This window comes from Humibacter ginsengisoli (assembly GCF_054780095.1).
In genome coordinates, this window is sequence record NZ_BAAGWZ010000002.1 from 226,516 (window position 1) to 284,186 (window position 57,671).

Annotated in this window: 48 protein-coding genes (1 of these 48 running past the window's edge); 25 read left to right on the forward strand and 23 right to left on the reverse strand. The window is 67.6% G+C overall.

From position 1 onward, the window contains the following. The first annotated feature begins 142 nt into the window (after positions 1-142). The 5 genes from ACYVI5_RS03450 to ACYVI5_RS03470 all read left to right on the forward strand — a co-directional run bounded on the left by ACYVI5_RS03450 (position 143) and on the right by ACYVI5_RS03470 (position 6,029). Positions 143-1,471, forward strand: coding sequence for an O-acetylhomoserine aminocarboxypropyltransferase/cysteine synthase family protein (locus ACYVI5_RS03450; RefSeq protein WP_460531229.1), 1,329 nt, complete (start codon positions 143-145; stop codon positions 1,469-1,471). A gap of 195 nt (positions 1,472-1,666) precedes the next feature. Further along, positions 1,667-2,872 carry a homoserine O-acetyltransferase family protein gene (metX, locus tag ACYVI5_RS03455; protein ID WP_460578999.1) on the forward strand — a complete coding sequence of 402 codons (1,206 nt, stop codon included), beginning with the start codon at positions 1,667-1,669 and terminating at the stop codon, positions 2,870-2,872. 141 nt (positions 2,873-3,013) lie between these two features. Continuing rightward, a complete protein-coding gene (locus tag ACYVI5_RS03460) occupies positions 3,014-4,180 on the forward strand; it encodes a sensor histidine kinase (RefSeq protein ID WP_460579000.1) in 1,167 nt (388 codons plus the stop codon). Beyond that, a complete protein-coding gene (locus tag ACYVI5_RS03465) occupies positions 4,177-5,322 on the forward strand; it encodes a hypothetical protein (protein ID WP_460579001.1) in 1,146 nt (381 codons plus the stop codon). The genes ACYVI5_RS03460 and ACYVI5_RS03465 overlap by 4 nt, the downstream gene beginning before the upstream one ends. 50 nt (positions 5,323-5,372) lie before the next feature. Further along, positions 5,373-6,029 carry a response regulator gene (locus ACYVI5_RS03470; protein WP_460531218.1) on the forward strand — a complete coding sequence of 219 codons (657 nt, stop codon included), beginning with the start codon at positions 5,373-5,375 and terminating at the stop codon, positions 6,027-6,029. A 3-nt stretch (positions 6,030-6,032) separates the two neighbouring features. Here ACYVI5_RS03470 and ACYVI5_RS03475 read toward each other — a convergent pair whose 3' ends face one another. Genes ACYVI5_RS03475 through ACYVI5_RS03485 form a run of 3 tightly spaced genes read right to left on the reverse strand, consistent with a single transcriptional unit; the run spans position 6,033 to position 8,727 of the window. Further along, entirely contained in the window at positions 6,033-6,344 is a 312-nt protein-coding gene (locus tag ACYVI5_RS03475; RefSeq protein ID WP_460531215.1) for a thiamine-binding protein, read from the reverse strand. Between the two features lie 11 nt (positions 6,345-6,355). After that, positions 6,356-7,810, reverse strand: a complete 1,455-nt coding sequence (locus tag ACYVI5_RS03480) for a hypothetical protein (RefSeq protein WP_460579002.1) — start codon at positions 7,808-7,810, stop codon at positions 6,356-6,358. A gap of 11 nt (positions 7,811-7,821) precedes the next feature. Then, positions 7,822-8,727 carry an ADP-dependent NAD(P)H-hydrate dehydratase gene (locus ACYVI5_RS03485; RefSeq protein ID WP_460579003.1) on the reverse strand — a complete coding sequence of 302 codons (906 nt, stop codon included), beginning with the start codon at positions 8,725-8,727 and terminating at the stop codon, positions 7,822-7,824. A 133-nt stretch (positions 8,728-8,860) separates the two neighbouring features. On the opposite strand from ACYVI5_RS03485, the gene ACYVI5_RS03490 reads away from it, so the two are divergent. After that, positions 8,861-9,475 (forward strand): HAD family hydrolase, encoded by a 615-nt coding sequence (locus ACYVI5_RS03490; RefSeq protein ID WP_460579004.1) that lies wholly within the window; start codon positions 8,861-8,863, stop codon positions 9,473-9,475. A gap of 11 nt (positions 9,476-9,486) precedes the next feature. After that, positions 9,487-10,563 (forward strand): NADH:flavin oxidoreductase/NADH oxidase, encoded by a 1,077-nt coding sequence (locus tag ACYVI5_RS03495; protein ID WP_460579005.1) that lies wholly within the window; start codon positions 9,487-9,489, stop codon positions 10,561-10,563. A gap of 23 nt (positions 10,564-10,586) precedes the next feature. Here ACYVI5_RS03495 and ACYVI5_RS03500 read toward each other — a convergent pair whose 3' ends face one another. Further along, positions 10,587-11,642 carry a hemolysin family protein gene (locus ACYVI5_RS03500; protein ID WP_460579006.1) on the reverse strand — a complete coding sequence of 352 codons (1,056 nt, stop codon included), beginning with the start codon at positions 11,640-11,642 and terminating at the stop codon, positions 10,587-10,589. Then, positions 11,617-12,984 carry a hemolysin family protein gene (locus ACYVI5_RS03505; protein ID WP_460579216.1) on the reverse strand — a complete coding sequence of 456 codons (1,368 nt, stop codon included), beginning with the start codon at positions 12,982-12,984 and terminating at the stop codon, positions 11,617-11,619. Before ACYVI5_RS03505 ends, ACYVI5_RS03500 begins: the two co-directional genes overlap by 26 nt. A gap of 398 nt (positions 12,985-13,382) precedes the next feature. Between ACYVI5_RS03505 and ACYVI5_RS03510 the strand changes: the two genes are divergently transcribed. Then, positions 13,383-14,339: a hypothetical protein gene (locus tag ACYVI5_RS03510; protein WP_460579007.1), complete on the forward strand. Its 957-nt coding sequence runs from the start codon at positions 13,383-13,385 to the stop codon at positions 14,337-14,339. A 117-nt stretch (positions 14,340-14,456) separates the two neighbouring features. Here ACYVI5_RS03510 and guaB1 read toward each other — a convergent pair whose 3' ends face one another. Beyond that, a complete protein-coding gene (guaB1, locus tag ACYVI5_RS03515) occupies positions 14,457-15,896 on the reverse strand; it encodes a GuaB1 family IMP dehydrogenase-related protein (RefSeq protein ID WP_460579008.1) in 1,440 nt (479 codons plus the stop codon). A gap of 230 nt (positions 15,897-16,126) precedes the next feature. Between guaB1 and ACYVI5_RS03520 the strand changes: the two genes are divergently transcribed. Further along, positions 16,127-19,978 carry a multifunctional oxoglutarate decarboxylase/oxoglutarate dehydrogenase thiamine pyrophosphate-binding subunit/dihydrolipoyllysine-residue succinyltransferase subunit gene (locus tag ACYVI5_RS03520; RefSeq protein ID WP_460579217.1) on the forward strand — a complete coding sequence of 1,284 codons (3,852 nt, stop codon included), beginning with the start codon at positions 16,127-16,129 and terminating at the stop codon, positions 19,976-19,978. A gap of 323 nt (positions 19,979-20,301) precedes the next feature. On the opposite strand, the gene rsrA is transcribed toward ACYVI5_RS03520, so the two are convergent. Next, positions 20,302-20,547 (reverse strand): mycothiol system anti-sigma-R factor, encoded by a 246-nt coding sequence (gene rsrA / locus ACYVI5_RS03525; RefSeq protein WP_460531191.1) that lies wholly within the window; start codon positions 20,545-20,547, stop codon positions 20,302-20,304. After that, positions 20,544-21,206 carry a sigma-70 family RNA polymerase sigma factor gene (locus tag ACYVI5_RS03530; protein ID WP_460579218.1) on the reverse strand — a complete coding sequence of 221 codons (663 nt, stop codon included), beginning with the start codon at positions 21,204-21,206 and terminating at the stop codon, positions 20,544-20,546. Before ACYVI5_RS03530 ends, rsrA begins: the two co-directional genes overlap by 4 nt. Positions 21,207-21,361: 155 nt before the next feature. Here ACYVI5_RS03530 and aroA point away from each other — a divergent pair, with 155 nt between their 5' ends. Both aroA and rsgA read left to right on the forward strand, forming a co-directional pair. Next, entirely contained in the window at positions 21,362-22,741 is a 1,380-nt protein-coding gene (gene aroA, locus ACYVI5_RS03535) for a 3-phosphoshikimate 1-carboxyvinyltransferase (RefSeq protein WP_460579009.1), read from the forward strand. A gap of 16 nt (positions 22,742-22,757) precedes the next feature. Then, a complete protein-coding gene (gene rsgA, locus ACYVI5_RS03540) occupies positions 22,758-23,864 on the forward strand; it encodes a ribosome small subunit-dependent GTPase A (protein ID WP_460579010.1) in 1,107 nt (368 codons plus the stop codon). Positions 23,865-23,886: 22 nt separating this feature from the next. Here rsgA and ACYVI5_RS03545 read toward each other — a convergent pair whose 3' ends face one another. The 4 genes from ACYVI5_RS03545 to ACYVI5_RS03560 form a co-directional block, all read right to left on the reverse strand. Continuing rightward, the gene (locus ACYVI5_RS03545) at positions 23,887-24,957 is read right to left on the reverse strand and encodes a glycoside hydrolase family protein (RefSeq protein WP_460579011.1); all 1,071 of its coding nucleotides are present in this window, start codon (positions 24,955-24,957) and stop codon (positions 23,887-23,889) included. Further along, the gene (locus tag ACYVI5_RS03550) at positions 24,954-25,745 is read right to left on the reverse strand and encodes a carbohydrate ABC transporter permease (RefSeq protein WP_460579012.1); all 792 of its coding nucleotides are present in this window, start codon (positions 25,743-25,745) and stop codon (positions 24,954-24,956) included. Before ACYVI5_RS03550 ends, ACYVI5_RS03545 begins: the two co-directional genes overlap by 4 nt. A 104-nt stretch (positions 25,746-25,849) precedes the next feature. Then, positions 25,850-26,794, reverse strand: coding sequence for a carbohydrate ABC transporter permease (locus ACYVI5_RS03555; protein WP_460531173.1), 945 nt, complete (start codon positions 26,792-26,794; stop codon positions 25,850-25,852). 23 nt (positions 26,795-26,817) lie between these two features. Beyond that, positions 26,818-28,125 carry an ABC transporter substrate-binding protein gene (locus ACYVI5_RS03560; RefSeq protein WP_460579013.1) on the reverse strand — a complete coding sequence of 436 codons (1,308 nt, stop codon included), beginning with the start codon at positions 28,123-28,125 and terminating at the stop codon, positions 26,818-26,820. Between the two features lie 120 nt (positions 28,126-28,245). Here ACYVI5_RS03560 and ACYVI5_RS03565 point away from each other — a divergent pair, with 120 nt between their 5' ends. The 5 genes from ACYVI5_RS03565 to bcp all read left to right on the forward strand — a co-directional run bounded on the left by ACYVI5_RS03565 (position 28,246) and on the right by bcp (position 35,612). After that, a complete protein-coding gene (locus ACYVI5_RS03565; protein ID WP_460579014.1) occupies positions 28,246-29,265 on the forward strand; it encodes a LacI family DNA-binding transcriptional regulator in 1,020 nt (339 codons plus the stop codon). A gap of 39 nt (positions 29,266-29,304) precedes the next feature. Further along, on the forward strand, positions 29,305-30,324 hold the full coding sequence (locus ACYVI5_RS03570; RefSeq protein ID WP_460579015.1) for a LacI family DNA-binding transcriptional regulator: 1,020 nt from the start codon (positions 29,305-29,307) through the stop codon (positions 30,322-30,324). 190 nt (positions 30,325-30,514) lie between these two features. Beyond that, positions 30,515-33,604, forward strand: coding sequence for a discoidin domain-containing protein (locus ACYVI5_RS03575; RefSeq protein WP_460579016.1), 3,090 nt, complete (start codon positions 30,515-30,517; stop codon positions 33,602-33,604). Positions 33,605-33,797: 193 nt separating this feature from the next. Beyond that, positions 33,798-35,105 carry an alpha-L-fucosidase gene (locus ACYVI5_RS03580; protein WP_460579017.1) on the forward strand — a complete coding sequence of 436 codons (1,308 nt, stop codon included), beginning with the start codon at positions 33,798-33,800 and terminating at the stop codon, positions 35,103-35,105. A gap of 12 nt (positions 35,106-35,117) precedes the next feature. Continuing rightward, the gene (gene bcp, locus ACYVI5_RS03585; protein ID WP_460579018.1) at positions 35,118-35,612 is read left to right on the forward strand and encodes a peroxiredoxin; all 495 of its coding nucleotides are present in this window, start codon (positions 35,118-35,120) and stop codon (positions 35,610-35,612) included. 13 nt (positions 35,613-35,625) lie between these two features. On the opposite strand, the gene ACYVI5_RS03590 is transcribed toward bcp, so the two are convergent. Beyond that, complete coding sequence (locus ACYVI5_RS03590; RefSeq protein ID WP_460579019.1) at positions 35,626-36,051, reverse strand: hypothetical protein; 426 nt, start codon at positions 36,049-36,051, stop codon at positions 35,626-35,628. Positions 36,052-36,393: 342 nt separating this feature from the next. On the opposite strand from ACYVI5_RS03590, the gene ACYVI5_RS03595 reads away from it, so the two are divergent. Then, on the forward strand, positions 36,394-36,642 hold the full coding sequence (locus ACYVI5_RS03595; protein WP_146322482.1) for a WhiB family transcriptional regulator: 249 nt from the start codon (positions 36,394-36,396) through the stop codon (positions 36,640-36,642). Between the two features lie 60 nt (positions 36,643-36,702). Here the strand turns inward: ACYVI5_RS03595 and ACYVI5_RS03600 are convergent, their stop codons facing one another. The 3 genes from ACYVI5_RS03600 to ACYVI5_RS03610 form a co-directional block, all read right to left on the reverse strand. After that, positions 36,703-38,193, reverse strand: coding sequence for a sensor histidine kinase (locus ACYVI5_RS03600; protein WP_460531150.1), 1,491 nt, complete (start codon positions 38,191-38,193; stop codon positions 36,703-36,705). 113 nt (positions 38,194-38,306) lie between these two features. Continuing rightward, positions 38,307-39,551 (reverse strand): AAA family ATPase, encoded by a 1,245-nt coding sequence (locus tag ACYVI5_RS03605; RefSeq protein WP_460579020.1) that lies wholly within the window; start codon positions 39,549-39,551, stop codon positions 38,307-38,309. Continuing rightward, positions 39,548-40,258 (reverse strand): hypothetical protein, encoded by a 711-nt coding sequence (locus ACYVI5_RS03610; protein ID WP_460579021.1) that lies wholly within the window; start codon positions 40,256-40,258, stop codon positions 39,548-39,550. Before ACYVI5_RS03610 ends, ACYVI5_RS03605 begins: the two co-directional genes overlap by 4 nt. A gap of 219 nt (positions 40,259-40,477) precedes the next feature. On the opposite strand from ACYVI5_RS03610, the gene ACYVI5_RS03615 reads away from it, so the two are divergent. After that, positions 40,478-40,765: a helix-turn-helix domain-containing protein gene (locus ACYVI5_RS03615; RefSeq protein ID WP_460531142.1), complete on the forward strand. Its 288-nt coding sequence runs from the start codon at positions 40,478-40,480 to the stop codon at positions 40,763-40,765. Between the two features lie 21 nt (positions 40,766-40,786). Here ACYVI5_RS03615 and ACYVI5_RS03620 read toward each other — a convergent pair whose 3' ends face one another. Beyond that, positions 40,787-41,425, reverse strand: a complete 639-nt coding sequence (locus ACYVI5_RS03620; RefSeq protein WP_460579022.1) for a hypothetical protein — start codon at positions 41,423-41,425, stop codon at positions 40,787-40,789. Positions 41,426-41,619: 194 nt separating this feature from the next. Between ACYVI5_RS03620 and ACYVI5_RS03625 the strand changes: the two genes are divergently transcribed. Further along, entirely contained in the window at positions 41,620-42,108 is a 489-nt protein-coding gene (locus ACYVI5_RS03625; RefSeq protein WP_460531077.1) for an Rv3235 family protein, read from the forward strand. Positions 42,109-42,121: 13 nt separating this feature from the next. Here ACYVI5_RS03625 and secA read toward each other — a convergent pair whose 3' ends face one another. From secA to mtrA, 6 genes are all read right to left on the reverse strand, one after another. Next, on the reverse strand, positions 42,122-44,935 hold the full coding sequence (gene secA, locus ACYVI5_RS03630; protein WP_460579023.1) for a preprotein translocase subunit SecA: 2,814 nt from the start codon (positions 44,933-44,935) through the stop codon (positions 42,122-42,124). Between the two features lie 223 nt (positions 44,936-45,158). Further along, on the reverse strand, positions 45,159-45,860 hold the full coding sequence (gene hpf, locus ACYVI5_RS03635) for a ribosome hibernation-promoting factor, HPF/YfiA family (RefSeq protein WP_440293991.1): 702 nt from the start codon (positions 45,858-45,860) through the stop codon (positions 45,159-45,161). 145 nt (positions 45,861-46,005) lie between these two features. Continuing rightward, the gene (locus tag ACYVI5_RS03640) at positions 46,006-46,686 is read right to left on the reverse strand and encodes a ComF family protein (protein WP_460579024.1); all 681 of its coding nucleotides are present in this window, start codon (positions 46,684-46,686) and stop codon (positions 46,006-46,008) included. Positions 46,687-46,822: 136 nt separating this feature from the next. Continuing rightward, entirely contained in the window at positions 46,823-48,568 is a 1,746-nt protein-coding gene (locus tag ACYVI5_RS03645) for a GerMN domain-containing protein (RefSeq protein ID WP_460531066.1), read from the reverse strand. Then, a complete protein-coding gene (gene mtrB / locus ACYVI5_RS03650; protein ID WP_460531063.1) occupies positions 48,565-50,361 on the reverse strand; it encodes an MtrAB system histidine kinase MtrB in 1,797 nt (598 codons plus the stop codon). Before mtrB ends, ACYVI5_RS03645 begins: the two co-directional genes overlap by 4 nt. A 10-nt stretch (positions 50,362-50,371) precedes the next feature. Next, positions 50,372-51,055 carry an MtrAB system response regulator MtrA gene (mtrA, locus tag ACYVI5_RS03655; RefSeq protein WP_460531060.1) on the reverse strand — a complete coding sequence of 228 codons (684 nt, stop codon included), beginning with the start codon at positions 51,053-51,055 and terminating at the stop codon, positions 50,372-50,374. 189 nt (positions 51,056-51,244) lie between these two features. Here mtrA and ACYVI5_RS03660 point away from each other — a divergent pair, with 189 nt between their 5' ends. The 6 genes from ACYVI5_RS03660 to ACYVI5_RS03685 form a co-directional block, all read left to right on the forward strand. After that, a complete protein-coding gene (locus ACYVI5_RS03660; RefSeq protein ID WP_460579025.1) occupies positions 51,245-52,570 on the forward strand; it encodes a hypothetical protein in 1,326 nt (441 codons plus the stop codon). Then, a complete protein-coding gene (locus ACYVI5_RS03665) occupies positions 52,567-53,283 on the forward strand; it encodes a DUF4129 domain-containing protein (RefSeq protein WP_460579026.1) in 717 nt (238 codons plus the stop codon). Before ACYVI5_RS03660 ends, ACYVI5_RS03665 begins: the two co-directional genes overlap by 4 nt. Continuing rightward, entirely contained in the window at positions 53,280-54,449 is a 1,170-nt protein-coding gene (locus tag ACYVI5_RS03670) for a DUF4350 domain-containing protein (RefSeq protein ID WP_460579027.1), read from the forward strand. The genes ACYVI5_RS03665 and ACYVI5_RS03670 overlap by 4 nt, the downstream gene beginning before the upstream one ends. A 94-nt stretch (positions 54,450-54,543) precedes the next feature. Next, on the forward strand, positions 54,544-55,533 hold the full coding sequence (locus tag ACYVI5_RS03675) for an AAA family ATPase (protein ID WP_460579028.1): 990 nt from the start codon (positions 54,544-54,546) through the stop codon (positions 55,531-55,533). 10 nt (positions 55,534-55,543) lie between these two features. Next, positions 55,544-56,872 (forward strand): DUF58 domain-containing protein, encoded by a 1,329-nt coding sequence (locus tag ACYVI5_RS03680; protein WP_460579029.1) that lies wholly within the window; start codon positions 55,544-55,546, stop codon positions 56,870-56,872. Positions 56,873-57,014: 142 nt separating this feature from the next. Next, a protein-coding gene (locus ACYVI5_RS03685) for an MIP/aquaporin family protein (protein ID WP_460579030.1) crosses the window boundary here: on the forward strand, positions 57,015-57,671 show its 5' portion. Its footprint extends 123 nt past the window's final position; 657 of the gene's 780 nt are visible here — the first part of the coding sequence; its start codon is at positions 57,015-57,017; its stop codon lies beyond the right edge, outside the window.

Genomic DNA, 57,671 nt, shown 5'->3' on the forward strand with positions numbered 1-57,671 from the left:
TTACGTCGTGTTGCACTTGCCTTGGGCCGCGGATGCCTGGCGCCTAGCCTGTACAGATCAACGGCGCGTCAGGCGTGCCGAACCAACACAAACCCTCACGTCGTGCCGATGGCACACCCGAGTACCGATCGGAATGAGAAACATGACCGACTCCGCGCAGTGGCAGTTCGAGACCAAGCAGATCCATGCCGGTGCCGCGCCCGACCCGGTGACCAACGCCAGGGCGACGCCGATCTACCAGACCACGTCGTACGTGTTCAACAACTCCGACCACGCGAAGAACCTGTTCGCGCTGGCCGAGTTCGGCAACATCTACACGCGCATCCAGAACCCGACCCAGGCCGTCGTGGAAGAGCGCGTCGCCGCACTCGAAGGCGGAACCGGAGCGCTGCTGCTCTCATCCGGCCAGTCGGCCTCCACCTTCGCCGTGCTGAACATCGCCCAGGCCGGTGACCACATCGTCTCGTCCAGCTCGATCTACGGCGGCACGTACAACCTCTTCAAGTACACGCTCGGCAAGCTCGGCATCGAGACGACGTTCGTGGAGAACCAGGACGACCCCGAGGAGTGGCGGCGCGCCGTCCGGCCGAACACGAAGCTGTTCTTCGCCGAGACGGTCGGCAACCCGAAGGTGAACATCCTCGACATCGAGACTGTGGCCGGCATCGCGCACGAGAACGATGTGCCGCTCATCGTCGACAACACCATCGCGACGCCGTACCTGCTTCGCCCGTTCGAACACGGTGCCGACATCGTCATCCACTCGGCGACGAAGTTCCTCGGCGGCCACGGCACGACGATCGGCGGCGTGCTCGTCGACGGCGGGCACTTCGAGTGGTCGAAGCACGTCGACAAGTTCCCTGGCCTCACCGAGCCGGACGAGTCGTACCACGGCGTCAGCTACACGCAGGCGGTCGGCGACGGTCTCGCCTACATCATCAAGGCCCGTGTGCAGCTGCTGCGCGACCTCGGTGCAGCGATCGCGCCGAACAGTGCCTGGCTGCTCATCCAGGGCATCGAGACGCTGTCGCTGCGCGTCGAGCGCCACGTGCAGAACACGCAGGAGATCGCGGAGTTCCTGGAGAGCCACCCCGACGTGGCGTCGGTGAACTACGCCGGCCTGCCCACCAGCCCCTGGTATGCGGCGGCGAACAAGTACGCGCCGAAGGGCGTCGGAGCCGTGCTGTCGTTCGAGCTGAAGGGCGGAGTGGATGCCGGCCGCGCGCTGGTCGACAACCTCAGCCTCTTCAGCCACCTGGCCAACATCGGCGACGTGCGCTCGCTCGTCATCCACCCGGCCTCGACCACGCACTCGCAGCTGTCTCCGGAGGAGCAGCTCAGTGCGGGCGTCACGCCGGGCCTGGTTCGCCTCTCCGTCGGCCTGGAGAACATCGACGACCTCAAGGCCGACCTCGAGGCCGGTCTCGCCGCGGCCCGCGCCGTCACACAGGCGGACACCGTCACGGCCTGATCGCGCCATCGACTCGAAGGGACCCGGCGACCGTCGGGTCCCTTCGCTCGTTACGGCGCCACTCCCCTTCCGTTCAAGTCGCTCAGATGGCCCTTAAGAAGCGCCGATAAGGGCCATCTGAGCGACCTGAACGGCGGAGACCGTGTCGTAACACGGTGCGGCCGAGGCCTCGGCACAGGCGAGAATTGACCCACCATGGACTGGCAGACCTCCGAAGACACCGTGCCGTCGAGCTTCATCACCGACGCGCAGGCGCGATCGCTGCTCGGCAAGCCCCGCGCGACCGGTGCCTGGCGTGAGGGCGACCCCGTCGGCGAACGCCGCTTCGCCCGTATCGGAACGGTGTCGTTCGAAAGCGGACGCAGCATCTCGGGCGGTGTCGTGGCATACGAGACGTGGGGCACGCTCAACGCGGACCGTAGCAACGCCGTGCTCGTGCTGCACGCGCTCACCGGAGACAGCCACGTGCTGGGTGAGGCAGGGCCGGGGCATCCGACCTCCGGCTGGTGGAACGGCATCGTCGGGCCGGGGCTCGCGGTCGACACCGATGAGTGGTTCGTCGTGGCGCCGAACATGATCGGTGGATGCCAGGGCTCGACGGGGCCGGCATCCCTCGCCCCCGACGGACTCGAGTGGGGTCCCCGTTTTCCGTTCACGACCATCCGGGACCAGGTGAACGCGCAGGCGGCGCTCGCCGACGAGCTCGGCATCGACCGGTGGGCAGCCGTGATCGGCGGCTCGATGGGCGGCATGCAGTCCCTGGAATGGGCCGTGGCGTTTCCCGAGCGCATGGAACGGGTTGCGGTGATCGCCGCTCCCCCGTTCTCCACCGCGGATCAGATCGCGCTCAACTCGGTGCAGATCGAGGCGATCCGGACCGATCCGCTGTTCCGTGCCGGAAGGTACTACGACGCCGACGACGGGGACGGCCCGCATGCGGGCTTGGCGCTGGCACGGCGCATGGCGCTGCTGAACTACCGCAGCGCGAACGAGCTCAACGAACGGTTTCAGCGCAGCTGGCAGAGCGGCATCAGCCCGCTCGGCGCGGGAGGACGCTTCGCCGTCGAGTCGTACCTCGACTTCCACGGCAACAAGTTCACCCGCCGCTTCGACGCGAACAGCTATATCACGGTGGTAAACGCGATGACCTCGCACGACATCGGGCGGGGCAGGGGCGGGGTCGATGCCGCGCTCGCCCGGGTCACGGCCCGCTCGCTGGTGCTCGGCATCGACAGCGACCGTCTGTACACCGTCGACGGTCAGCGCATCATCGCTGCCGGCCTGCGGAACAGCATCCACGGCGCGCACCCCATCGTGATCCATTCACCGTTCGGGCATGACGCGTTCCTCATCGAAGACGATCTCATCGGGCCGCCCTTGCGACGCCTGCTCGAGTCCTGAACGCTCCCACGCTCGCGCCTGCACGGCCAGTGCGCGGCTCGACGAGTCTTGCGTTGTCCTAATCTGTCTGTAGCAGGCCCGGTCGCGTAACGGGCGCTGCCGGGTGTGGCGCATCTCGGGCACGCCCCGACCGGAGGATCGATGACGCGTACCGTCGAAGAACGCGACCGGATGCTCGGGGTCGCGTCGAGCACGGCGAGTGCCCTCACCGCATCCGTCGCGCTTATTTGCGCTCTCGTGCCGGGCGCATTGGGCGGCTTCGAAGACGAGATCTGCGTCGTCGTTCTCTGCCTGCTCATCCTCGCGGCTGCGTTCGCGATGCAACGGCGCACATCGCCCATACCGGTCGTGGTCACGCTCGCCGCATCGACGATCGGTATCGGCGTCGTCGGCCTCAACTCCCAGGCGGACGCCCTTGCCGCGACGGCCGTCGTCTCGATGCTCGCCGCCGCGTCGGGGAGCACCGCGTTCCTCCTCGGCGCAGAACCGCACCGCCGCGTCATCCTCGGCATCGGATTCGTGATCGTCATAGCGGTCACCGTGCCGACCCTGTTGTCTGTGCATGGGCAGCTCGTCGCAGCCCTGCTGATCACCATAGGCAGCTGGGCGTTCTGCACGGGCATCTCGGTGTGGGTCACCCGCTTGGTGCCGCAGACCGTGGAGCGGATCGAGGGCATGAGCGACGCGTACCGCGTGGAACGCCAGGCGACGGAACTGGAAGCCAGGCGGCGGCAGAGCGCCCGCTTGCTGCACGACACGGTTCTGGCCACGCTGACTCTGCTCGCACACTCGGGACGCGGTGTGGGCGAGCAGGCGCTGCGCGCACAGGCCGCGGAGGATGCCGCACTGCTGCGTCAACTGCGCCTCGGTTACACGCCCGACCCCGCCGCATCCGGCGACTACCGATTGCAGCAGGTTCAGGAGTCCACGCTCGGAAACACGCTGGAAACCGTCAAACAGCGCTTCGAGCGCATGGGGCTCGACGTCGCCTGGCACGGCACAGGCCACGTGCTGCTGCCTGCTGAGACCCTGGATGCTTTCCTGCTCGCGCTCTCCGAATGCCTCGAGAACGTGCGAAGGCACTCCGGCGAGACGCAGGCGCACGTGACGATCACCGACGACGACATCACCGTGCGTGCCATGGTCACAGACTCGGGGGTGGGCTTCGACATGGGCACGGTCTCACCCGCACGACTCGGATTCACCGAGTCGATCGTCGCTCGCGTGCGCGACGTCGGGGGCAACGCGCGCCTGTTCAGCGCCCCCGGTTCCGGCACCACCGTGGTGCTGGAGGTGCCCAAGGCATGAGCAGCAGACTCGATGCCCGTGCAACCCACGTCTATACCGGGGTGAGTCGCCTTCGGGCGGGAACGCTGGTCGTCGCCGACGTGCTGGTGAGCGCGTCGGTTCTTCGGTTCCTGAGCTGGGGATCTCTCTACCCGGTGATGGGACTCGGTATCGCGGCCGTCGCGCTGCTGGTACTGGTCGCCGTGCTGATGTGGGTCATGCCCGCGGCAAGCGAGGCGCAGGTCGAACAGAGCCGGTTCGCCGCGCTGATGATCGCCTGCGCCATCATCGTGGGTCTCGACCTTGCCGGCTCGTTCGATCCCGGCACCACGAGCGTGCTCCCGGTGACCGGCATCGGAGTGGGCGGACTGCTCGCCGCCGCCGTCACCACACGGCCCCCGCGCGACATCCTGCTCGCCACAGGCGTCTTCGCGCTCACGCTGCTCGTCGTTCTCGCACTCCAGGTGCGCGACCCGCTCGACATCGCACCTCGCCTGGCGTTCGTAACGATCGCCTGCGCGCCGCCGCTCATCGGCGTGGCCCTTGTGCGCTCCTTCCGGTCGATCGTCCAGTTCCACTCCGAGATCGCCCAGACCCAGAGCACCACGAGCAGCGACTACGCGGTCGGGATGCTCGCGTCCGAAGAACTCGAGCGGCTCGACTTCGCGGCCGAACGCCTGCTCGACGACGTAGCTGCCGGGCGTGAGGCACTCCCGCTCGATGAGGCGACAGCAGCACGGGCATCCTCTCTGGCGACCCAGCTGCGGCTGCACCTCGTCGAGGATCGCAGGCAGACGTGGCTGCACCATGCCGTGACCGAGTCGGCCGTGCTCGACCCCGTGACCCGGATCGACGACCCGGACGGCCTTGCGGCATCGCTCTCCTCGCGGCAGCGGGACGGGCTGTTCTCAGCCATCTGGCTTCTCGTCGGAAGTACGACGAAGGCGAAGTCGCTGCTCATACACATCACCAGAGGATCGGATGCCGGCCCGCACGTGCACGGCCTTCAGATCCGGATCGAGGCCACGGGCATCCCGCGACGCCTGATCGACCCCGCGGCGTGGCAAGCTATTCGGAGAGTGGGGCGATACACCGAGACCGGGCAATCGGCTATGGTGCGCATTGAGATGGACTGCCTTGTCGACGCTTCGGCCGATCGATGAGTGAAGTTCATGGGTGGGAGCGCCCGCCGAGCCGGAAGAAGGTAGTACAGGTGAACCAAACCGAAGAAGGTCCGATCACGATCGCCATCGTCGACGATCACCGGATGCTCCTGGCTGCGCTCACCGAATGGATCAGGAGCGCCGCTGACGACATCGAGATGGTCGCCGCCGTCGCCACGTGGCCCGAACTGCTCACGCACGAGCGGTTCCCGGTCGATGTCGTGCTGCTCGACCTGGACCTCAAAGACAACATCCCGGTGTCGATCAAGCTGCAGGCCCTCAAGGCCGCAGGGGTGCGCACCATGCTGATGAGCGCGTACTCCGACCCGAATGTGGTGCGGGAGGCGCTCGCCGCCGGCGCTCAGGGCTACATCGTGAAGAGCGAGACGGCCGACATGATCGTCGAGGCGATCCGCACGGCGATGCGCGGAGATTCGTTCATCTCCGAGGAGCTCGATGTGGCCCTCAGCCAGACCACCACCGGATCCCCGAAGCTGAGCGCGCAGGAGCGTCGCGTGATGGCGCTGTACGGTGCGGGCGAGCCTGTCAAGTCGGTCGCGTTCAAGCTCGGCATCTCCGACGAGACGGCGAAGAGCTACCTCAAGCGCATTCGCGAGAAGTACCGGGTCGCCGGCTTCGACGTGGGCACCAAGGTGGCGCTGCGCAAGCGCGCGATCCTCGACGGGATCCTGTTGCAGAACGACTGACCGTCAGCGGTCCTGGGCCTTCAGGGCGGCCTCCAGCCGCTCCACCTTGCCGGTCAGCTCGCCGGTGTGACCGGGACGGATGTCCGCCTTCAGCACCAGCGAGACGCGCGAGCCGAACGCGCCGACGGCATCGGTCGCGCGTCTGACCACATCGAACACCTCGTCCCAGTCACCCTCGATCGTGGTGAACATGGAGTCGGTGCGGTTCGGGAGTCCGGACTCGCGCACGACGCGGACGGCGGCAGCGACGGCGTCGTGCACCGAGTCGCCTTCCGTACCGGTTCCGCTGGGTGCGACGGAGAATGCGACGAGCATGATGGTTCCTTTCACTTGGCCTGATCGGGGAAGAGCTCCTCGACCGGCGGAGCGGTTGAGGCATCGGGCGGCGGCGCATTCACGCCGTCGGCGAGCGGCCAGGAGCCCGTCCTGGCCGCCTCTTCAGCGGCAGCGTGCGCGCGCTGCGGGTCGGCATCCCTCCTGCGCGCGCTCCCGGTGCGCCACAACGCGACGACCGCCCAGCCGAGCACCACGAACAGCATGATGTTGCGCGCTGTGACGGCCGCGATCATCCAGGCGTTGAGGTAGAGCACCTGCATGTACAGATACGGATAGAAAAGCTGGGTGAGCGCCGCCGTCACTGCGACGAGCACCGCAGGCGTGAGGAAACGACGGCCGGCCGTCAGGATGCCCAGGATGACCGGCACCGCCAGCCAGTCCACGTACTGCGGCGAGCCCACCTTGTTGAACGCGATGAGTGCCGTGACGATCGCCAGCGACAGCTGAGGCAGCACGAGGGCCGACGGCGCCTTGCGCACCACGGCGCGAACACCGATCAGGGCGATGATGATCACGGCGATCGCGAGAGCGGGCGTCATGGCCGCGCTCGTCGCGGTGATCCAGCGGCTTCCGGTGAGCTGGAACGTCAGAAGCTGCTGGTCGTAGTAGACGATGATGCCGGGCGCGTGCAGCGCAGCGGCCCAGAGCCACGGGGCACTGACCGGCGCCTCGATCTGAAGACCGCGACCGGTCTGCTGCGTCACGAAGCCGAACAGGTCGGATGCCCCGCCGAAGGCGACAGCCACGATCGAGATCACCGCGCTCGTGATGAGCACGTAGCCGGCCACGAGCCAGCGCCGCCGCATCGCGACCACGGCGGCCAGCACGATCCCGGCAGGCCACACCTTGATCCACGTCGCCACCGCGAGCAGCACGGACGCGACACGCGGCCTGGCTGCGAGCCACACCACTGCGACGATCGCGATCGCCACCGACACGGCATCCAGCCGGCCGACGGCGATCGGCCCGAGCAGGAGCAGGAACGCGAGCCACCACCAGGCAGCGTTCAGAGCACGACGGCGCCCGCGTGCCGTCAGGACGGCGAAGGCGATCACATCGAAGACGGTCACCATCGCGAGCCACGCGACCACGTAGTCGCCCGCGCCGGCGATCAGCGGGATGAGCACCGGCACCATGGCCAGAAGCGGATACACCCACGGCGCGGTCACACCCATGAATGCGTAGCCGTGCTGGGCGAGCTGCGCCCACGGCAGGTACACGATGGTGACGTCGCCGAGCGGCATGCCGTCGCCGAACAAGGCGAGCAGCCACAGGACCACGTGGACGAGCAGGAACGCACCCCAGAGCGCATACATGTTGCCCCTGATCCGCAGCAGCGCCCGCCCGCGACTCAGGGGGCCATTTCTGGGCTCGAGGCCCCGCTCGTCACCGGACGGCTCGTCGAAGGAATGGCCTGCGGCATCGGTCGCGGTGTCGGTCGCCATAGTGACTCATGCTATCGATCGGAGGTGTGCCGGCCCCGCGGGTCCTCGCCGCGCAGCGCACGACCGACGACCGACGGCATGGCCTCGGCGAGGTCGAGCGCCATCAGCGGGCCACCGTTGTGCGCGCCGACCACGGCCTTCGCCGCCGCTCCATGCAGGGCGGCCGCCGTCGCTGCCAGCGCCGCGAGTGCATCGTGTCCGTCCCGGGCGACGGCGTCAGCGTGTGTCGCCACGAGCGCGCCCAGGATGCCGCCCAGCACGTCGCCGCTCCCCGCCGTGGCCAGCCATCCGGCATCCGGTCCCGTCGAGACATCGATCGGGTCGCCTCCCGGAGCGGCCACGTGAGTGACGTGTCCCTTCAGCAGCACGGTGGCACCCGTGGCTTCGGCGGCGCGAACGGCCCAGGCACGGGCATCCGTTGCGATCTCGTCTGCGGATGCTGTCAGGCCGTGAGCCTCGAGCACCCTCGCGAGCTCTCGGTAATGGGGGGTGATCACGACGGGGCCTGCCGCCGAGCCGATGAGGTCGAGTGCGCCGGCGTCCACGACGGCGGGAACGTCCTGCTCGAGCGCGGAGTGCAGCCGGTGGGTGTTGGCGCGGTCGCGGTGCGCGGCATCCATTCCGGAGCCGAGGAGCCATGCCTGCACCCGGCCAGGGGCGGTCACCGTCTCAGGGCGGTGCTGCAGCACGAGACGCGCCGGAACGTCGTCGCCGACGTAGCGGACCATTCCGACCCCGGTGCGGGATGCCGCCTCTACGCCCAGTACCGCCGCGCCCGGGTATTCGTCCGACCCCGTCACGACGCCGAGCACTCCCCTGCTGTACTTGTCGTCCCCCACGCCGGGCACCGAGATCCACTGCTTGCAGTCCTTCAGCGACCAGCGCGCCCCCGACACCGATTCCCCGTCGTCGCTCATGCCTTCACGATAGGTTGGCAGACGTCCGACATGCACCCCAAGGAGAGCCGAGTGCAATGCGAGCTCGCTCGCATTGCCGAGGCCGACGCCGGGGTTGAGGCGCGTAGCGCCGATCACAGCCGAGGAGAGCCGAGTGTCCCTTTCGCTTCCAGGCCGAGTGGTCATCTTCGACTACGGCGAGGTCATCTCCCTCACGCCGACCGAGGCGGACCGCGAGGCACTCATCGAGATCGCCGACGTCGACCGGGACGCTTTCTGGGCGTCGTACTGGAAGCATCGCGCCGAGCTCGACCAGGGCACGCTGAGCATCCACGACTATTGGCGTCGGGTCGAGGCCGATACCGGCGCCCGCTGGTCGGAGAGCACCTTGCACCTGCTGTGGGTGACAGACTTCCGCGGCTGGCTCAGTGTCGACACCGGAACGATCGACGTGCTCGTCGACCTGCGCGACGGCGGCACGCGACTCGCCCTGCTGTCGAACGCCGGCGCCGATTTCGGCAGCTATTTCCGGCAGGGACTCATCGGATCGCTGTTCGAGCGCGTGTTCGTCTCCGGCGAGCTGCTGCTGGTGAAGCCGGATGCCGCGATCTTCCAGCATGTACTCGACGAACTGGGCGTCGCCGCCGCTGACGCCGTGTTCATCGACAACAAGCCCGAGAACGTCCTGGGCGCCGAGACGCTCGGCATCACCGGTCACGTCTTCACGAGCGCGAGCGGTCTGCGCGCGTTCCTCGAGTCGCTCGCGTAGGGCGGCTGGCGTTGCCCGGCCTGTTCGACCCGATCGAGGTGCGCGGAACGCGGCTGCGCAACCGCATCTTCACCGCGCCCATGTGCCAGTACTCCGTGATGCGCCGCGACGGGGTGCCTGCACCGTGGCACCTGGTGCACCTCGGCTCGATAGCGGCGGGCGGAAGCTCGCTGGTGATCGCCGAGGCGACAGCGGTGAGCCCTGAGGGACGCATCTCCGACCGCGACACCGGCATCTGGAACGACGAACAGGCGCACGCCTGGCGGCCCATCGCCGAGTTCATCGCATCCCAGGGCGCCGTGCCGGGTATCCAGCTGGCGCATGCCGGTCGCAAGGGCTCGACCTGGGCTCCGTGGGGCGAGGACGGCCGCCACGGCACGATCCCGCCGCGAGAGGGCGGGTGGCCGACGGTCGCACCGTCGGAGGTTCCGTACGAGGGCCTGGCCGTTCCGGGCGCCCTCGACTCCGAAGGCATCGACCGCATCGTCGGCGCATTCGCCGCGGCGGCCCGGCGAGCGGTGAATGCAGGCTTCGGCATGGTCGAGGTGCACGCGGCGCACGGCTACCTGCTGCACGAGTTCCTCTCGCCCGTGAGCAACTTCCGCACGGATGCGTACGGCGGCAGCCTCGAGAACCGGGCCCGGCCGCTTCTGCGGGTGGTGGCATCCGTTCGGGAGGCGATCGGCGACCTGCCGCTTTTCGTGCGGTTCTCGGCCAGCGACTGGGCGCCAACCGGCTGGGATGTGGATGCTTGCGCCACCGTCGCCCGCTGGTGTGCGGATGCCGGCGCCGACCTCTTCGACATCTCCTCCGGCGGCAACGTACCCGCGGAGATCCCGGTCGGCCCCGGCTACCAGGTGCCGTTCGCGGCCCGCATCAAGGAGCTCACCGGTCTGCCTGTGTCGGCGGTCGGGATCATCACGGAGCCACGGCAGGCATCCGCGGTCGTCTCCTCCGGGCAGGCGGATGCCGTCTCCCTCGCCCGCGAGTTGCTGCGAGATCCGCACTTCCCGTTGCGCGCTGCCCACGAACTCGGTGTCGACCTCGACTACTGGCCCGGCCCGTATCTCAGGGCCCGCTGGCGCTGACGCCCGGCGGCGCATCCACGTCGTCACGACCGCCGCGTAGCGTCCTGCACTTCCCCCACGAGCTCCTCGATGATGTCTTCGAGGAACACGACGCCGAGCGTCTCGTCGTCCTGTCCGACGGTGCGGCCGACGTGTCCTCCGGAGCGGCGCATCACGGCGAGCGCGTCTTCGATGTCGGATTCGGGTTCCAACGGCACGAGCCTGCGGAATCGCCACGCGGGAATCGGTTCGTTGTACCCGTCGCGTTCGAGGTCGAGCACGTCCTTGAGGTGCACGTATCCGATCGGCTCGCCGGTGGAGTCCACGATCACGTAGCGGGAGAAGCCGTGCTTCGCCACAGCGCGGTCGACATCCGACGGAGTCGCCGTCTCGGGAAGGCACACGAGCGTCTGCAGGTCGAGTGCGACATCCGTCACCTTCTTGGCGGAGAACTCGAAGGCGTTGCTGAGCGTGCCGGTGCGGTCGGTGAGCACGCCTTCCCTGGTGGACTGGTCGACGATGGTCGCCACCTCGTCGAGGGTGAACGTGCTGACGGCTTCGTTCACGGGCTTGACGCCGAAGATGCGCACGATGCCGTTCGCCATGGCGTTCAGCGCGGCGACGATGGGTTTGAGCACGCGAGCGATGCCGACCAGCGGAGGGGCCAGCAACAGCGCGGCCCTGTCCGGAAGCGAGAACGACAGGTTCTTGGGCACCATCTCGCCGAAGACGACGTGCAGGAACGTGACCAGCACGAGCGCGATGCCGAACGCGATGCCGGCGATCCAGTCATCCGATAATCCGGTGAGTTTCAGGGGCGCCTCGAGCACGTGGTGGATGGCCGGCTCGGAGACGTTGAGGATCAGCAGCGAGCAGACGGTGATGCCGAGCTGGGTCGTGGCCAGCATGAGCGTCGCGTGCTCCATAGCCCAGAGCGCGGTGCGAGCGGCACGGCCGCCGTGCTCGGCCTTCGGTTCGATCTGCGAGCGGCGCGCCGACATGACGGCGAACTCCGCGCCGACGAAGAATGCGTTGCCCGCCAGGAGCACGAAGAGCAGCAGGATGCCCACCCAGTCAGGCACGGTCCGCCTCCTGCCCATGCTCGGAGGCGTGCTCCGTCGACCTGGCCGCATTCCGGCGCTCGGTGTAGCGAGCCGGATCGGTGTCGGGGTCGGGAGTGAACCTCAGCCGGTCCACGCGTCTGCCGTCGAGGCGCTCGACACGCAGCGTTCCGCCGTCGACGTGCACCTCGTCGCCGACGACCGGCAGCCGGTCGAGCTCGTTCATCACATACCCGGCGACCGTCTCGTACGGCCCCTCCTCCGGAATCTCGATGCCGGTGCGATCCTCCAGTTCGTCGGGTCGGAGCATCCCGGAGATCGTGATCGATCCGGCGCCGCGCACGATGTCCGCTCGAGCACGGTCGTGCTCGTCCGCCACATCGCCGACAAGCTCTTCGACGAGGTCCTCCAATGTGGCGACGCCGGCCGTTCCGCCGTACTCGTCGACCACGACGGCCATCTGATAACCCTTGCCGCGCAACTCGCCGAGCAGGGTGTCGAGGGTCATCGTCTCCGGCACGCGCACCGCGTCCGTCTGCAGAGCGGATGCCGGCACGAGCGGCCTGCGCTGGATGGGCACCGCGACCGCCTGCTTCACGTGCACGATGCCGACGATGTCGTCGATGTCGTCATCGATCACAGGGAACCGCGAGAACCCGGTGCGTCGCGCGAGTGCGAGAACCTCGGTGGCGGGATCGGACCGATGTACGCTCGCGACGCGAGGCCGCGGAGTCATGACGTCGGATGCCGTGTGCTCGGAGAACCGCAGCGTGCGGCCGAGCAGAGTGGCAGTGTCCGATTCCAGCAGCCCCGCGCTCGCGGAGCGTCGCACGAGGGATGCCAGCTCTTCGGCACTGCGTGCGCCGGAGAGCTCTTCCTTCGGCTCGACCCCGAACGAACGCAGCACCCCGTTGGCGCTGGCGTTGAGCACGAACACGGCCGGACGGAACACCGTGGTGAACACGGTCTGGAAGGGGATGACGACCTTCGCCGTCGCACGTGGCAGGGCGAGCGCGAAACCCTTCGGTACGAGCTCGCCGAGGATCATCGACACGAGTGTGGCGACCAGGATGCCCACGACCGTGCCGATCGGCGGCACCGCGGCACCCGGAAGCCCGATCGACTCCAGCGGCACGGTCAGCAGCGATGAGATGGACGGCTCCATGAGGTAGCCGGTGAGCAGCGTCGTGAGCGTGATGCCGAGCTGCGCACTGGAGAGATGCGTCGAGGTGATCTTGAGAGCGGCGATCGTCATCGCCAGCCGCGTCTCGCCGCGCTTCCGCCGCGCCTCCAGATCGGCCCTGTCGAGGTTCACCAGCGCGAATTCGCTGGCGACGAAGAACCCTGTGCCGACGGTGAGCACCAGGCCGGCGACGAGCATGAGCCATTCCGTCACGGTCGTCACCGCCTCCGGCCGCGCCACTCACCGGCACTCGACGCCCGGTGACTCGACAACGTGGGCGAACTGGCAGAAGGAGGGTCGTCCATTGTCTTCGAAAGTATACCGGCGGGCATCCGGCTGCCCCGGCTCCCGCGCGCTCCCGGCCCGAGCGGCCGTCCCTTCTCGAGGCGCTACACCTTCCGGCATCCGCTACACGAAGTTTCAGTAGCGGATGCCGGAAGGTGTAGCGGATGCCGGAAGGTGTAGCGGATGCCGGCTTCTGTGACGCAAGCCGGCCCTGTCGTCCTGTCCGTCCCCAGGTCAGCGAGATCGCTCCGCTTCCACAGTGCTACGTCGCTCGAGGCGAAACCGCCGCCGAGTCAGACACCATGCGGGACATGTCTCCGACCGACTCAACGTCTCTGACGATCGTTCGACGCCGCGAGCAACTCGACCCGGTGGACGATCGCCGTCGTCGGCGCTCGGTCGCGTCGGGCGTATGGTTCCGCGTGGCTTCCGGCAGCTACGTCCGCACGGCCGAATGGCGTGTGCTAAGCCCCATCGAGCAGCACCGGGTACGCGTGAGCGAAGCACTGCGGCGCATCCAGCCGGGTGCGGTGATCTCTCATAGGGCCGCCGCCGCACACCACGACATCGATGTGCTCGGCGCTTGGCCGGATTACGTCGACGTCATCGTTGATCACGCTTCCGGCGGTCGGTCAACGGGCGCGATTCGTCGGCACGCAACGGGCCTCGCCGGCGTACAGCGAGAATCGCTGGGGGACCACGAGGTGACCACGCCGGCTCAGACCGCACTCGATCTGGCTCGCACGCTCCCGTTCGTCGTCGCGGTGACGGCCGTCGACCAGGCGATCTGGACGGGGCGGCCAGGCGGCGCTCTGGCGACCCTCGAGGAGATCGCCGGGCTCCTGGATGTCAATCGACCGCGGCGCGGAGACGCTCAGGCGCGGCGGGTTCTTGCATTCGCCAACCCGGAGTCGTCGAACGTGCGCGAGTCACAGAACTTCGTCGTCGTCGTGTCTCTCGGGTTTCCCCGACCGCTCGTGCAGTATCGGCGCATCCTCCGCAGCGGTCGGCTCGCGATCGCCGACCTCTATTTCGAGGAGCAGGACCACTGGTGCGAGATCGACGGCCACGGCAAGTACCTCAGCCCGGAGTTCGGAGCGGAGCGCGATCCCGCTCAGATCGTGATCGACGAGAAGAACCGGGAGAACGAGATCCGCCGCGAGGTCCGCGGCTTTTCCCGTTGGGAGGCGATGGATGCCGACCGGCCGCGAGACATCTACGACATCCTCACCCAAGACGGCCTTCGCTCATTCAAGCCGCGGCCTTGATGATGCTTGGCGCTACATATATCGGCATCCGCCACAGAAATCAGCATCCGCCACAGGAAAATTCTGTGGCGGATGCCGATACGTGTAGCGCGAAGGCTCGCACCGACAGCACCGGCACTACCAGCTGACCGGCAGCGCCTTGCCCTCCTCGTACCCGGCGGCGGACTGGATGCCCACCAGGGCCCGGTCGTGGAACTGCTTCAGCGTGCGCGCGCCCGCGTAGGTGAACGAGCTGCGCAGACCGGTCGTGATCATGTCGAGCAGGTCCTCCACGGAAGGGCGCAACGGGTCGAGGTAGATGCGCGAGCTCGAGATGCCCTCCGCGAACAGCTCCTTGCGGGCGCGCTCGTACGGGTCCAGTCGCTCGAAGCGCTGCTGAACCGCCTTGGTCGACGCCATCCCCCAGCTCTCCTTGTAGAGCCTGCCGGTCTCATCCGTCTGAAGGCGCCCTGGCGCCTCGACCGTGCCCGCGAACCAGGATCCGATCATGACGGATGCTCCGCCCGCGGCGAGCGCGAGCGCCACGTCGCGCGGGTACCGCACGCCGCCGTCCGCCCAGACGTGCGCGCCGAGCTCGCGTGCCGTCTCCGACGTCTCGAGCACAGCGGAGAACTGCGGCCGCCCGACCGCCGTCATCATCCGCGTCGTGCACATCGCGCCAGGACCGACGCCGACCTTGAGGATGTCTGCACCCGCCGAGACGAGGTCGCGCACCGCCTGGTCGGTCACGACGTTGCCGGCCGCGATCGGAACACCGAGGTGGAGCTTCGCGACGGCATGAATGGCCCGCCGCATTCCGTCCTGGTCGCCGTGCGCCGTGTCGAGCACCAGCACGTCGACGCCCGACGACACCAACGCACGTGCCCGGCCCGTGACGTCGCCGTTGATGCCGATCGCGGCGGCCACGCGGAGCCTGCCGTGTGCATCCAGCGCCGGCTGATAGATGGTGGAGCGCAGCGCACTCGTACGGCTCAGGGTGCCGACCACACGACCGTGATCGAGCACCGGCGCGAAATCCAGGTCGGCCGCCTCGAGCAGATCGAACGCCGCACGGGCATCCGGAACGTCTTCGGCATCGATCGAGGGAAGCGATCCGTGCAGCAACTCGCCCAGGCGTGCGTCGGGAAGCGCGGCTGCCAGGTCGCGGGCGGCGAGGCATCCGATGTACTTGCCGGTGTCATCGTGCAGAACAATGCCGCGACCGGGCAGTGGTGGCACGACGGTGAGCGCCTTCTCGACGGTCTCGTCCGGGCTCATCGCGAACGGCGAGTCGAAAACCGTCGGCTGCGTCTTCACCCAATCGATGGCCGCTTCGAGATCCTGCGGATGCATGTCCTGCGGCAGTACGCCGAGCCCTCCCCGCCTGGCGAGCGTTGCTGCAAGGCGCGGCCCGGTGACGGAGTTCATGTTGGCGGAGACGATGGGGATGCTCGCGCCTGTCCCGTCCTCGGGAGCGAGTGAGACATCCAGGCGGCTTGTCACATTCGAGCGGCTGGGCACCAGGAACACGTCCGAGTAGGTCAGGTCGTGCGTCGGCGCCGTTCCATAGAACTGCATGGAGCCAACGTTATGCGGTGCCCGAGCGGGCCGCACTGGCCCGCTCGACGTGTTGCCAGCACTGCTGGGGATCCACCGGATCGTCGTTCCAAGCCCGCCGCGCGGGCAGACGCGGCACTGAGACGATTCGATTAGGCTTGATCCCTGGCCGGAACGGCCGTCGTATGTGCCCTCAGCGACTGCTGTTCCGCTGCAGATTGCCATCAACGAAGAGAGTGGGCGAAACGGCTGTGTCGAGCCAGTTGACCGGTGTAGGAACAGACGAGGGAGCGTCAGGAGAATTCGGAGCCAACGAGTGGCTCGTCGACGAACTGTACGAGCAGTACATCGCCGACAAGAACTCGGTGGACAAGTCCTGGTGGCCCATTCTCGAGACCTACACGCCCGGCAAGAGCGCCGTGGCCACTCCCGAAACGGAATCCGACGGCATCGCTGAAACCGCCGCGGCGCAGGCTCCCGCTGCTGCGCCGCAGCAGACCGTAGCCCCGCAGGCTCCGGCAGTGCCTCAGCCGCCGGCCGCGGCACCGGCCGAGCCCACGGCGGTGCCCGCTCAGGCTCCGACCGCGGAAGCTCCCGCCGCACCCGCTCCCACGCAGCCGGTCGCCCGCACCACCTCGATCGCGCCACGTCCGGCACCCGTGCCCGCCGACGCGCCGGTCACCGCGCCGCAGGGCGTCGTGCGCGAGGGCGAAGAGGCTCCTGTGGAGCCGAAGCCGGTCGTCACGCCGCTTCGCGGCATGGCCAAGACGTTGGCCACCAACATGGATGCCAGCCTCACCGTGCCGACGGCGACGAGCGTTCGCACCATCCCGGCGAAGCTGATGATCGACAACCGCATCGTCATCAACAACCACCTCGGACGCACGCGCGGCGGCAAGGTCAGCTTCACGCACCTCATCGGCTGGGCGCTCATCCAGGCGCTCAAGGACTTCCCGAGCCAGAACGTCTATTACGACGTCGTGGACGGCAAGCCGTCGGTGGTCTCCCCCGCGCACATCGGTCTCGGCATCGCCATCGACCTGCCCAAGCCCGACGGCTCGCGCGCCCTGCTGGTTCCGGCGATCAAGCGTGCGGAGTCGCTGACGTTCGGCGAGTACCTCGCCGCCTACGAAGACCTCGTGAAGCGCGCCAGGGCCAACAAGCTGACGGCCGATGACTTCAGCGGCGCGAGCATCTCGCTCACCAATCCGGGCGGCATCGGCACCGTGCACTCCGTGCCGCGCCTGATGAAGGGCCAGGGCTGCATCATCGGCGCTGGCGCTCTCGAGTATCCGGCTGAGTTCCAGGGCTCGTCACTGAAGACCCTCACCACGCTCGGCGTCGGCAAGACCATCACGCTGACCAGCACTTACGACCACCGAGTCATCCAGGGCGCGGGATCCGGTGAGTTCCTGAAGGTCGTGCATGAGCTGCTCATCGGCCAGCGCGACTTCTACGAGGACATCTTCGCCGCGCTGCGCATCCCCTACGACCCGATTCACTGGGCCGAGGACATCAGCGTCGACCTGGCCAGTTCGGTCGACAAGACCGCGCGAGTGCAGGAGCTGATCAACTCGTTCCGGGTGCGCGGCCACTTGATGGCCGACATCGATCCGCTGGAGTACAAGCAGCGCACCCACCCCGACCTCGACATCGCCACCCACGGCCTCACGTTCTGGGACCTCGACCGGCAGTTCGTCACCGGACGTTTCGGGGGCGACAAGCGCACCATGCTGCTGCGCGACATCCTCGGCGTGCTGCGCGACTCGTACTGCCGCACAGTGGGCATCGAGTACATGCACATCCAGGACCCGGCGCAGCGCAAGTGGATCCAGGATCACGTCGAGGTGCCTTACGAGAAGCCGACGCACGACGAGCAGCTGCGCATCCTGGGCAAGCTGAACGAGGCGGAGGCGTTCGAGACGTTCCTGCAGACGAAGTACGTCGGGCAGAAGCGATTCAGTCTCGAGGGCGGCGAGTCGACCATCGCGCTTCTGGATGCCGTGTTGCAGGAGGCCGCGCAGGACGGACTCGACGAGGTGGCCATCGGCATGGCGCACCGCGGCCGTCTCAACGTGCTCACCAACATCGCGGGCAAGACGTACGGCCAGATCTTCCGCGAGTTCGAGGGAGCCCTGGACCCGCGGACCGTAGGCGGATCCGGCGACGTGAAGTACCACCTCGGCACCGAGGGCACCTTCACGGGCGCCAACGGCGAGGAGATCGCGGTGTACCTGGCCGCCAACCCGTCCCACCTCGAGGTGGTCGATGGCGTGCTGGAGGGCATCACCCGCGCGAAGCAGGATCGCCGCCCGGCCGGCACGTTCCTCACCCTGCCGATCCTCATCCACGGCGATGCCGCGATGGCCGGCCAGGGCGTCGTCATCGAGACGATGCAGATGTCGCAGCTGCGGGCATACCGCACGGGCGGCACCATCCACATCAACATCAACAATCAGGTCGGGTTCACCACCCCGCCGAGCGAGGGCCGTTCGTCGGTGTACGCGACCGATGTCGCGAAGGCGATCCAGGCGCCGATCTTCCACGTGAACGGCGACGACCCCGAGGCCGTCGTGCGGGTGGGCCAGCTGGCCTTCCAGTTCCGGCAGGAGTTCAAGAAAGACGTCGTCATCGACCTCATCTGCTACCGCCGCCGCGGGCACAACGAGGGCGACGACCCGTCGATGACGCAGCCGCTGATGTACAACCTCATCGAGGCGAAGCGCTCCGTGCGCCGCCTGTACACCGAGGCGCTGGTCGGCCGCGGCGACATCTCCGAGGAGGAGTACGAGCAGGCGCACAAGGACTTCCAGGAGCGCCTGGAGCGTGCGTTCGCCGAGACCCACGCAGCGCAGACCGGTTCCATCCCCGTCGTCTCCGGCGACCCGGATGCCATCAACGATCTGGAGCGCCCGGACTCGCAGCAGGATGCCGCGCGCGGCGAACTGGCGACGACCGGCGTCTCGGATGCGGTCATCCAGACCATCGGGCAGGCGTTCGACAACCCGCCCGCCGGTTTCACCGTGCACGCCAAGCTGAAGCAGCTTCTCGGCAAGCGCGTGGAGATGACGAAGAACGGCGGCATCGACTGGGCCATGGGCGAGCTGCTCGCGCTCGGCTCGCTGCTGCTGGAGGGCACGCCGGTGCGTCTGGTCGGCCAGGACTCGCGCCGAGGCACGTTCGTGCAGCGCCAGGCGGTTCTGCACGACCGGGTGAATGGCCAGGAATGGCTGCCGCTGGCCAACCTCAGCGACAACCAGGCGAAGTTCTGGATCTACGACTCGCTGCTCAGCGAATACGCCGCGATGGGCTTCGAGTACGGCTACTCCGTGGAGCGGCCGGATGCCCTGGTGGCCTGGGAGGCGCAGTTCGGCGACTTCGCCAACGGCGCCCAGACGGTGATCGACGAGTTCATCTCCTCGGCCGAGCAGAAGTGGGGTCAGCGATCCTCCCTGGTGCTGCTGCTCCCGCACGGCTACGAGGGTCAGGGCCCCGACCACTCGTCGGCGCGCATCGAGCGCTATCTCCAGATGTGCGCCGAGGACAACATGACGGTCGCGCGCCCCTCGACGCCGGCGTCGTACTTCCACCTGCTGCGCCGACAGGCCTATTCACGCCCGCGCCGACCGCTCATCGTGTTCACCCCGAAGGCGATGCTGCGTCTGCGGGGCGCGACGAGCGAGGTGTCCGAATTCACCTCGGGCTCGTTCCGTCCGGTGATCGACGATCCGCGCGGCGGCGACAAGAACGCGGTGAAGCGTGTGCTGCTCATGGCCGGCAAGGTCTATTACGACGTCAAGACGGAGCTCGACAAGAACCCTGACGACCGCGTCGCGCTGGTGCGGGTCGAGCAGTACTACCCGTTCCCGGGCGACGAGCTGAAGTCGGCGCTGGCCTCGTATCCGAATGCCGAGTTCTTCTGGCTGCAGGACGAGCCGGAGAACCAGGGCGCCTGGATCTACATGGCACTGTCGGCAGCGAAGGCGGGGCTGCCGCCGTTCGGCGTCTTCTCGCGCGCCGCGTCCGCATCGCCGGCAACCGGCTCGGCCAAGCGCCACGCCCAGGAGCAGTCCGACCTGATCAAGCGCTCCCTCACGCTCTGACCGCTCAACCACAGAAAGGGGGACCGCGCCGAACGGCCGCGGTCCCCCTTCTTTAACCCCTCACGCGAAGAGCGAGCAGGCCCTTATGGGATATGCCGGGCGCAGGCGTGCCTCGCCCGAGAGACTGGGCCCCCGTCGCCGCTTGCGGACGAGGCTCGAAGCGCATCGTCCGGCCGAGCGATAGGGAGCATTGGGTCTGACACGTGCACGGCAAAGCGGCTCGGGCATCCGTCTTTCAGGAGCTGGCATCGGGTCTGGCGGGAGCGACGCGAAGCGCCGCAGGGGCATGTCTCCTGAAAGACGGATGCCCGTGCCGCGCACCCTCACAGATGAGTCGACTGAATGCTCCGCAGTCGCGCCAGTACCTGCACGCGCAGTTCCTCCGGTGCTGTCTCCTTGCACGCCCGCTGCACGACTTCGGTGAGCACCATGCCCACGTGCACCTCGCCCTGGCAGTCGCTGCAGTTCTCCAGGTGCTCGCGGATGTCCGCGGCATCGTCCGCCTGCAGCTCGTGGTGCAGGTATTCCTCGATGTCCTTCTTGGCCTTGTCGCAGCCGCAGTCGCTCATGTGGTGCTCCCGGTGTTGTTCACGGCGTCGGCCTTGTCGTTTCGGACAGCACTGTCGTTCCTGACAGCGCTGAGGCCGCGTTCGTGCGCGTAGTCCGTCAACAGCTCCCGGAGCATCCGCCTGCCACGATGCAGACGGCTCATCACGGTGCCGATCGGTGTCTTCATGATGTCGGCGATCTCCTGGTAGGAGAAGCCCTCGACGTCGGCGAGATACACCGCGAGGCGAAAGTCCTCGGGGATCGCCTGCAGTGCGTCCTTCACGTCGGAGTCGGGGAGGTGATCGATCGCCTCCGCCTCGGCCGAACGCGATGTCGCCGACGTGGCGGATGCAGCGCCGCCGAGCTGCCAGTCCTCGAGCTCGTCGATCGGGTTCTGGTACGGTTCGCGCTGCTTCTTGCGGTATGTGTTGATGAAGGTGTTCGTCAGGATGCGGTACAGCCAGGCCTTCAGGTTCGTGCCCTGCTTGAACTGACCGAACGCCGCGTACGCCTTGACGAACGTCTCTTGCACGAGGTCTTGCGCATCCGCCGGGTTGCGCGTCATGCGCAACGCCGCTGCGTACAGCTGGTCCATGAACGGGAGCGCCTGCTCTTCGAACAGCGCGCCGACGTCCTGGGTTGATTCGTCGCGCGTGTTTTCCTCGTGTGGAGTCGACATCACGGCCCAGTCTAGGCCGGGCCGCGTCGTGCGAAGGCCGCGCTGAAGGGTCACGGGGCGGAGCGACGGGGTCGTCAGCGTGGCTTCGAGCAGCGCCTGGGCCATCCGTGCATTCACCTCCGCGTCGTCCGGTCGATCGATACTCTTGACAAGCGATGTTGATCTCGAAATATTCCGCCCCGGACTTCGATCCCTACGGCGACAAGAAACCTGAGGAACCGGATGCGCTCTGGCCGGCACCCACGGCGGCCGGTCCCCTGCGAGCGCGCCTCGCCATGCCCGGCTCGAAGTCCATCACGAACCGGGAGCTCGTACTGTCGGCCCTTGCGGATGCCCCATCGCTGCTGCGTGCGCCCCTGCACTCCCGCGACAGCGCGAACATGATCGGCGCTCTGCGTGCCCTCGGCACCCGCATCGAGGAGCGCGAGGGCGCGGGCTCGTTCGGTCCCGATCTTCTCGTCATGCCCGGCGAACTCACCGGGAGCACCACGATCGATTGCGGACAGGCCGGCACCGTCATGCGCTTCGTGCCCCCAGTCGCCGCGCTGGCGCTCGGCCCGACCACGTTCGACGCAGACGATTCCGCACGCGGGCGTCCCATGGGCGGCATCGTCGCAGCTCTGCGTGCCCTGGGCGTCGATATCGACGACGATGGCCGCGGCGGGCTCCCCTTCACCGTGCACGGTACGGGCCGCGTTGCCGGGGGCGCGATCGAGATCGATGCGTCGGCATCCAGCCAGTTCGTCTCGGCGCTGCTGCTGTCGGCCGCGCGCTTCGACGCGGGCCTCCGGCTCACGCACGTCGGCGACCGGCTGCCGAGCCTTCCGCACATCGAGATGACGATCGACGCTCTCGGGCATCGAGGGGTGGCGGTACAGAGCCCCGGAGTGGGCGAATGGATCGTCGAACCCGGCTCGATCGGCGGCCGTGAGGTCGACATCGAGCCGGACCTCTCCAACGCCGCACCGTTCCTCGCCGCCGCGCTCGTCACGGGCGGCAGCGTCACGGTGACCGGCTGGCCGGATGCCACGACGCAGGTCGGCGCTGACCTTGCAGGCATCCTTCCAGCGTTCGGCGCCGCAGTGGAGCGCGCGGACGGCGCCCTGACCGTTCACGGCGGAGATGGCATCCGCGGTGTCGAGCTGGACCTCACGACCGGAGGTGAACTCGCGCCCACCGTCGCTGCCCTGGCCGCCCTAGCGGACTCACCCAGCACCATCACCGGGATCGGGCACATCCGTCACCACGAGACGGACCGGCTCGCCGCACTGGCGGCCGAGATCCGCTCGCTCGGCGGCGAGGTGGACGAACTGGACGACGGGCTACACGTTACGCCACGCCCCCTGCACGGCGGCGTCTGGCACAGCTACGAGGACCACCGCATGTCGACCAGCGGTGCCCTCATCGGGCTGGCTGTGCCGGGTATTCGGATCGAGAACGTCGAGGCGACGCACAAGACGCTGCCGCAGTTCACCGAGTTGTGGCAGGCGATGGTCGGCCGCGCCGTCGTCTCCGACGCCCGGCCGGCGACGTGAGCGGAGTGCACGCCGCGTGAGCTGGTGGGAGACGGACGACGACGAGGATGAGCCGTACGGCGAGTACGACGAGTCGTCGGTGCGTGTCCGGCCCAACCCGAAGGGAAACCGTCCTCGCACGAAGACCCGCCCGGAGCACGAGGACGCCGTCGTCGGCCGTGTGCTGGGCGTCGACCGTGGCCGCTACACCGTGTTGGTCGACGAGGGCACACCGGACGAGCACGAAGCGACAGCCGCCCGGGCGAGCGAGCTGCGCAAGCAGGCCGTCGTCACCGGGGACCGCGTCGACTTGGTCGGAGACGCCACAGGCGATGAGGGGACGCTGGCCCGCATTGTGCGCATCCGCGACCGCGCCACGCTGTTGCGGCGCAGCGCGGACGACACGGATGCCGTGGAGCGCATCGTCGTTGCCAACGCCGACCAGATGCTCATCGTTGTGTCTGCCGCCAACCCGGAGCCGCGAACCCGGCTGGTCGATCGGTATCTCGTGGCGGCGTACGACGCCGGCATCGCTCCCCTGCTCGTGGTCACCAAGACGGATCTCGCCGACCCGGCTCCGTTCCTCGCGAACTTCGCCGGGCTCGATCTGCCCGTGTTCCTCAGCTCGGCCGCCGGGGCGCCGGACCGACGAGCTGGCGACCCGCAAACCGCCGAAGAGGCCGCCACGAGCGCCGTGGGCATCCCGCTCGACGACTTGTTCCTCGCGCTGGCCGGCCACGACACCGTCGCTGTAGGGCACTCGGGAGTGGGCAAGTCCACGCTCGTGAACGCGCTCGTGCCCGGCGCCGACCGCGCGACGGGTCACGTGAACGAGGTGACCGGTCGCGGGCGGCACACGTCGTCGTCGACGGTCTCTCTGAAGATGCGCTCGGCATACGGCGACGGCTGGATCATCGACACCCCGGGGGTTCGCTCGTTCGGACTGGGGCACGTCGATCCCGCCAACATCCTGCGAGCATTCACCGACCTGGCGGCGATCGCCGAGAACTGCCCGCGCGGCTGCACCCACCTCCCCGATGCGCCGGACTGCGCGATCATCGAGGCGGTGGATGCCGGCGAGCTCGGCGATCGAGGCCACGCACGCCTCGACTCCCTGCAGCGTCTGCTGGCGACGTTCCGCTGAGCAGGTCGCCGGTGGGTCGCGCTCAGCTCGCCGCCATGTCTACCTCTGGTCTCTCGACACCGAAAGTGGGCACGGAGGCCACGGCTTTCGCGATTCCCCGGTGCTCGCGTTGTTCGAAACCGCCCACCAGGACGGGACGTCGCGGCGCGACTGCACAGTAGTAGTGTTCAAGGCGACCGTCCCAGGTGATGACGGCGGGCTTGTGAGCGTGCGTCGCGTCGATGCTCCCAGCTACCCCGACATCGACGAGGATCTCGCCAGACTTCTCCCAGTGGATGAGGTCGTCGGAAGTGGCGTACCCCTCCCGCGCGTGCCCGTCGGCCGCGAGTCCGAAGTAGAACATGACCCAGTGATCGCCGTCGCGGAGAACGCATGGATCGGATGCGAAGATCTCATCGAAGTCGCCCGGGCGTCCGACTCGTAGGACCGGTTCGTCCTGGAGTCGTCGCCAGTTGACGAGATCGCTCGAGACCGCCACCCCGGTCTGCTCGATCCACGGCGGTGGAACTGCGACCGTTCCGAAGACATCCCGGTTCTTCGCGTTATAGAACACGTAGAACAGTCCGTTGTGCTCCATCAGCCACGACTTGTACAACCCGCCATGCTCCCAGGCGCCGCCATCCGCCGGGTTCAGCCTTGCTCCGGTCTCCTCCCAGTGCACCAGGTCTCGGCTGCGCACGAATCCGATGACTCCGGGGCCGGCCTCGTACCCGGGAGCCGGGTACGCGTGATACGTGCCTAGATACCATCCATCGAACAATCGGAGCTCCCCCGCCGAGCCCATATCGTTGTCACGAACGATGCAGGTCAATGCTGAATTGTATTTGCGGACCTCGCTCTCTGGATCTCGCGGGAGGACCACCTCGGGGCTCCGCCAGCCATCCGCGTCCTTCCACGTCATTGCTGTCTGGTAACCGATGCCGTCCCAACCGACGAAGGTCATGCCCTGGCGCCCATTGAGCGAGAACACGAAGGGACAGTCCACGGCGAGCGCGTCGAACCTCGATTCCTGGAACGAAGGTGCGATCTCCAGGATGTCGTTGCGTACCGGAGTGCGCACTCGATCGGTGCTGCTCGGCTCCGCGGACGTCACTTGACCGATCCCGACACCAGTCCGGACACGTAATAGCGCTGCAGCAGGATGAAGAGCAGAACGCAGGGAAGCATCATCACGGTGATGCTTGCTTGGAGCGCTCCCCAGTCGATCGTGTTCATCGGGCCCGACTGCGCGTTCATCAGTGCCACGGGCAACGTGAAATCGGGGTTGTTGTTCAAAAGCACGAGCGCCGCCAGAAACTCGTTCCACGCTGCGACGAATGCGAACAGAGCAATCGTGACGATGCCGGGTGAGACGAGGCGTAGAAGGACGCGGGGCAGAGCCGTGATCTTCGTACATCCGTCGATCTCCGCCGCCTCGACGAGCTCTGCCGGAAGCGAATCGAACGAGTTCCGCATCATGTAGATGGCGAAGGGAAGCTGGAAGGTCGAGTAGATCAGCGACAGCCCGAACAGCGAGTTCGTCAGGTGGAACCAGATCATGACCTGGAAGAGTGAGACGAGCAGAGCCGGATACGGGACGAGCAGCATTCCGACGGTGACGGCGAAGAAGGCGGCTCGCCCAGGGAATCGGAGTCGCGAGACGGCATAGCCCGCAAGAACTGCCACGACCGTCGTAATGGCGACCGTGAGCAACGTGGCCGTTGCCGAATTGAGTACGTAGTTCCAGAGCGACGATCCCTGACCGTTCAGTTTCGTGAAACTTTCGATGGAGAACTGCGACGGCCACCAGACCGGCGGCGAGGCGTTGGCCTCGCCGGTTGGCTTGAAGCCCCCGATCAAGGTCCACAGGATAGGGAACGCGAAGATCAGAGCCAGCGCCACGGAGATCCCGATGCGGAGCGGGCTCCGCGAGGATTCGCGTTGAGCGGTGCGACGACGGCTGTGACGAGCTGGAGCCGGCCAGATCGTGTGTTGAGCGGTCATGTTCAGGCCTTTCCTCGTTGCAGTCGCACCTGGAAGATCGAGATCGCTGCCATGATGACGACGATGATGACGGCGATCGACGCCCCGTAACCACGGTTCAGCGCGACGAACGCCGCGTTGTAGAGGTAGTAGACGACCGTGACGGTGGAGTTGTTCGGGCCGCCTTTCGTCATTGTGAAGAACTGGTCGAACGCGAGGAACGTCTGCGTGACGGTGAGCAGCACGACCAGAGACAGCGGCTTCGAGATGAGCGGCAGCGTGATGCGCGTGAGGGTCGCCCATGAGCGAGCGCCGTCGAGCCTGGCTGCCTCATAGATCTCGGACGGGATGGAGTCCATTCCGATGAGGAGCACGAGCATGGCGAGACCCACCGTCTTCCAGATCGTCATGATGACGACCAGGACCAGTGTCGAGTTCGTGTGCGCGAACCAGTCGGTGCCCGAGGGCGCGATCCCCCACGACATCGCGATCGCGGGGAGTACACCGGTCTGAGAGTTACTCATGGAGAGCCACAGCAGACCCGCGGGGGCGAACCCGATGGTGACCGGTGCGAACAGCAGTGCACGCACCGCCGTCCGACCGGGAAATCGGGGCCGGACCAACAGTGCGAGAGCGAGCGAGATCGCGACTCCCAACGCTGAAGCGATGACGGTGTACGAGACCGTGAACAACACGGCCCGACCGAATGCCGGATCGCTCAGCGCGTGTTCGTAATTGCTCAGCCCGACCGGGCTCGGGGTTCCGAACGTCGGCCAGTCGAAGAACGACATGTAGATCGTCAGCACGAACGGCAGCGCGAAGAACAGCACGACGAGCACCGCCGCCGGAGAGGCCAGCAGCCATCCGGCCGCGGTCTCTCCCCGTGCGAAGGCGGCGTGCCTCTTGGCCTTCGTCTTCGCACGGGTCTCGTGCCGGCCGGCGACACGGACTTGGAGCATGGCGTTCATCCGTCCCTCCCTCGAACCGACCGCTACTGCTTCTGCGAGGTAATCGCGTCGGCCGCCTTCTGAGCGGTCTCCGTCGCCTCGACGGGCGACGCACCGTCGAAGACGACGGACTGGATCATTTGAAGCCACGGCCCCTGATTGCTCGACACGACGTCGTTGTAGTAGACGGAGTCGTATGTCTCGCCCTTGCTGAGCATGGCGGAAGGAACGCTGACGGAGTCGCCCAGGGACGAGGGGATGGTCACGTCCGTCCGAGGTGGAAGCGAGGGCAGTCCGAGGAACACCTTCTCACTGGTCTGCTTCGACGTCAGCCAGTCGATGAAGTCCCATGCCTCGTTCTTGTGCTGAGACTGGGCCGTGATCGCTGCCGTGTCACCGCCCGAGAACGTCGCCCACTGGCCGGCCTCCGGACCGGGAATCTTGGCGAGACCCCAATCGAACTTCGGGTTCGTCCCGATGCCGGCGGTGTTGATGCCGTTCGCGCCGGAGAAGTTGATGCCGATCTTGCCTGACGCGAATTCCGCGAAGAAGCCGTTCCCCTGGTCCGTCTTCGAGGAGGTCGGGATATCGCCGTGCTGGTACAGCGTCTGCAGGAATCCGAGCGCCTTCTGGGTAGCGCTGTTGTCGAAGTCGAAGCTGCCGCTCTTGGTGACCACCTGCTGACCCTGGGCCCAGATCAGCGGGGTGACGTCGTAGGCCAGCGAGCCGGGCGAGTCACCGCTGATATACGCACCGTGTATGCCGTTGCCGAGCTTCGTGATGGCGTCCGCTGCCTTGACTATGCCCGCCCAGGTGTTCGGCGGTGTGTTGGGATCCAATCCCGCCTCTTCGAACAGCGTCTTGTTGTAGAGGTACAGCGATGTGTCCGTGTCGAACGGAACGCCGTACACCTTGCCGTCCGCTGTGGCCGATTGCTCGTGCGCGGCAGCGAGGTGCCCGTACGCCCCGGATGTCTTCAACAGACCGGTCAGGTCGATGACCGTCTTGTTCTTCACGATCTGCGGCATGAAGACCAGGTCGGACCCGAGGAGATCGGGAAGCGATCCGGCTTGCGCCGCCTGCGCGTATTTGGTGACGTACTGGTCAGCAGGTACCTGAGTCAGCTGCACCTGGTTCTTGTGCGTCTTGTTGTACGCATCGACCACCGCCGCGGTTACTGCGGAATTGCCGGCGCGTACCCACATCGTGAGCTTCGCGCCATCGTTCTTGGCCACGATGCTGCCGGACGCCGACGATCCCGTACCGGATCCGCTGCTGCAGCCGCTCATGCAGAGGCTGAGTGCCGCCGCCGCCGCTACCGCTGCCCCGACCATCCTGATGCGCCGTAACATCTCGAACTCCCTTGTTGAGGACGATTGACTTGTCTCCGGGAGGCTAGTGGAAAGTTGGCGAACGTTTCCACTAGTTTCCATTTCTTTCCGAAATGCCTCGGCTTACACTAGGGTGTCGTCATGGACCGGGGGACGGAACACCGAATCACAGCGAGCGATGTCGCTCGGCTCGCGGGCGTGTCGACATCGACCGTCTCGAAGGCCTTGTCCGGAAACGGACCCGTCCGCAGGCAGACGCGACTTCGCGTGCTGGAAGCGGCGAAGGAGCTGCACTATCGCCCGCCGTTGCGCGAAGGCGAATCCGATGGGACTAAGGCCCGCACGATCGGGGTCATCACGAACGACCGATTCGGCCGACTCACTGTGCCCGTGCTCCTCGGCGCCTTCGAAGCCCTTGCACAGCACGAGATCGCGTTACTTCTCTGCGACGGGCGCGGCGACCGGATCCGCGAGCAGTATTTCGTCGAGATGTTCCAGCGACGGCGGATCGACGGCATCCTCGTCGCGGGCAGCGGCGCGTTCCCGAGGCCGGCGCTCCAGACCCAAGGGTCGGTTCCCATCGTGTACGCGCTCGCCTGGTCCAACAACGAGCACGACACGTCGTTCGTTCCTCACGATACCGGGGGTGCCGCCGCCGTCGCCGAGCACCTGCTGGCGACCGGTCGGCGCCGCATCGCCTACGTCGCCGGGCCGCAGCGCGACACCGCGTCGCAGGTCAGGCTCGCTGAGATCAGGCGGGTGCTGCGCGACAACGGCTCGGAGCTGTCGCACGAGCCGCTGTTCGGTCAGTGGAGTGAGGCTTGGGGCCGTCAAGCGACAACTCAGTTGATCCATTCGGGTGTGCCGTTCGACGGCATCGCCTGTGCGAGCGATCAGATCGCCCGGGGCGCGCTCGAGGTGCTGCGGGAGAACGAGATCCGGGTGCCTCAAAGCGTCGCAGTCACCGGTTTCGACAACTGGGACGTGATGGTGGAGGCGAGCAGACCGCCGTTGACGACCGTCGATCTGAGCCTCCACGACGTCGGCGTGGCCGCGGGCCTCGCCCTTCTGCACGCGATGAAGGGCGAGCCGAACGTCGCAAGGGGCATCCACCGGATCGACTGTCAGTTGGTCCCACGCGAGTCGACCGCCATGAGCTAGCTGCTCATGACGACTCCGAGGCGGTATACGCTCACGAGAATGGCACGGTTCAAGCCCGAGAAGCGGGTCACGAGCGCAGACGTGGCAGCCCGTGCAGGGGTATCGGTGAGCACAGTGTCGAAGGCGCTCTCGGGCAACGGAGCGGTGAGCCGGGAGACCCGCGATCGGATCCTTGCGGCAGCCAAGCAGATCGGCTTCATCCCACGTGCCTCGACGTCCAGCCAGAAGGTGCGGCGAACCGAGACGATCGGCGTGATCACCAGCGACAACGTCGGGCGTCTGACGGTACCCGTACTTCTCGGAGCGACGGAGACCTTGGCCGCCGACGGCTACGCGCTCCTTCTTCTCGACGGGCGAGGAGACCCCATCAGAGAGCAGCAGTTCATCGCGTCCCTTCTGAAGCGCGATGTCGACGGAATCCTCATGACTGGTGCCGGCGAGTTTTCTCGTGAACCCGTGCGCGGCGACGTGCCGGTTCCCGTCGTATATGCCATGGCGTGGTCGACAAATCCCGCCGACGCCTCGGTCGTTCCGGACGACGCCGAAGGCGCGCGGATGGCCACCAGGCACCTGCTATCGACCTCCCGAACGCACATCGTGTTCATCTCAGGGCCGGAGAAGGACGACGCGTCCCGGTCGCGAAGCGCCGCTGTCGAAGACGAGCTGCAGCGCAACGGGCTGGCTCTCGCATCCCCGCCCGTGTTCGGAGAGTGGAGCGAGCGGTGGGGAAGGCAGGCGGCTGCCCAATTCGTCAAGTCCGGCGTGGAATTCGATGGCGTGGTCTGTGCCAACGATCAGATCGCTCGTGGGGTCACCGAAGCACTGCGCGAGCAGAGGATTGAGGTGCCCAGCGAGGTCGGCGTGATCGGGTTCGACAACTGGGACGTGATGGTCGAGGCGAGCCGACCTCGACTCTCGACCATCGACATGAGCCTTCGCGAAGTCGGGAACATCGCTGCCCGGCTCCTCCTGGATTCGATAGAAGAGGGCCACCTCGAGCCGGGGGTCCGGCACGTCGACTGCCAGCTCATCATTCGCGAGTCCACCGCACCGTTCTGACGCAAGCCGGGCGCACTGCTAGACAGCACCCGTCAGTCCGCCCGGCCGAAGAGCACTGGACAGCACATTTCGGAAAGATCCGGAAACTTGTTGCCCGAGATTCACCACGGTTGCCATATTTGGCGATGAGCCCGCGGATCGGCCCCCGGTCCGACTCGGGTTTTCCCGCTAACGCTCCAGCGAGGTCGGCATGCACACGGCTGTCATCACGACCCACTCGATGCAGAAGCTCGGACCGACGTCGTCGACGGGAGACGACGTCGTCGACAGGAAGAAGGACAGAACGATGACAACTCCTCGGCGACGGCGTCGTCGCAGCGCTCTGGCCGCGCTCGCGGTGGCGACTACGGTGGCCGCGATCGGCGGCGGGCTCGCATCCACGCCCGCTTCGGCCCGGGCGGACTCGCCGATCGCAATTCAGAACGACACGACGGCGAAGACGATCACGATGAGGGGAGGCGACTTCGCGATGGTCTACGACTACGACGGTCAGTCGAAGGTCTCCTCGTTCACGATGAACGGCACACAGCTGATGAACGGCGGCATGTATAGCACCGTTCAACTCGACGGCGACGGATCGACCCTGGACAGCCGTGCCCTCAGTTCGAGCCCCGAGGTGAAAGTGCGTGGCGATAACGTGATGGCATCGTTCGTGATGAGCGACGACGCGTTGACCGTCTCGGAACGCTGGAATTTCGTCGTCACCCGGGACACTGTGCACCTGCAGGTAAGCCGCACCTACGACTGGACGAACGCTGCCGACCCCAAGGTGCGCCATAACGGAATGCTCACGTTCGGGTGGGCACGCATCTGGGACAACATCCGTCGCCCGCAGGACGGCGGAGACCTGCCCATCGGGAACGCGTACACCGGCAGCAACAACTTCTTCCTCTCGCAACCGAACGACAGGTACGGCGTCGAGGAGTCCGACTTCGTGATGCTGAAGAACTCCTCGCAACAGGCTCTGGATGTCAATGCGACCAGCAACCGGAACATCGCGACCGAGTTCGCATACACCGGTGACGGCAACACATACCAGGAGACACAGCTGTCGGCCGCACCTACGTGGGATTACACGGCGGGCATGGCCGCAAGTGGGCTCGTCTACGGCGGGCACTCGTCGAACGGCACGGATGCGTACATCTACGCTCCCGTGGCCGTCGCGCAGAAACAGACCGACTCGATCGATTACACATTCAAAACCGACGACTATGCCAAGTACTACTCGTTGGGCGGCACCGTGAACGGACTGGCTGACACCGCCGCCGTTTCATCCCTGCTCAACGATTTCGGACGCTCGGGGGTGATCGACAAGGGCTACGGGATGTCGACCGTGGGACTGCGGTATCCGGGCGTCGGCCCGTATGACATGGTCTACGCGGACCGCACCGTCGAGGGATACTTCGACCCGCCGATGACGAAGTCGCAGGAGAACCTGCTCACCTACGTCAAGGACGATGCGCAGAACTCCGACGGTCACATGGACGGACGAACCTTCCACCTCGATCATCCCTGGGGCACGAACAGCCTCTACGATGCGGACCCGTCCTACGCGATGGCTGTGGCCGACATGTACCAATACTCGGCCGACAAGTCCTGGCTCACCTCGATGAGGTCGTCGGTGGAGAAGTCGCTCGCCTACATGATCGACAACCAGTACGCGGCCCAGGACGGGCTGTTCCACAACGACATCACGAGCTGCACATCCACGAAGGGTGCGCGTGAGTGGAATGACGGCATCTACGTGAAGTACGAGAGCGGATACGTCAACGAGCTGATGTACGAGGCGCTGACTGATTGGTCTGCACTCGAGGCAACGACATTCCACGACCCGACCCTCGCCGATCACTACGCGTCGCTGGCCGCAGATCTCAAGACCGCCTTCAACAAGGACGCCGACTCCGGCGGACTCTGGGAACCCTCGACGGGGATGTTCGCCTACTGGCGTTGCCCGGATGGCACAGTGCAGGGAAACGTGGAGCAGACCCAGATCAACCTGCAGGCAATATCGTTCGGCATGGTGAGCCTGGACCGTGCACGGCAGATCCTCGACGGGATCGACCGCGAGATGGCACTGCAGCATCTCCAGCTGCTTCCGGAGAACTTCGTTCCACTCGCGCCGACCACCGAGGACTGGACCGGCGACCACTTCAGCGACGGCATCGAAGACGGATCCGTGTACCCCCTGATGACCGAGGAATACATGCGCGCCGCGGCGATCGTGGGCGAGCGCAACCAGTCGCTCGCGTACCTGGACCGGACAGCCGCCCGTTACACGAAGGACGGGTTCAACGGCTTCAGCTTCCTCCACTCGGTCTCACTGACGCCGAGCACTGGTGAGGCATGGTTCCCGTCGAACGCGAACGGCGCTGCGGGCCTCTTCAGCGACATGCTGGGCATCCAGCCGACCGCAGATGGCGTCAGGATCGCGCCGAACATCCCCAAGCAGATGGACGGAACCCGCGTCACGAAGACGATCCACAGTCAGGGAGAGCTCACCGTCGACTACCGCAGCGAACTGGAGCAGACCGTGCGATACGACGCGCCCGGCCAGTTCGTGACGATGCAATGGTCTGGACAGTCAGCGAACGCCACTTATGTCGTCTCGGACAACGGAGCTCGGCACACTGTGACCGCGGACAGCATGGGTTCCGTCGAATATCGCTTTGCGGCCGGCGGAGAGCACACCGTCGTCCTCATGGGCGGAAACGCCGCCGGGTACACGCTTCCCAGCGCACCGGACGACCTGGCGTACGGCAAGTCGGTGAGCACGTCCAGCAGCCTTGAGGGCCCGCTGCCCGGCGATCCGCCGTCGAAGGCGTGGAGCGCGGCATCGCTCGTCGACGGCATGCCGTACAGCGTCGATGGCTCGATGGGATGGGCAAGCAATTCCGATCTGACCCAGAATCACACCGAATCGGCCATCGTTGATCTCGGATCGACGCAGCAGGTTGGAAATGTCACGCTGTGGCCGGACGACTACGACGCCAAGGCTTCGTCGATCGGCGCGAACTTCCCGAGTGATTTCACCATTGCAGTCTCGGCGGATGGGAAGGCGTGGACGACCGAGGTCAGCAAAACGGATTACCCGAGACCGACAAGCGTGAGCACGGGCGAGTCGTTCGCGTTCGAGCATCCCGTGCAGGCCCGTTACATTCGTGTCGAGGGGACCGACCTCACCAACGATGGAGGCAGCTACCGGATGTCGTTGGCTGAGATCCAGGCCTTCAGCACTCCCGCCAGCGCTTCCGTCGTCGAATCGTCCGGAAGCAACGACTAGCTCGGAAGTCTTCGCCCAATGAAGCCCGGGCAGCGGTCCTGCGGCCGCCGCCCGGGTTTCTTTCGTCTTCCTTGCATCGGCAGCCAAGTGCAGGAAAGACATCAGATGACGCTGGCCATCCTTCGGCGCGCCCACGAAGTTCATGGCAGGATTGATGCCTAAACATCCGATCAATCTCCGCACGAGGAGTGTCATGCACGAGCGCTTCGCCCGGTCCGAGTGGTTCCGTCACGACCGGTTCGGTCTGTTCATCCATTGGGGCGCGTATGCCGTGCCGGCGCGGGGCGAGTGGGTGCGCTCTGTCGAGCGGATCAGTGTCGAGGACTACCAGCAGCACGTCGACGCGTTCCAGCCCGACTGGTTCGACCCCGGCGCGTGGGCGGATGCCGCTGTGGCCGCCGGCATGAAATACGCGGTGCTCACGGCGAAGCATCACGACGGGTTCTGTCTCTTCGACTCGCAGCTGACCGATTACAGCACGATGCACAACGGGTTGGGTCGAGACGTCGTGGCCGAGTTCCTCGACGCGTTCCGATCCCGCGGCCTCAAGGTCGGGCTCTACTACTCGCTTCTGGACTGGCACCACCCCGACTACCCGGCGTATGGCGACGCGCATCACCCGATGCGAGAGAACCCGGAGTGGCAGGGCCGCACTCACGACTTCGACCACTACCTCGAGTACCTGCACGGTCAGGTGCGTGAGCTGTGCACGCGGTACGGGCAGCTGGACATCCTGTGGTTCGACTTCTCCTACGACGACATGACCGCCGAGAAGTGGCGAGCGAAGGAGCTCGTCGAGATGGTGCGCGAACTGCAACCGGGAGTGCTCATCGACAACCGGCTCGAGGCATCCGGGTCGCAGAAGGGCAGTATCGTCACGGACTCCCCCACTCCCTTCAGCGGGGACTTCGCGTCGCCCGAGCAGATCATCCCCACCGAGGGCGTTCGCACCGGCAGCGGCGATGCCGTTCCCTGGGAGGCATGCATCACGCTGAACAATCACTGGGGGTACAACGCGTTCGACACATTGTGGAAGCCGTCCGAACTCGTCGTGCGCAAGCTGGTGGAGTGCGTCTCGAAGGGAGGCAACCTGTTGTTGAACGTGGGGCCGGATGCCCGTGGCCGGTTCCCGAAGCCGGCGGTCGACATCCTGCACGAAGTGGGCGCGTGGCTGCGTGAGAACGGCGAGAGCGTGTATGGCGCGGGCGCCAGCACGCTGCCGAAACCGGAATGGGGTCGCTACACGCAACGCGACGACACCGTGTACGCGCATGTCCTGGAAGCGCCCGTCGGGCCGCTCGCCCTCACTCCGCTGCGTCCGGACCAGGTGGCCGACATCCGGCTGGTCGCCGACGGCACCGATCTGCCGCTGGCGGGCGGGTGGCACTCGCCGGAACGGGCCGAGAACGCTCTCGTCGCGTTCGGGCCCGATCAGACCTCCACCTACCCGCTGCCTGACCCCGTCGACACGGTTCTCGGTGTCAGGCTCGCGGGGCATTGATACCGTGAAGCCATGAGCGACGTTTCCCCCACCCCGACCTCCCGACTGACTGCCGGCGATGCCGCCCCGGACTTCACCCTGGAAGACCAGGACGGCGACCGGGTGTCGCTGCACGACTACGCGGGCCGGAACGTCGTCGTCTACTTCTACCCGGCCGCGATGACGCCCGGCTGCACCAAGGAGGCGTGCGACTTCCGCGACAACCTGAACTCGCTCGCCGCGGCCGGCTATCAGGTGCTGGGCATCTCGAAGGATGACCCGGCGACGCTCGCCAAGTTCCGCGACCGCGACAGCCTCAACTTCCCGCTGCTGTCCGACCCCGACCTCACGGCGCACAAGCTGTACGGCGCGTACGGCGAGAAGTCGCTCTACGGCAAGGTGGTCACCGGTGTGCTGCGGTCTACGTTCGTGGTGGACGAGGACGGGAGCATCCGTCTCGCGCTCTACAACGTGAAGGCCACCGGACACGTCGCCTCGCTGCGGAAGAAGCTCGGCCTCGCCGCCTGACGGGTTCGAAACGTCAGTCCTTCTTGCGGTCCGGCGATGCCGCGGATTCCGCCGGCGCCTCGGAATCCTTCGAGTCCTCCGCCGGAGTCGACTCCCGTACCGTCACCCGCGTCACCTGCGGAGCCACTACGAGGCCGATGCCGACGGCGGCCAGCACAAGCAATACCCAGCCCGCCTGCGGCACCGCGGTGATGCCCGTGAAGCAGCCGACCGCGATGGCGAGTACGAGTAGGTGCCACGTGATCACGGATGCCCGCATCCACGACCTCCTGCGGGCCGCGGCGACCGTCGTCACCACGAGCCAGAGGGCGCAGAGAGCGGCGATGATGAGCAGTGCGATGCCGCTCGCGACATCGGATGCCGTGGCCTCCGCGGCCTGGACGCCGAGCCAGATCACCAGGGCTACGAGCGCGAGAGACTCCAGCGCGAGAAGTGCCACCAGGCATCCGAGTAGCACAGGAAACGACTTTTCGGGCCGGTCAACGCCGGTATCCGGCGTTTGTTTCCGGTCTGTGTTCACAGCGTTATCCCAATCGAAACTCTTGATTTGCCACTACCAGTATGCGAGCATTTCTTGGTCGAGTTGTCGCTCACAGGGTGGTGGGCAGGTGTTATCCGAAAAGGAACACGAATCCACCAGGCATAACGGTCCACCAGGTACCGCGCCCGTCGGTACCGGATCCGCCCACGATCATCACCCTGACTCGTCGTTTACCCGAATTCACGACCATTCGGTCGTGCCCGGGCGTCACACGACGCACGCTATTTAAGGAGCACCCCCATGGATTGGCGCGACAAAGCCGCCTGCCTGACAGCCGACCCGGAACTCTTCTTCCCGGTGGGCAACACGGGACCGGCTGTCGAGCAGATCGAAAAGGCGAAGGCCGTTTGTGCCCGGTGCACCGTGACCGAGACCTGCCTGCAGTACGCCCTCGAGACCGGCCAGGACTCGGGCGTGTGGGGCGGTCTCTCCGAAGACGAGCGCCGCGCGCTTAAACGACGCGCCGCGCGAGCGCGTCGCGCCTCCTGACTTTCGGTCGCGACCGAACGAACGCGTCGCGCCTCCTGACCGAGGCTGTCGGCGCGTTCGTCAGGCCTTGCGCAGGTAGCGCAGCGGCACCTCGATCGTCACCTCGGTGCCCGTGCCGACCATGGTGTGCCAGTCGATCGTTCCGCTCAGTTCGCCCTGAATAAGCGTGCGCACGATCTGCGTGCCGAGCCCGTCGCCGACCTTGCCCTCCGGCAGGCCGGAGCCGTTGTCTTTGACCTTCACCGTGAGCGTCTCCGGCGAACGGTGCGCGATGATCTCCACCTCGCCGGAACGGCCGGCGAGCCCGTGCTCGACGGCGTTCGTCACCAGTTCCGTGAGCGCCAGCGCCAGCGGGGTGGCGTATTCGCTGGGCAGTTCCCCGAAGCTGCCCGATGACTTGGGGTGCACCGTCGTGTTGTGCGTGCTCGCCACCTCGGCAACAAGCAGCAGCACCCGGTCGAAGACGTCGTCGAAGTCCACGATCTGGGCGAGGCCCTCGGAGAGCGTGTCGTGCACGACGGCGATGGCCGAGACACGACGCATGGCCTGCCCGAGGGCATCCCGCGCCTCTTCAGAGTGTGTTCGCCTGGCCTGGATGCGCAGCAGCGACGCCACCGTCTGCAGGTTGTTCTTCACGCGGTGATGGATCTCGCGGATCGTCGCATCCTTGGTGATGAGCTCCTGCTCCTGATGCCGCATCTCGGTCACATCGCGGCACAGCACGATCGCACCGGTGCGCTCGCCGTGGGTGCGGATCGGGATGGTGCGCAGCGACACCGTCACCCCGCGCGCCTCGATGTCGGTGCGCCACGGCGCACGCCCGGTCACCACGAGCGGCAACGACTCGTCGACGACGGAGTTGCCCGTGAGAAGGCGCGTGGTGACCTCCGCCAGGGACTCCCCCTCGAGCTCCTCGGTGAAGCCCATGCGGTTGAAGGCGGAGAGCGCGTTCGGGCTGGCGAACGTCGTCACCCCGTCCACGTCGAGGCGGATCAGCCCGTCGGATGCCCGTGGCGCGCCCCTGCGCGGCCCGGCCGGCGCGCCGAGGTCGGGGAAGTCGCCCGTGGCGATCATGCCGAACAGGTCGTTCGCACAGGCGTTGAACGTGAGCTCCTGGCGGCTGGGCGTGCGCGCCTCGCTGAGGTTGGAGTGTCTCGTCATGACGGCGATCGGGGCGGGCACAACTTGCGCACTGGATGCCGACACCCTGCGGAACACCGGAACGGCTCGCACACGAGTCGGCATCTCCTCGTACCAGTCCGGAGCGTGCGAGTCTACGATCGCGCCTGTCTCGAAGGCCTCGGTCGCCAAGCCGCGCCACTCCGCACGGATGGGCTGGCCGACGAAGTCCCGATAGAAGAGCGTGGCCGCGCTGGACGGGCGCGAATGTGCCACAGCGATGAATCCGTCGTCTGTGGGCACCCAGAGCACGATGTCCGCGAACGCGAGGTCAGCCAGCAACTGGCAATCGCCGACGAGCAGGTGCAGCCATTCGATGTCTTCTGGGGTCGAACGGCCGTGCGCGACGACGAGATCACTGAGCGTGGACATCGCCTAAGTCTATGGGCGACCGAGGGTCGGCAGCCGGTGCTCGATCCGGCTGCCGGCCCGGCTGAGCCCGTGAGCGGCAACGCCGCGAGATGGGCGTGAATACCCGTACCGATTCACGCCGGCTCGCTTACAGGTCGCGGCCGCGCCGCGTGCCTTCTGCGCCCGTGCTGCGGCTCGGGCTCTGGCGCCAGCTCGCGCTCGACGAATCTGCGCACGGCGGCTCGCGCGGGCGACTTGGGTGAGGCATCCCGCAGCGTGCGCCCGGTGAGCAGGGCGAGGTCGAAGCCGGCCGGGTCGTCCGGGATCAGAGCGGCGGGCTCCAGTCCGCCGAAACGCAGCAGCGTCGAGGCGACCTGGGCGAACGGATTCGCCCCGACCGCGGATGCCCGCACCCGATTGACGAGCACGTGCGACGGGGTCTCCGGTGCCGCTTCGACCAGGTCTCCGAACGAGCGCAGAAACCGGGAGAGCCCCACCGGGTCGGCCAGGCCCACCGCGATGACGTCGTCGGCCCCCTGCAAGGCGGCCAGCGTCGCCGCGTTTCGCCTCGGCGCGAACATGTCGCTCGTGATCTCCTCGTCGGTCTCGAGGTTGAACCCCACGTCGACCACCGTGTAGTCCACCCAGGTGCGGCACTGGGCGAGCACCCTTTGCACGCGTTCCGACGTGAGCTCCGGCCAGCGCGTGGCCCGGCCGATGCCGGTCAGCACCCAGAAGGCGCCACGCGGGCTCGCGTATCGCTGAGCGACGCGCACCAGCTCGTCGTGAGTGAGTGAGTCGGATGCCGCGAGACGACAGGCAGCGGCGAAACCGGGCGCTTCGTCGAGCAGGCCGAGCGCCGGTGCCGTCGCCCCGCCGTACGGATCCACGTCCGCGAGTGCCACGCTGTGGCCGAGCGCCGCGAGCTCGGCGGCGATCGTGACGGCGACTGATGTGCGCCCTGGTGCACCCGCCGGCCCCCACACGGCGATCACGCGCGAGGCATCCTCTCCGCCAAGAGGCCCGCCCGCTCGGGAAGGGACCCGCACGCCCCGCAGGTTCGGCTCGAGCTCGGTCCAGTCGGCCGCGGCATCCAGGGAGTCGTACACGCCGAGCGCCAGGGCGTGCCTTCGTTCGGACTCCCCCGCTGCCAGGACGACGAGCCGAATGCCCGCGCGATCGCATGCAGCGACGACCTCGGCCGAGAGGCGCCCGCGTCCGGCGCCGACGACAGCGACGTCGACCTCGCGCGTGGCAAGGGCCGCGAGGAGTTCCCTGCCCGCTGTGGTGCGCACGGTGACGAGGTGCCCGGATGCCGACGCCTCGGCGCTGACGCGCTCTTGAGTACGGCGGTCGAGGCAGAGCGCGATGGCGGTCATCCGTCACCTCGCGCAGGAGCGGCAGGGTCGGCCGCGTCTCCGGTGCCGGCCGGTGGCGTGCTGGACTTCTCCGGCGCCGTGCGCGAAGCGGCCTCGGGGCTCGCGGGCACCACCGAGATCACCTGCCCGTCGGCGATCGCCTGCAGAACCGACGCCACCCGTCCAGAAGGCACACGCAACTCGACCGAGACGGAACCGCGGTCGGCGACGAGGGCCTCGTCGTGCAGGATCGAGACGACGACGGCGCCGGAGACGAGCACGGCCGGTGGCTTGTAGTTCTTGTCGTTCGCAGGGTGAGCGGCCCAGACATCCGCCGTCGTGCCGGCCGTGACGGAGGCTGCCACCGGGCCGGATGCCTTCACCACCACACTGGTCAGCGAGACGTCCGACGCGCCGCTGAGCGCCGACGCCGGCACGAGCTCGCCCTTGGGCACCGAGCGCACCACCACCTCGTCGCGCTGCAGCCCGCCCGCGGCGAGGTAGCGATCGGATTGCGGCACCCGCACGCTCACGAGCTCCACGTCTCCCGGTGCCACCCGGTCGCCGGCCACGAGCGTGGTGCGGGCGACGTACACCTGCACGCTACGGTTCTGCGCGCTGAGCAGAACGCAGACACCCACCACTGACGCGACGATGAGCAGGATGCCCACCGCGAACCTCGGATCGACCCAGAACCTCCTCGCCTTGCCGTCCGCTCCCGCGACCATGCGTCTCCCCGCTTCCTGTTTCCGTTCATCCGCGCCTTCCGGCGGCTGCGTCCACCACGTTTCCCACCTGCCGAGCACGGGTCTCCTGAACGTCTTCACAGTCGTCGGAACCGGGTTTCTGCGGCAGCGCGTGAGTCCATCGTGCCGATCCTGGACAAGTCGTAGGAAAGTTATCCACACGGTCGGGGCGGGAAAGCCGGTCCCGCCATAATCGAAGGCATGACCGCCGACCGATCGGATGATGTGACGCGCTTCCTGACGGTCGGCGACGCCGCCGAACTGCTCAAGGTGGCGCCAGGCGACGTCGTCGGCCTCATCGAGACCGGCGAACTGCCTGCCATCCGCGTCGGCCGTCCTGGGGCGTGGCGTATCGAGCGCGTGCAGCTCGAGGAATACATCGCAGCGATGTATGAGGAGACGCGGCGGCGTGCGGCGTGGGAGCAGTCCGATCTGGCGTCGATTCCTGAACTCTCCGGCGGACGCGTCATCTGGCCCGACCGGGACTGACATCGCCCCGGCTGGTGCGCGTCAGACCCGTAGCAGGATCAGCGAGGCCATCGGGACGATGCGCGTGCCGCGCACGTTGCTGGGGCGCCGCGGCGAGCCGGGATCGTGCAGCGCCAGATCGAAGTGATCCCTCGCCACCCGGTCGATCGTCCCGTGCAACACCCCCGACCGCGTGGTGACCGTGAGCGGGCTGCGTCGCCTGGCGAGGTCGCGCAACGGGAAGGCGAGGCCGAGCCTGTCGATCAGGCGAGGGGCGGCATCCGGCGTGCGCGAGGCATCCGGGTCCGGTTCAGCGTGCAGACTGTCGGCGACCTGACCGTCGTCGAGCCCCACGGAGGCGATGGCCTCCAGCGGCACGAGCGCCCGAGTGGATGCCGCGCGCACGCCGGTCCCGTTTCGTTCGTCCGCCACAAGGTCGCCGGAGACCCAGTCCCGGCCGAACGTCACCGGGAGCAGGCGGACGGTGCTTCCGTCGGCCAGCCAGAGGCTCAGCGGTGCGTGTCGTCCCTCATCGATGCCGGATGCCGCGCGCATCCGGTTGCGCAGCGACAGCCGCCCGAGCCTCAGCCGTTCCTCTTCGACCCGCAGCTCGAGGTCTTCAACGCCGAGTTCGTGTTCGAGCTGGCTCTCCAGGTCGTCGAACAGGTTGTCCCAGCGCATGAGAAGCCAACGTAGTGCGGCGAGGCGCATACGCGAAGGGATTATCAACAGGGCACCAACGCCGTGGACCGAATTGTCTGGCCGCTGGTTGAGTGACATGCCAAACACCCCCGAAGGCGGGGTGGTGGCGCATCCGAAGCGCCGTGTACGCCTGCCTTCGCGACCGCCAAGGCACCCGACCGCAGGGAGTACCGATGAGCCAGGCAACGCTGCCGCTTCCGTCGCACGACGACCCAGGGGATGTGCGGCAGGCGTCGGGAGGCACGACGTCGCACAGCCGGGTGCCGCTCAGTCACGGCCTCGGCGACGACTTCTTCATGGCGCAGCCGTCGCGCCGAGCCGAGTTGCCCGATCCCGAGCCGCTGCTGACGAACCTCGCGCGATGCATCCTCGAGGTGCTGGCCGGCGCACGCGAACTGGAACAGCTGAACCGCTGGGTCACCGACGAGGTCTATGCAACGCTGTTGCACCGCACGGTGCTGGCCGAGCGCGCCCGGCGGGTGAAGGGCCTGAAGGCGGTGCGGCCCGCGCTCAGCGTGCTCAGCACGCACATCAGCGAACCGCGCGACGGTGTGGTCGAGGCCACGGTCGTCGTGCGCAATCCGGTCAGGGTGCGGGCCGTGGCCATCCGCCTCGAGGGGCTGGACCGGCGCTGGCGCGCCTCCGCCATCAGCGTGCTCTGACGCGCTTACACGGTCAGCGGCGGCGGCGCTCCTGCGCGCGACGCTCCGCGCGGTTCATCGGCTCCTGGTCCGTCTCCGCACGCTGGCCGAACGCGCCTCGCGAGGCGCTCTGCTGCTGTTGCTCGGCCACGGCCTCCTCCTGCGCGGCGATCTGGCGGCGGCGCGCGCGCTCAGCACGCTCAGTTGCGGCACGCTCCACCTGTCCACGCTGGTTGCGAACCTCCACGCTGCCGTCGTCGCTCGGAGCAGAGTAGCTGAGGCGCTGCTGCTCGTCCGCGGCGGGTGCGAGGCCCTTCGCCTCCACCTCTGTGATCTCGCCTGCAGCCTGCGTGACCTCGACCTCGAGATTGAACAGGAACCCGACCGACTCCTCGCGGATCGCGCCCATCATCTGCTGGTACATCGCGAAGCCCTCGCGCTGGTACTCCACGAGCGGGTCGCGCTGCGCCATCGCGCGCAGGCCGATGCCGTCCTTCAGGTAGTCCATCTCATAGAGGTGGTCGCGCCAGCGACGGTCGATCACCGAGAGCACGACCCGGCGCTCGAGCTCGCGCATGGCCGGGGAACCGAGCTGCTCCTCACGGCGCTGGTAGGCGAGCCGGGCATCCGAGAGCACCTCGCGCTTCATGTATTCGCGATTGACCCTGCCCTTGTTCCCCACCTCGGCGATGACCTCGTCGATGGAGATCCCCACCGGGTAGAGCACCTTGAGGTCGGCCCACAGCGCGTCGAAGTCCCAGTCGTCGGCACTGGCCTCTGCGGTGTGCTGGTCGATGACCTCGGTGATCACGTCTTCGAGGAACTGCTGCACCCGCTCGTGCAGATCGTCGCCCTCGAGGATGTGCCGCCGGTCGTTGTAGATCGCCTCGCGCTGCCGGTTGAGCACGTCGTCGTACTTGAGCACGTTCTTGCGGATCTCGGCGTTGCGCGCCTCCACCTGTGCCTGGGCGGAACGGATGGCACGGCTCACGACCTTGGACTCGATCGCCAGGTCGTCCGGCACGTTGCTGCGCCCCATCAGGCTTTCGGCGGCACCCGCGTTGAACAGCCGCATCAGGTCGTCGGTGAGCGAGAGGTAGAAGCGGCTCTCGCCCGGGTCGCCCTGGCGCCCGGAACGTCCGCGCAGCTGGTTGTCGATGCGCCGGGACTCGTGTCGCTCGGTGCCGAGCACGTAGAGACCGCCGACCTCGATGACCTTCTCCGCCTCTTCGGCCACCGTCGCCTTGACGCGGTCGAAGACGGCGTCCCACTCCGCCTCGTACTCCTCGGGAGTCTCGACCGGGTTGAGGCCGCGCGCGTTCATCTCGGCCACGGCGATGAACTCGGCGTTGCCGCCGAGCATGATGTCTGTTCCACGGCCGGCCATGTTCGTGGCAACAGTGACGGCGCCGAGCCTTCCGGCCTGCGCAACGATGGCAGCCTCACGCGCGTGGTTCTTCGCGTTCAGCACCTCGTGGCGTACGCCCTTCTTCGCCAGAAGGCGCGAAAGGTACTCGCTCTTCTCGACGCTGGTCGTGCCTACGAGAACCGGCTGGCCCTTCTTGTTGCGCTCCAGGATGTCTTCGGCGACCTGCAGGAACTTGGCCTCCTCGTTCTTGTAGACGAGGTCGGGCATGTCCTTGCGGATCATCGGCTTGTTCGTCGGGATGACCACGACGCCGATCTTGTACGTCGACATGAACTCGGCCGCCTCGGTCTCGGCGGTACCGGTCATGCCGGACAGCTTCTTGTAGAGGCGGAAGTAGTTCTGCAGTGTCACCGTGGCAAGCGTCTGATTCTCGGCTTTGACCGGTACGCCCTCCTTGGCCTCGATGGCCTGGTGGATGCCCTCGTTGTAGCGCCGGCCCACCAGGATGCGGCCGGTGTGCTCATCGACGATCAGAACCTCGTCGTTCATCACGACGTAGTCCTTGTCGCGCTTGAACAGCGCGTTCGCCTTGATCGCGTTGTTGAGGAACGAGATGAGCGGCGTGTTGGCCGACTCGTAGAGGTTGTCGATGCCGAGATAGTCCTCGACCTTCTCGATGCCCGGTTCGAGCACGCCGACGGTGCGCTTCTTCTCGTCGACCTCGTAGTCCACGTCCGGCTGCAACCGTGTCGCAAGCCTGGCGAACTCGTTGAACCACCGGTTCGCCTCGCCGCTGGACGGACCGGAGATGATCAGCGGGGTGCGGGCCTCGTCGATGAGGATGGAGTCCACCTCGTCGACGATCGCGAAGAAGTGGCCCCGCTGCACCATGTCGGATGCCTGCCACGCCATGTTGTCGCGCAGATAGTCGAATCCGAACTCGTTGTTCGTGCCGTACGTGATGTCTGCCAGGTACTGCTCGCGGCGCTCGTCCGGCGTCTGCCCGGCCAAGATCACGCCGGTGGTCATGCCGAGGGCGCGGAACACACGGCCCATCAGCTCGCCCTGATAGCTGGCCAGGTAGTCGTTGGTGGTGACGATGTGCACACCACGGCTGGCGATGGCGTTGAGGTAGGCCGCCGTCGTGGCGACCAGCGTCTTTCCTTCACCGGTCTTCATCTCGGCGATGTTGCCGAGATGAAGCGCCGCGCCGCCCATGATCTGCACGTCGAAGTGCCGCATGCCGAGCGTTCGCACAGCCGCCTCGCGCACCGCAGCGAACGCCTCGGGCAGCAGGTCATCGAGCGACTCGCCGTTGCCGTAACGCTCACGCAGCTCCGCGGTCTCGTTGCGCAGTTCCTCGTCGGTGAGGGCTTGGAAGTCTTCCTCGAGCGCGTTCACGGCTCGGGCGTATGCCTCGAGCCGCTTGAGCGTGCGACCCTCGCCGACACGCAGCACCTTTTCGAGAACTGAGGCCACTGATGCACTCCAAGTGTTTTCGCGGGAGATGCCTTGAGGCATCCGTCGTCCCGGGTTGACGGTGCCGGCCCGCCGGACGGCAACGCCATTCATGTTACCGGGCTGTGACCTGGCGATGCCGGATGACCTCTGGGCGGTCGCTGGAGGTTCGCCGCAACCCGTCCACGCGTGAGCGCGAGGGAGGGCGCGTGCGTCGGCGCGCGCCCTCCCTCGCCTGAATCGATCAGACGCGGCCGAGCTTGCGCGAGGCGGTGGCCACCTCCTGCAACTCGTCGGCGTTCTCATCGAGCGCGATGACGCCGTAGTCCCAGCCCTTGCGGCGGTACACCACGGAGGGGCGCCCGGACTCCTCTTCGATGAAGAGGTAGAAATCGTGGCCGACCAGCTCCATGTAGTAGAGCGCGTCGTCGACCGACATGGGAACGGAGGCGAACACCTTCTTGCGGATGACCACGGGGCAGTACTCATCGGCTTCCTCCGCCGCTGCTGCCTCCTCCACCACGGGAACGGCGCCGGTGCGCACCTGCTCGAGCACCGTGACCGGGGCGGGCGTGACATCCACCCGGCCGAGGCCCACCGTGGACGCCTCCCGCACCGATGGCGGTCTGTGCAGGCCCCGATGGATCTTGCGGCGGTCCTTTGCGCGTCTCACACGCTCCAGCAGCCGCCCGATCGCCAGGTCGAACGCCGCGTACTTGTCGGCGGCTGTGGCCTCGGCGCGAACGACGGGTCCCGGGCCGACGAGCGTCAGTTCGACTCGGTCGTCGCCGTTCTGACCTCCGGACTTCTCGTTGTGGCGGGAGACCTTGATCTCCAGCGAGAGAGCTCGCTCGGCGAGCGAGCCGACCTTCGCGGCCTTCTCCGTCGCATATTCGCGGAAGCGATCGGTGATGCCTACGCCGAGTCCGAAGATGTTGATTTCCATGGCGACCTCCTGCTTCCAGTGCGGCCGTCGCCCGTACGGAAGGGGCGGCTGGACCGACACCTTTCCCCCTACCGTAGACCGGGCCTGGATGGATGTCACGGGCGACTTCATGGGTGTCCAGCAAGCGCGCGGATTGTGACGACGATCACCTCCGTCCATTGATCGAGCCAGGGTGACGACGCGGTGTTCTGGCCAGCACGGCGGCCCCGATGACGTGCGCGCCCGCGGATTCCAGTGCCCGCCTCGCCTCCAGGAGGGTGGCTCCCGTGGTGAGGATGTCGTCCACGAGCAGCACACGGCGTCCCGCGATCCAGCCGCGCGGCTCCAGCCACCCCGAGCGGTTCTGACGACGCGACGCCGCCGTCAGTCCCGACTGGTCCGCGGCCTGGCGCCTCGCCCTCAGCGCGGGCTCGGCCCGCAGCCCGGCGTGCTGCAGAAGCAGTCCGACCGGAGTGTAGCCGCGGGCACGGAACGCGGCGCGAGACGACGGAACGGTCACGAGATGCACGGAGCCCGTGGAAGGAGTCGAACCGAGAGCGTGCGCGACCGCCGACGCGAGAGACGGCGCCAGGTGCGCGCCGGCATCCGTTCGGCCACCGTCCTTGTAGGCGGCGAGCACTGAACGCACGATGCCGTCGTAGTCGTGCGAGTAGACGACGCGCAGGCCGTCGAGGTCGACCTCGCGGGCGACTGGGCGCAAGGCCCCGGCGCATGCGTCGCAGAGCGAGCGGTCGTGCTCGCCGCAGCCCGCGCACGTCGTGGGCGCGACGACCGCGAGCGCGTCGAGCAGCGCGGACCTCAGCCTGATTCCCGTCTGCATCGGCATGGGTCCAGAGTGGCCGCCGAGGCGTGCGTCACGCTGGTGCGCAGCCGCCTCGGCGGAAAGCCGATCCGGTGTCGAGGCTGGGGACGGAGAGCGGTCGGACGAACGGCGAGGAACCGCAGCCGGCCGTCGCCCAGCGTCACTGCGGCTTGCCGAGCTGCTGCCCGATGAACTGCACGCCGTCCGCGCGCTGCTGCCAGCCGGTTCCGCGCGGCCATTGCAGCGAGCCGTCAGAGGTGAGCACCCAGTAGTACGGCGTGGAACCGACCGGGCCCAGGCTGACGCCGTTGCTGGGACCGGGGGCGGGCTGCGAGTCGCCACCGACGGTCTGCACATCGATCGAGCTCTCCCCGCCTGATCCGGTGGCCAGGGCGCCGAGGGTGAGGTCGTCCAACCAGCTGAGGGAGGTCGCGGAGCCGCCGGCTACCGATCCCAGGTCGATCGGGGTGGCCACGCTCTCAGGCCGGCCGCTGGAGCTGCGCACCACCCCGGCCACCATGATGTCGGTTCCGGAGTCGGTGCGCACGAGCGCCGCGAGCCGCGTGCCATCGCGCGACATCGCGATCGCCACGAGCGAGCGGGCATCCGGCCAGGTCGCCGTGAGCGTCACCGGCGTACCCGAGGCTCCCAGCACCACGAACTCGGACGGCGCCCCGCTCGTGGCGCTCCATGCGTAGCCCTGCGGATCGAGCGTGGGAGCCACGAGGCCGGGCCTGGTGTCGAGTTGTACCGGATCATCCGTGTCGGCCCGCACCACCCAGCTGGCGTTCTGGCCCAGCACCACGGCCGTTCGGTGGTCGGCGGAGAGCGTCGCGGCACGTGGTGCGAGCTGTTCGACCTTGGTCGAGACATCGGGGATCTCCGTCACGGTTGCCCCGGAGAGCAGCCCGAACTTGCCGCCACGCAGTACGAGTGCGTTGGAATCCACCACCGGATTCTGAACGGGTTGCGGTGAGAGCGCGTTCGACACCGGGCGCTGCACGCCCTCGATCGAGATGCGCACGTTATTGATGCCGGCGACCGAGGCCAGCGATTCCGAGAGCTGCAGCTGCATGCGCGCGAGGGTGGTGGCATCCACCGCTCCGGCCGTGCTGTTCAGGTCGACATCGGCCTCGCCGCCGTTGACCGTGACCGAGTCGGAGGTGAGCTGCGATCCCTGCGGGAACGCACTGACGTAGGCGCCGGACAGCCAGCTCGCCGGGCCCTGCACCAGCTCCTTGACCACGCGCGTCTGCAGCGAGGCAGGTGAGTTCGGGAACCAGCGCTCGTCGGGCACCAGATAGGCGAGATCGGGGCTGAAGAAATAGAGCGGATGCGGCGCGAAGACGCTCGGGAACCGGGAGCTGTCGATGATGACACCGTTCGGTGCCTTGGCGATGCGCCACTGCCCGTCGTTCTTGACGAACGTGTACTGCTGCTGGATGCCCGTGGACGACTCGGCCCTGCTGTAGGTGCCGTCGGCGTCGACGAACGCAACCGGCGTGAGCGTGAGCATGATCTGGTTGCCGCCGGCGGGTTCGTAGTCGCGGTCGGAGCCGGTATCGACCGTGACCGATGCGTCGGGGTTCCACTTGCTGCGGAAGCTCGTCGCGAGGAAGTCGCGCGCCACCTGGTAGTCGCTCTGCGGTGACACCTGCGCCTGGATGAAGCCCTTCAGGATCTCGTCCTGTGTCGCCCCTGGCGCTGGCCCGCTGGGCAGGAAGTCCACCTGACCGAGTCCGTCGTTCTGGGCGCTGATCGGACCGACCTCTTTGACGGCACTGGTGCGCGGTATCTGCGCGCATCCGGCGATGAGCGCAAGAACGGCCATGGCGACGACGGATGCCCGCAGCCCGCGCCTGCGTCCCGTTCCGTTCGCCGCCCTCGTCGTGCCGTCGCCCCTCATGCCTTCACCGTCCCCTCGCGTCCGTTTCCTCGCCCGTCACGTCCGTTGGCGTGCGCGTCCTGCTTGCGACTGTCGCCGCGCCACCAGGCGTTCCGGCGTTCGCGGCCGGATGCCCGGCCGTTGCCTCCCGAGGTTCCGTTCCCGTTGTCGTCGCCGTCGTGCTGGGCACCGATCAGCTCATGGCCGATCGGACGGTCCTCCGCGTCGCGCGGGGCATCCGACGGTGCCAGCGGGATCGGAGAGGACGCGATCGGTTCCCCGGGTACACGAGGCAGGGTGAGGCGGAAGTTCGATCCCTCGTGCGGGCTGGACCAGACATCCAGCCACCCGTCGTGCTTCGCCGCATCTTCGAGCGAGATCGCAAGCCCCAGCCCCGTTCCGCCGATGGTGCGCTTGCGCGACGGGTCGGCGCGCCAGAACCGGTCGAACACGTGCGCGACCTCACGCTCGGTCATGCCGAGCCCGTAGTCGCGAACCGAGAGCGCCACCGCGGACTGATTGCTGTCCACCGTCACGACGATGGACTTGCCCTCGCCGTGCTCGATGGCGTTGCCGAGCAGGTTGCGCAGCACGCGGCGAACACGCCTCGGGTCCATCTCCACCTCGAAGTAGCCGCCGGGCGCCTCCAGGCGCACCTCGGAACCGTTCGTCACCGCCAGCGGCCGCATGTCGTCGACGGCTTCTTCGGCCAGCCGCACGAGGTTGGTGGGCTCGAGCTCGAGCACCACCGATCCCGCGTCGTACCTGCTGATCTCCAGCAGGTCGGAGAGCAGCCGGTCGAACCGCTCGACCTGCGCGTGCAGCAGTTCCGCCGTGCGGGCCGTGGCCGGTGGGAAGTCCTCGCGCTGGTCGTAGATCACGTCACCGGCCAGGCGGATCGTGGTCAGCGGCGTACGCAGTTCGTGCGAGACGTCGCTGACGAAACGCTGCTGCAGTTGCGAGAGCGTCGCGAGCTGCGTGATCTGCCGTTGCAGGGCATCCGCCATGCCGTTGAACGAGCGCGCGAGCGTCGCGAACGCGTCTTCGTTCGCGATCGGCATACGCACCTCGAGGTCGCCGTCCGCGAGCCGCTGACTGGTCTGCGCGGCGACGCGGATCGGGGTGACGATGAGCCGGACCACCAGGTAGGTGATGCCGGCGATGAGCAGCAGCAGCACGAGCCCGACGATGAGCAGAGTGTGCTGGACGAACAGGAGGGTCTGCTCGGAGTCCGACAGGTCGTAGCCGATGTACAGCTCGTAGCGGCCGGCGGAGGGCAGCTGCAGTTGCGATCCGACCACGATTCCCGGATGCGTCGAGCCGTCGGACGACGGCAGGGCGACCGACTGCGCGAACACCGAGTGCGGGGCCGACTGCACCGCCTTGCTCAGATCCTTGGTGATCACGTCACGACCTGAGCCGAACGTCGAGACGCCGACGGGGGCCGCAGCGTCGATCCCCTGGCCGGGGACGCGGAAGGATGCCACGAGACCGCTCGTCGTCGAGTTCTTGATGTCGCCGAACACCTGGAGGAACAGGTTGTCGATCGCTTCGGGATCGGTGGCGTCGGATGCATCGAGCTTCTTCTGCGCCTCGGTCGTGGCCCGAGCGGAGTCGTGGTACGCCTGGTCGAGCCTGGACTGATACAGGCCGTTGCCGACGATGAACGAGACGAGAAAGCCGGCGACGAGCACCGCGGCCCCCGTAAGAGCCACGGTCAGCAGCACGGTGCGGAACTGCAGCGACGTGCGCCACACATGCGCGAAGCGGGCGGGCCACTCCCGCCACCGTCGCCAGTCGACGCCGAAGAGCATGGGGCGACCGTCAGGGGGTGGCGCCGGCGCGGTAGCCGACACCGCGCACGGTCATGACGATCTTCGGGTTGTCGGGGTCTTCCTCCACCTTCGCCCGCAGCCGCTGCACGTGCACGTTCACCAGCCTGGTGTCGGCTTTGTAGTGGTAGCCCCAGACCTGCTCGAGCAGCATCTCGCGGGTGAACACCTGCTGCGGCTTGGAGGCGAGTGCGATCAGCAGATCGAACTCCAGCGGCGTGAGGTTGATGCGCGCCTCTCCCCTGCGCACCTCGTGCGCGGCCACGTCGATTTCGAGATCGCCGACGCGCAGGGTGTCGTCCGCGGGAGCGGAGACGTAGGGACGCAGCCGGGTGCGGATGCGCGCCACCAGCTCTTTGGGGTTGAACGGCTTGACCATGTAGTCGTCGGCGCCGGACTCCAGGCCCTTGACCACGTCAGCAGTGTCGGACTTGGCGGTCAGCATGATGATCGGCACGCCTGACTCGGACCGGATGCGCGAGCACACTTCGATGCCGTCCATTCCCGGCAGCATCAGATCGAGCAGGATGAGATCGGGTTTGGTCGCGTGGAAGCTGTCGATCGCGATGGCGCCGTCGGCGCAGAAGCTCGGCTCGAAGCCCTCGGTGCGCAACACGATGCCGATCATCTCGGCCAAGGCGGTGTCGTCGTCGACCACCAGGATTTTCGCGTTCATGCCAGTCAGGGGTCCTGATTCCTCTTCTGTGCCCGCGGAAGGCGACCACGCGGGCGAGACCATGGCACAAGAGTAGTCGACACGGTGCAGGGGTTCCCCGGAGCTCCACGCCGTTCCGTCGCCCCCTGTTCGGGCGTTGTGCCAGGATGAGTGGACTCCAGCATCGACTTCGGCGGCAGGTAATCAGCGGTGAGCGACTCCCACGATCCGGGTGCACCCGATCCGGATGGTCAGCGCCCGGGGGCCGAGGGCGAATCGCGACCAGCGTGGACGGCGCCTGCGTCGTGGGCGCCGCCGACGGCTCCCCCGGTGTACGGGCAGCAAAACGGGCAGCAGCCCGATGGGCGGCAAAGCTGGCAGCAGCCCCAGTGGGACCAGCAGGGTTGGCAACGGCCCGCGTGGCAACCCGCCTGGCAGCAGACCGAATCAGCCGGCCAGCAGCAGCCTGCGTGGCAGCAGCCAGGCGCCGCCGGCTGGACACCGCCGCCCAGACCCGGCCTTTTCCCGCTGCGGCCGCTTCCGTTCGGAACGCTTTTCGGCACACCGTTCCGGGTGCTGCGGCACAACCCGCGCGCCACGGTGGGCGGGGCGCTCATCGTGCAACTCATCTCCACGTTCGCGACGGTGCTCGTGGTGGGCCTCACGGCGGTCTTCGCCGTTCTGCGCATCGCGACGACCGATCAGAGCTCTCGCTCCGACGTGCAGCTGGTCACCGCGGGAAGCATCGCCCTGCTGATCGCGGCTCTGCTGGTCTCCGTGGTGATCTCGCTCATCGGCACGGCGCTCGTGCAGGGCCTCGTGGCCTCCGAGGTGTCGCGGGGGGCGCTCGGCGAGAGGCTTACCCTACGCGCACTGTGGCGCGCCACCCGGGGTCACCGGTGGCGGCTGATCGGCTGGACGGTGCTGCTGGCTGCAGGCGTGACGGCATCCTTCGCGCTCGTCGCTGCGGCGGCCGTCGCCTCTGCGGCAGCGGGCGGCTGGCTCGCGACCGTGCTCTTCGTCGTTTTCGCCTTGTGCGGACTCGCCGCGCTCTGGATCTGGATCGGAACGAAGACGGCGCTGACCCCGAGCGTCATCGTGATCGAGAAGGCGACAGTGTTCGCCGCGGTCGCGCGCTCCTGGCGCCTCACGGAGCGGTCGTTCTGGCGCACGTTCGGCACGCTCGCCCTGGTCGCCGTCGTGTGCTCGGTCGCCAGCTCGGTCGTCACGATCCCGCTGCAGACCATCTACTACATCGTGATCTCGGTGATCAGCCCGACCGGGTCGATCCAGACCGGCAACGCGATCGCCGTCACCGTTGTCTACTACGTGATCTCGCTCATCGTCGGCACCCTCATCGGCTCGGTCACCGCCGTGGTGGAGGCCGCGACCGCGACGACCGTGTACGTCGACCTGCGGATGCGCCGCGAGGGCCTCGACGCCGACCTGCGCCGGGTGGTGGACGAGCGCGCCGCAGGCATCCAGGATCCCCGTGACCCGTTCGCGACGCCCGCCTGGGCTGCCGCACGCCCGTGATCGGCGCGATCGTGCAGCTCGTGCCGGCCGCAGTGCTGGTGCGACTCGCGGATGCCCCGCCACTGAACCCTGACGGGCCCACGGCTCAGCAGTGGCTGCGGCACGAGCTGGCGAAGCCGGAGTATCAGGCGGCGAAGCCGACCTGGTTCGACCGGCTGGCGCAGCAGATCGCGGAGTGGTTCAACTCGCTCGGGTCCAACGTCACCGGCAACGCGGGCTGGATTCTCGCCGGCATCGGCATCGCCGTCATCGCCGCACTACTGGTCGGCGCGTTCGTCGTGTTCGGCCTGCCGCGGTTGCGAAGGCAGCAGCCGGCATCCGTCGTGTTCGACGAGGACGACGGCCGCAGCATCGCCGACCTGCGCAGGGATGCCGCCGACGCGGCGAGCGCGAGCCGGTATGAGGAGGCGGTGCGCGACCTGTTCCGTGCCGTTGCGCGCTCGCTGGGCGAGCGCACCATCGTGCTGCTTCTGCCGGGAACCACCGCACAGGAGCTCGCGATAGAGGCCTCGCTGGCGCTGCCGTCATTCGCCGACCGGTTGCATCGCGCCGCCGTGCTCTTCGACGGCGTGCGCTATATGGGACGCCCGGCGAACGCAGACGACTACACGATGCTCGTCGCGCTGGATCACGACCTCGCCAAGACCACACCACAGCAGACAGCACTCATCGGCGCGGACGTGTCGGCCGGCTCGCCGGGGGCTGGACGATGACGGCCACCGCGCTCTCGCGCACGCCGCGGCAGACCCTGAAACGGGCGCGCGGCTGGATCGTGCTCGTTCTCATCCTCGTCGTCGGTTCCGGCATCGCGGCGGCCGTGCAGCTCTCGTTGGCGTCGACGTCGACCGACCCGATGAGCGCGTCGAATCCGGCGCAGCAGGGCGGCCAGGCGCTCGCCCGCGTGCTCGCGCAGCACGGCGTCGACGTGCGCCCGGCCGGCTCGCTCGACGCGGCGCGTCAGGCGGCATCCGCCCGGGACGACACCACGGTGCTGCTCTCGGATCCGAATGACATCCTGGATGCCTCGCAGCTGCGAACGGTGCTCCGCCTCGGTTCGGAGGTGGTCGCCATCGACCCCGGATACGACCAGCTGACGACGATAGCGCCGGGCGTGACGCCTGCGGGCGACCAGGCATCCAGCTCCGACTCGCCCCGATGCTCGGTCGTGGCCGCGCAGAACGCCTCAACCGTCTCGGGCGTGCGCACGGCGTTCCGGGTGACCGGCGCTGCGACCGGATGCTTCCCGGTCGGCGGCCGCGCGTATGCCGTCGCGCAGACCCGCACGGGTGGCGCCACGGTGACCGCCGTCGGCGCCGGGCTGTTCGACAACGAGGGCATCGCGCGCGCCGGCAATGCGGCACTCGCCATCGGGCTCCTCGGTCAGCATCGAACGCTTCTCTGGTACCTGCCGTCCGAAGCGGATGCCCGCGCCACCGGCGCACCGACACTCGCCGAGCTGACGCCCGGGTGGCTGACTCCGGCGATCGTGCTACTCATCGCGGTGACCGTCGCCGCCGCGATCTGGCGCGGACGGCGCTTCGGGCCGCTGGTCGTGGAGAATCTGCCCGTCGTGGTGCGTGCCGGCGAGACCATGGAGGGGCGGGCGCGGCTGTATCGCACGGCAGCCGCGCGAACGCATGCGCTCGATTCGCTGCGCGTCGGGGCTCTTCGCCGTATCGCGTCGGTGTGCGGACTGCCGCGGAACGCGCACGCCGAGCACGTCGCGGCATCCGCTGCCGCACTCACCGGGTGGCCGGCCGAACGCGTGCGCGAGGTGCTGCTCGACGGCCGCCCGCAGACGGATGCCGAAGCCCTTCACTACGCGGCCCGCCTCGCCGACCTGGAGGCGGCGGCGCGCGCCGCCGCCCGCGCTACCTGACCGAACGTCGGGCCGCCGTCTCATGCCCTCCCCGTTCTGACGTCCCCGGCTAGGCTCGCAACGGAAACGCCCCACCCGCGCGAGAGAGATGCCGATGACCGACCCCACCACCGCCAGCCCCGACGTCTCGAACCGGGACGACGCACGAGCCGCATTCGCTGCGGTGCGGTCCGAGGTGGCCAAGGCGGTCGTCGCGCAGGACGAGGCGGTCACCGGCCTGCTGGTGGCGCTGCTCACCGGCGGTCACGTGCTGCTGGAGGGCGTGCCGGGAGTCGCGAAGACCCTGCTGGTGCGATCGCTCGCCGCTTCGCTGTCGCTCGGGATGAAGCGGGTGCAGTTCACGCCGGATCTGATGCCGGGCGACGTGACCGGATCCGTGGTGTACGACGCCAGGTCGGCCGCGTTCGTCTTCCGGCACGGACCGGTGTTCACGAACATCCTGCTGGCCGACGAGATCAACCGCACGCCGCCGAAGACGCAAGCGGCCCTGCTGGAGGCGATGGAGGAGCGCCAGGTCAGTGCCGACGGCGAGACCATGCCCCTTCCGGAGCCGTTCCTCGTCGCCGCGACGCAGAACCCGATCGAGTACGAGGGCACGTACACGCTCCCCGAGGCCCAGCTCGACCGGTTCCTGCTCAAGCTCGTGCTCGATCTGCCCGATCGCAATGCCGAGTTCGAGGTGCTGCGGCGGCACTCGGCCGGCTTCGATCCGCGGGCGCTGGATGCTGCAGGCATCCGTTCCGTCATCGACGCCGCCGGGGTGCTTCACGCCCGCGCCGACGTGCGCCGCGTGGCCGCGGGCGCCGACGTGCTGGCCTACATCGTCGACCTGGCAAGGGCCACCAGGCAGAGCCCGTCGGTGCGGCTCGGCGTGAGCCCGCGCGGTGCGACGGCACTGCTGGCGGCCGCCAAGGCATACGCATGGCTGGGCGGGTACGCCGGCGTCACGCCCGACCACGTGCAGGCGATGGCCCCGGCCGCTTGGCGGCACCGCATGCAGCTGCAGCCGGAGGCCGAGCTGGAGGGCGTGACGACCGACGGCATCCTGCGCTCTGTGCTGCAGCAGGTGCAGGTTCCGCTGTAGGACGAATCGGATGGCCGTCAGCGGGCGCTTCGCCGCCCTCCTCGCCGTGGGGCTGGTTCCCGTTGTGCTGCTCGGTGCGACCGCACCGGGGGCGTACCTCGCGCTCGCCTGCTGGCTCATCTTCTGCTGCGTGCTGGGCACCATCGACCTGCTGGCGGCATCCTCTCCCCGACGCGTGCTCTTGGCCAGGGTGCTGCCCGCCAACGTGCGCCTGAGCGAAACCACGTCGTGCGCGATCCTTGTTACCAATCTCGGCTCTCGGCGTCTGCGCGGCAGGCTTCGGGACGGCTGGGAGCCCTCGGCCGGAGCGTCTCCGTCACGGGTGCCGCTGGACATCCCGCCCGGCGAACGACGCATGCTCACCCTCGCCCTGACACCCCGCCGCCGCGGCACGCGACGCGCAGCGTTCGTCGCGGTCCGCTCCGCCGGGCCGCTCGGACTGTGGTCGCGACAGGCGACCCTCGCGTCCGCGGCGGAGCTGAGGGTGCTGCCGCCGTTCCATTCGCGCAAGCACCTCGCGTCGCGCATCGCCCGGCTGCGTGAGCTCGAGGGGTCGACGCCGGTCATGGTTCGGGGTGAGGGCACCGAGTTCGACTCCCTTCGCGAGTACGTCGCTGGCGACGATGTGCGGTCGATCGACTGGCGTGCCACGGCCCGCACGTCGACCACCGCCCGTGCGGGCTCCGGCATCATGGTGCGCACCTGGCGCCCGGAGCGCGACCGCCGCGTCGTGATCGTGATCGACACCGGCAGGGCCTCGGCCGCGCGCATCGCCGACGAACCCCGCCTCGACACGGCCTTCGAGTCCGCTCTGCTGCTCGCCGCTCTCGCCGATCGTGGCGGTGATCGCATCGACGTGATCGCCTTCGACCGGCGCGTACGGGCCCGCGTGACGGGGGCCAAGGGACCCGCGCTGCTCTCCCGGCTCGTGACGGCGCTGGCCGACGTGCAACCTGAGCTGATCGAGACCGATTGGTCTGCCGCTCCTGCGCAGGTGCGGGCCGTCACGCACCGGCACGCGCTCGTCGTACTGCTCACGGATGCCTCGGCTCCCGGCTCCTCCACCGGCCTCCTCGCCGCACTCCCGCAGCTCACTGCCACCCACACCGTGGTCGTGGCATCCGTGCGCGATCCCCGGGTGGCCGAGCTCGCCGCCGAACACGCCGACGTCGAGTCGTTCTACGGTGCTGCCGCTGCTGAGCGCGCCCTGCTCGACGCGGCGCGCGTGGCAGAGGCGGTGCGCCTCAGCGGAGCGGATGTCGTCAGCGCACCGCCCGCCGAACTGCCGCCGGCGCTGGCCGACCGGTATCTGCAGCTGAAGGCATCCGGACGTCTGTAACGGTCATACGACGTGTCGCGACATGCGGTGAAATCGGCCGCAGCGAACCTGGGAAATCCCTTAGCGTCGCTGATAGGCGCCGGGACGCATGTCCTCGTGTGGAGTCTGCCCGGGCCGTTTCGAACCGCAAAGGAAAGAGAAGATGTCTGAGTCAACTCCTGCGGCGGCCTCACCGGAGGCCTCCGTCTCTCCGTCTCTCGGCGCTCGCCTCGCGGCCGAAGCGTTCGGGACGTTCCTCCTGGTGTTCTCCGTCGTCGGCACGGCGATCTTCGCGGCCGGCTTCAGCGCAGGCAAGGGCGGGCTGAACGTCGGATTCCTCGGTGTCGCGATCGCGCTCGGCCTCTCCGTCGTGGTCGGCGCCTACTCGTTCGGACCGATCTCCGGCGGCCACTTCAATCCCGCCGTGACCCTGGGATTGGCGGCAGGCCGCCGGTTCCCGTGGCAGGACGTGATCGGCTACATCATCGCCCAGCTCGTCGGCGGAATCGTGGCGTCCAGCATCATCCTCTGGATCCTCACCGGGGCGAAGGATGCGAAGGGCGACTTCCTCACGATGCAGTTCAAGAGCGCGTCCACCGGTTACGGCGTGCTCTCGCCCGGCGGATACGGCTTCTGGTCGGTGTTCATCATCGAGATCGTGACGACCGCGTTCTTCCTGTACATCATCCTCGGGGTGACCCATGTGCGGGCGGCCGCGGGCTTCGCTCCGCTGGCCATCGGTCTCACGCTGACGCTGGTTGCGCTGATCGCCATCCCGGTGTCCAACGGCTCGTTCAACCCGGCTCGTGCTCTGGCGACT

Excerpts from the sequence above, each read along its gene's own strand:
- ACYVI5_RS03450 (WP_460531229.1), top strand. The coding sequence starts at position 143 with ATGACCGACTCCGCGCAGTGGCAGTTCGAGACCAAGCAGATCCATGCC.
- metX (WP_460578999.1), top strand. The coding sequence starts at position 1,667 with ATGGACTGGCAGACCTCCGAAGACACCGTGCCGTCGAGCTTCATCACC.
- ACYVI5_RS03460 (WP_460579000.1), top strand. The coding sequence starts at position 3,014 with ATGACGCGTACCGTCGAAGAACGCGACCGGATGCTCGGGGTCGCGTCG.
- ACYVI5_RS03465 (WP_460579001.1), top strand. The coding sequence starts at position 4,177 with ATGAGCAGCAGACTCGATGCCCGTGCAACCCACGTCTATACCGGGGTG.
- ACYVI5_RS03475 (WP_460531215.1), bottom strand. The coding sequence starts at position 6,344 with ATGCTCGTCGCATTCTCCGTCGCACCCAGCGGAACCGGTACGGAAGGC.
- ACYVI5_RS03480 (WP_460579002.1), bottom strand. The coding sequence starts at position 7,810 with ATGGCGACCGACACCGCGACCGATGCCGCAGGCCATTCCTTCGACGAG.
- ACYVI5_RS03485 (WP_460579003.1), bottom strand. The coding sequence starts at position 8,727 with ATGAGCGACGACGGGGAATCGGTGTCGGGGGCGCGCTGGTCGCTGAAG.
- ACYVI5_RS03500 (WP_460579006.1), bottom strand. The coding sequence starts at position 11,642 with ATGGGCAGGAGGCGGACCGTGCCTGACTGGGTGGGCATCCTGCTGCTC.
- ACYVI5_RS03505 (WP_460579216.1), bottom strand. The coding sequence starts at position 12,984 with ATGCTCGTCGCCGGCCTGGTGCTCACCGTCGGCACAGGGTTCTTCGTC.
- ACYVI5_RS03510 (WP_460579007.1), top strand. The coding sequence starts at position 13,383 with ATGTCTCCGACCGACTCAACGTCTCTGACGATCGTTCGACGCCGCGAG.
- guaB1 (WP_460579008.1), bottom strand. The coding sequence starts at position 15,896 with ATGCAGTTCTATGGAACGGCGCCGACGCACGACCTGACCTACTCGGAC.
- rsrA (WP_460531191.1), bottom strand. The coding sequence starts at position 20,547 with ATGAGCGACTGCGGCTGCGACAAGGCCAAGAAGGACATCGAGGAATAC.
- ACYVI5_RS03530 (WP_460579218.1), bottom strand. The coding sequence starts at position 21,206 with ATGTCGACTCCACACGAGGAAAACACGCGCGACGAATCAACCCAGGAC.
- aroA (WP_460579009.1), top strand. The coding sequence starts at position 21,362 with ATGTTGATCTCGAAATATTCCGCCCCGGACTTCGATCCCTACGGCGAC.
- ACYVI5_RS03555 (WP_460531173.1), bottom strand. The coding sequence starts at position 26,794 with ATGAACGCCATGCTCCAAGTCCGTGTCGCCGGCCGGCACGAGACCCGT.
- ACYVI5_RS03560 (WP_460579013.1), bottom strand. The coding sequence starts at position 28,125 with ATGTTACGGCGCATCAGGATGGTCGGGGCAGCGGTAGCGGCGGCGGCG.
- ACYVI5_RS03565 (WP_460579014.1), top strand. The coding sequence starts at position 28,246 with ATGGACCGGGGGACGGAACACCGAATCACAGCGAGCGATGTCGCTCGG.
- ACYVI5_RS03570 (WP_460579015.1), top strand. The coding sequence starts at position 29,305 with ATGGCACGGTTCAAGCCCGAGAAGCGGGTCACGAGCGCAGACGTGGCA.
- ACYVI5_RS03575 (WP_460579016.1), top strand. The coding sequence starts at position 30,515 with ATGCACACGGCTGTCATCACGACCCACTCGATGCAGAAGCTCGGACCG.
- ACYVI5_RS03580 (WP_460579017.1), top strand. The coding sequence starts at position 33,798 with ATGCACGAGCGCTTCGCCCGGTCCGAGTGGTTCCGTCACGACCGGTTC.
- bcp (WP_460579018.1), top strand. The coding sequence starts at position 35,118 with ATGAGCGACGTTTCCCCCACCCCGACCTCCCGACTGACTGCCGGCGAT.
- ACYVI5_RS03595 (WP_146322482.1), top strand. The coding sequence starts at position 36,394 with ATGGATTGGCGCGACAAAGCCGCCTGCCTGACAGCCGACCCGGAACTC.
- ACYVI5_RS03600 (WP_460531150.1), bottom strand. The coding sequence starts at position 38,193 with ATGTCCACGCTCAGTGATCTCGTCGTCGCGCACGGCCGTTCGACCCCA.
- ACYVI5_RS03605 (WP_460579020.1), bottom strand. The coding sequence starts at position 39,551 with ATGACCGCCATCGCGCTCTGCCTCGACCGCCGTACTCAAGAGCGCGTC.
- ACYVI5_RS03610 (WP_460579021.1), bottom strand. The coding sequence starts at position 40,258 with ATGGTCGCGGGAGCGGACGGCAAGGCGAGGAGGTTCTGGGTCGATCCG.
- ACYVI5_RS03615 (WP_460531142.1), top strand. The coding sequence starts at position 40,478 with ATGACCGCCGACCGATCGGATGATGTGACGCGCTTCCTGACGGTCGGC.
- ACYVI5_RS03620 (WP_460579022.1), bottom strand. The coding sequence starts at position 41,425 with ATGCGCTGGGACAACCTGTTCGACGACCTGGAGAGCCAGCTCGAACAC.
- ACYVI5_RS03625 (WP_460531077.1), top strand. The coding sequence starts at position 41,620 with ATGAGCCAGGCAACGCTGCCGCTTCCGTCGCACGACGACCCAGGGGAT.
- hpf (WP_440293991.1), bottom strand. The coding sequence starts at position 45,860 with ATGGAAATCAACATCTTCGGACTCGGCGTAGGCATCACCGATCGCTTC.
- ACYVI5_RS03640 (WP_460579024.1), bottom strand. The coding sequence starts at position 46,686 with ATGCCGATGCAGACGGGAATCAGGCTGAGGTCCGCGCTGCTCGACGCG.
- ACYVI5_RS03645 (WP_460531066.1), bottom strand. The coding sequence starts at position 48,568 with ATGAGGGGCGACGGCACGACGAGGGCGGCGAACGGAACGGGACGCAGG.
- mtrB (WP_460531063.1), bottom strand. The coding sequence starts at position 50,361 with ATGCTCTTCGGCGTCGACTGGCGACGGTGGCGGGAGTGGCCCGCCCGC.
- mtrA (WP_460531060.1), bottom strand. The coding sequence starts at position 51,055 with ATGAACGCGAAAATCCTGGTGGTCGACGACGACACCGCCTTGGCCGAG.
- ACYVI5_RS03670 (WP_460579027.1), top strand. The coding sequence starts at position 53,280 with ATGACGGCCACCGCGCTCTCGCGCACGCCGCGGCAGACCCTGAAACGG.
- ACYVI5_RS03675 (WP_460579028.1), top strand. The coding sequence starts at position 54,544 with ATGACCGACCCCACCACCGCCAGCCCCGACGTCTCGAACCGGGACGAC.
- ACYVI5_RS03680 (WP_460579029.1), top strand. The coding sequence starts at position 55,544 with ATGGCCGTCAGCGGGCGCTTCGCCGCCCTCCTCGCCGTGGGGCTGGTT.